Genomic DNA, 57,671 nt, shown 5'->3' with positions numbered 1-57,671 from the left:
TTTTCATTACTTACCTGCAAATCGAGATTGACACTTTTGAGTCTTCGGCGGAGCGTGCGTTCGCGCAACAGCAAAGCAATCACGACAACGATAAGTGTCGTAAGCAAAAGGGAAAACAAAATCAGATCACGCGTACGTCGCGATTCACGATCGAGAGCCTGTTGCTGCATGGAAAGACGGTCATGCAACTGCCGCGTTTCATACAATGTACGGAAAGCGTTCACCTGAGCCGAGTTGATCGCTTCCAGATTGGCAATGTGGCTTCGGTCGGCCATGGCCGACCACTGTTGTGCCGCTACAGAATCTTTACTGAAATTAAGGGCATAGCTTGCAGCAATACGGTAAAGTTCAATCTCGGCAGTATGCCATTTCCGGTCTTTTATCAGCGGAACCAACTCGCTTATTATCAAACCCGCATGTAAACTATCCTGCAGCGACATGTAGCAGCGCAGCACATTGGTCATTGCTCCGACATAATTATGTGTATCCCGGAGGCTTTCGAAAAGTTGTGCGGCATGAAGCAAATAAGCCAGTCCTTTTTCATGATCATCGGAATACATGCGGTAGCCAAGCTGATTGTATAAACTGGCTTCTTCTGCCGGAAGATGCACCCTGCCCGACAAATGCAGCGCACTGTCGAGATAAGTAAAGACAGAATCGTCACGATGAAGTAAATTCGGATTATGCCATTCATCGTAAATGGCGGCAATACGGCCAAGGCGTCGTACCTGTAATTCGGGATACGCATTGCCGTTTCCGAGTGATTGCAGTTGCTCAAGGCCTTTCTCATAATCGCCTGTTTTCCGGAAGAGTTCGCCCAACTCAATACCCGCTTCAAACCGCTGTCTCTCCAAATTCAGAGTACCGGCAATAGAAATTGCAGCATTGATCTCATTGATTGCAGGGCCAAACAACGAAGCATCACTGTATGCAAGAGCCTGCCTGTAATGCTTCTTGTATGCATCGGGTACAGGGGCTTGGGCAGATAATACTGCAGAACAGAAAAAAATAAACAGCAGCAGGCAACAGCACCAACGAACTGGTTTAAGACACATGCTCAAAAATAGCAAGCGTCACAAAACAGATTACAGGTATAATATCGTGTTTTAAATACGAATCTGCTTAAAGTCCGGATTATAAAACACCGCAACGGAAACTGCAGTTAAACAGGTATAGACTTTACCTGCTGCATTGGTTAATAAAGACGATTTCCAATTATATTCCCGCACCTCATAATAAACCGGTATTGACAACGCAGGTCTGCACATAGTAAGTTTGCAAAAGCTGACCCGTTTCTAATTCTTCCAGTCACATGACCATTCACGAAGCCCACCAGATCGTGCGTGAAGCGCGTATGCTTAAAATAAGCGCACAACGCATCCACACCGGCCCCGACCGCTATGCCGTTTCCTTTGGCAGCCGCAGCGAACATTTATTTAACCGCTTTGAAGCGGCGCAGAGTTATTTACTGGCGTGGAAAATTGAACGGGTAGCGTAGTTTTGCACACAGGTTATCTCTTCCAAACAATTCTTATTGGTATGCTGAGCAAAATATTTACCGGCTTGTTGTTACACAAACCCGGCTCCCACAATGGCATTGAGTCTAACACCTTTAACATACTTTTTTCGGAAGGCGTATATTCTGCAGGTTTCTTTTTGGCAATTCTTCCGCCAAGTACTTTTCCTGTGTTGTCCACCACGAAGACCAGATGAAAGGTTGTTTGTAAATCGCTTGTATCTGTTAATCTGCATCGGGAAGTAAAAAAATTCAACAGCGCCAGTTCACCTCCCGGATATGTGGGCATCGCCTCTACAAACGCACATACGTTTTTCCCGCTAACACTATCGAACTGAGCAGGACAGCAACTTTCGCCCGCCAAATGAAAATTCGCGCCTCCTTTCCCGCCCAACATACCCAGCAGAAAAACGAATGCAAACGAAAAGAAAAACGGAGTTGCTTTCATATCTTACAAAACCGGTGCAGGCCCCGCCACATCGGCCAACGCCGAAAGTGGCTGCAAATTACTGATTTCTGCTTCCTGTAGTTTAATGCGCGAAAGATGTCCCAAACGCATCTCAGTCTGATACTCGCCAATTACATTATCGAGCAGGATAAACATGGCACCGTTCCAGATATCGTCTTCTTTGTAGTTACGTATATGCAGTTCGATGGCTAATTTATCACCTTCGGGAGTGGCGCGGAAGTAAATATCATCGTAAGAAACCCTCAGCGGGCCATATTCAAGTACCGTAAATTCTTTCTTGGGCTGGCGAAAGGCGAAGATTGTCCATTGCGCCAGTTCGGGAGCCAGATGCACAAGGTCGATAACTATGGGAAAAACGCTTTTGATACCGTCGGCCGAAATAACCAGTTCGCGCTTCCCGTTTTCGCGCACGGGGCCTATTTCAAAGGTAAGCGATTTGTTTACCTCACTGAGCTTTGCTTTAAGCTGGTGAAGGTCGTGTTGTACGTGGGTGCTTTTTTCTATGTTGAAGTAATGTGTGCTTACGGAGGAAAACCAGTTCCAGAATGCAGTGTATTGAGCAGGTGAAGAAACAGACATAGAAAAAAGATTGAGTGATAAAGATAATGTCCCCGCCTCTCTTTTTCAATGTAGGTTGAAGCATTATTTCCCGAAACTCATCACACATCTTTTTTTGCCCGCTCCTCGCCGGCTTTTTTCAGTTCGTCGAGAAGCACTGTTTTTATCGGTACGCCGCGCAACCGGGCCACAGTCCACATATACACTTCGTTGAATCCGAGAAGCGGCACCGTGGAAGACTGTTTTCTGTTTTGCATGATGAGTTCGGCAATAAATTTTTCCCGCACTTTGTGTATTGCCGAAGTGCTGGTGGTTTCAGAAAGCTGTTCGATATGGCGGAGTATGAGCAATTCGAAATTATTTTCTGTCTCTGCTTTGCGGAAATGTCTTTTGCCGGCGCGTGTGAGGTATTCGTTCAAATCAGGGTTGCCAAGTTCATACTGAATAACGGGCCTGAGCACAATGGCAAAATCGCGTATATCGATCCGGGCCTTGCGTGTATGAATACGGAGAATGCGGTTAACGAGTTTGCCCGCAGCCTGAAACCGCTCAGCCATAAATTCGGCCACCGCAAAGTTGCAGAGAAAGGGCAGCACCTGCACCTCTGTAAGATAGGCTGCCTGCTGTTTCATCCAGCTTTCTATTTCAGGAATCAGGGCAATGGCCTCTTCCGGCTTACCGGTGTTGAGACACAAAATGAAACGATGATGAAACAAAGTTTCACGAAACGCACGGAGCCTGTCGGGAGGTAACGCATCTATTTCATGCAACGAAAGCAGATCGGCATGTAATTCGTCGGGGTTTACGGTAGAATAAAGGCAGGCATTCTGGTAATATTTGCAAATCAGCATAAGCAAATCAGGCTGATCGGCCTGCCATGTTTTATTCTTTTTCCATGCAGCCAGTAAATTTCTGTAGCGTTCAATAGTCTGTTCGGGGTTGCGCAAAAACACATCATGCATACCCAGAATATTCACCGCCAGAGCCGATTCGATATAGGCACTGGCATTTAAATGAGCTGCTACAACCGGCGCATTGGCAAGAACACTCACCTGCCCTGTGATTGCCGGATCGCGCGAAAATGGGTACTGCTGTGCCAGCGCAAGAATTGCATCGTGTCTGAACCGAAGTTCGCGCAGAGCCTGATGCTTTTCAAGTATTTCTTTTTCCTCCTGCCTCAATGCCGACATTGCTTCGATAACCTGATTGGGCGGAAGCTGCAACACAAGCAACAACTCGATTTCAATACATTGCAGCAAACAAGCATAACGGCTCGATATGAGCGCCTGCTTCTTTGTTTTATTCAGCAGTTTGCGCGCCGGCTTGTAAAACTTCCGCGCATACAGTATGCTTACTTCATCTAACCGGGCACGCAGCATTGCATCAATACCCGATTCTTTATTCAGCATACGCAGACAGTCGAGAATAAGTTCGCGCAGACGCATAGAAAGCGTGGGCAGATTTTTGCGCCAGGGCAACGGCACTTCATCTCCCCCGCCAGATTTACTGAGCCAATGAAATAAATCCAACACCTGACTCGCCGAACCCGAACGCGCCTTGCCTATCAGACTCACGTATCTTTTCTCAGACGGAGTAAGTAGTTGTACCTGCTTTTTGAGTTCACTATCAATATTCATGAATATTAGATTATATATATTAATATAGAAAAAATAGAATAAATAAAAGCTATTCAGGCAAAAATATTATTCCCGGATTGTATATTATAACCAATAAACTGGCTTGATGCGGCAAGTGGCTTGTTCTAATATTGTCAAAAAACAATTCACTCCTAAAAAACAACACCATGAGCACCACAACCCTTCCCACAAAACCATCAGGACAGTTTAACGGAATGCTTACCAGCTTCAGCAAGGTTGGACTTCTTATGCAAACAGGAGCTGTTACCTCAGTTATATACGGCCAGAATATTTCCTTAACACTGGATCAGAATACAACTGTTCCCTGTATAGATACGGGAGTTAATTTTAGCTTCACCGTAAATACCCTCCCTCCCATCACACTGTTTCTCGATCAGGATGGTAAAGTAAAATTACGAAGTGATAGTAAATGGAAAAAGGGGCCAGAGCCTGGCAATCGGTTTATGTACGTATCACAGGGTAATTCACTAAAAGATTTTAGTGTTCACATTTTACTAAGCACAGCATCAAATACAGAGATCATGGAAATAATTCTTGTAGGAACTGTGCCTACAGAAGACGACAAACGATAAGATTTATCGTCGCCGCTTAACACTTCCGGTTACGTCACTCACTTCTTAAAATCCGGCTCTGCAGCCGGGGTGGCCGGCTATTTTCAGCAAGGATGCATCAACGTGGAGCTGTACCACTCCCGAAATGCCGGGAAAAAACAAGCTTTTCTGCAAGGCGATTTACAGAGGCGTTATCCGAAAAGCCTACGAGCAGGAACAACTTCAAATACAATTTATCATGGCTAACGTAAACTATGGCGTTGTAATTTCCAATGTCACCATTCCAGCCAACACCACATTCAAATACTGTGTGTATGGTGCTGATACCGGCGATTTCTATCAGGGAACAGTAATTGCCACCACACAGGGTATGTTGCAGGTAGAAAACGGGTACTACAATGGCGGCAGTGCGAATTCTTCAGGCCCGCACATCTGGGTAATCAATGCGGGCTCTGCACCGGTTACTTACAACATTATGCTTATGCAGGTTACCAATACCGGCTCACCGGCCGATGTAAGCAAAGTGGGTTTGAAGAAGGTTGATTAACCTTCAGGGAATGCCACTTTTTTTAGGAGAAGAGGTTGTTGTAACAGACAGCCTCTTTTTTTGTTTGTGCTTCGCACGCGGAGTTTTTTTCCGGAAAAACGCTGGAGGATTTTTGGTTCGCGCTTCGCGCGAGAGGGATTGTGCCCGGAAACTCCCTGTACTGATTGTGACTGTAGAAAATGCCGGAGGCATTTTCCCTTTTGGATTCGCGCAACTGCGCGATGCATCGCGCAGTTGCGGGGATTTTTGAAGAAAACGAAAAAAGCAGCCGGAAAAGGCTGCTTTTTGGGGTAGATAATCGGGCTCGAACCGACGACCCCCAGAACCACAATCTGGTGCTCTAACCAACTGAGCTATACCTACCATGTAAACTGCTTTTCAGCAGAACGGGTGCAAAGATAACGCTTCACTTGTATTCTCCAAACAAACAAGGCCATGAAAAATGTAAATTTGTGGAGATGAGCACGGATGAACGACATATTGAGCTGAAAATTGAGGGGATGGACTGCGCCAACTGTGCACTGGGCATTACCCGGAAACTCACAAAGGGCGGGCATCAGCAGGTTCAGGTGAATTTTGCCACGGGCGAAGCTACTCTGGAACTGGCGCCCGAAACCACCCGGCAACAGGTGGTGAGCGACATTACCTCGCTGGGCTACCGCGTGGTGGAGCCTGCGGCTGCCGACCAAAAACAGCCGCTGCGCCTCACTACAGAGCAGAAATTCTGGTTTTGCCTTGTGTTTACCGTGCCGCTCTTCTTCGGACACATGCTGTTCGGGCACGGCGCGTGGATAAACCAGCCCTGGGTGCAGCTGGCGCTTTGCCTGCCGGTGCTGGCTGTGGGCGGTTTTCATTTTGCGCGAAGTGCCTGGGGTTCGGTACGATCGGGCGTGGCCAATATGGATGTGCTTATTCTGCTTGGCTCTACCGCTGCCTTTGGCTACAGCCTTTTTGGCTGGTTTACGGCGGCCAATGCCCACGAAGTACACAATTACCTGTTTTTCGAAACCACAGCCACCATCATTACCCTTGTGCTGCTGGGCAACGTATTCGAACACCGGGCTGTAAAGCGCACCACCACCGCCATAGACGAACTGGCCGCCCTGCAGCCTTCCACTGCACGCCGCATTACCAGTCACGGCAACCACGAACACATTGAAGAAGTACCCGCCGCCAGCCTGCGCGTGGGCGACCTGCTCCAGCTCAACACCGGCGATGCCGTGCCGGCCGATGCCACCGTTACCGAAGGCAGCGGAGCCGCCAACGAAGCCATGATGACCGGCGAGGCCATTCCCGTAAACAAACAGCCCGGCGACAGCCTCACCGGAGGTACCATTCTGCTGCAAGGCCCCCTGCGCGCACGCGTAATACGCACCGGCAAAAACACCCTGCTGGCAAAAATCATCGACCTCGTAAAACAGGCCCAGCAGGAAAAACCGCCCGTGCAGCAGCTGGCCGATAAAATAAGTGCCGTATTCGTGCCCGCCGTTGTGCTCATTGCACTTATTACGCTGGCCGTAAACCTCTGGCTCATCGACACCGGCCTGCGAGAAGCTCTGCTGCGCAGTATTGCCGTACTGGTCATTTCCTGCCCCTGTGCCATGGGGCTGGCCACACCCACAGCCGTTATGGTGGGGGCCGGACGCGCAGCACGCAGCGGAATTCTGCTTCGCGGCGGACGCACACTGGAAACGCTGGCCAACGTGCGCACCATCGTGTTCGACAAAACGGGCACGCTCACCACGGGCGTGTTCAGCGAAATAACGCTTACCCCAATGCCCGGCCACAATGCGGTGCAACTTCAACGCATCCTGCTCGGCCTCGAACAGCAATCGGCACACCCGCTGGCTAAGTCGGTGGTGGCGTTGCTCACAAAGCAGGGCAATGTGCAGGCCGCAGCACTCACCGGACTCCGCGAAATTGCAGGCACCGGCATTGAAGGACGCGATGCACTGGGCAACCTTTGGGCCGCAGGCTCGTGGCGGCTGCTGCCCGAAAACCACAACGCCGGGCAGCACGATATTTACCTGCTCTGCAACGGCCTGCCCGTGGCCACCGCCGACCTGCGCGATGAAGTGCGGCCCGGCATGAAAGAACTGATTGACTTTATACACAGCCGCGGCATACACACCGTGCTGCTCAGCGGCGACCGCGCCGAAAAATGCCACGAAGTAGCCGCTGCAATCGGCATACAGGAAGTGCTGGCCGCACAGCTTCCCGATCAGAAACTCAACCACATTGCCCGCTTTGCCGCACAAGGCACCACTGCCATGGTAGGCGACGGCATAAACGATGCCCCTGCACTGGCCCGCGCCCACGCAGGCATTGCCCACGGCGAAGCCACACCGGCCGCCCTGCAATCGGCACAGGTGCTGCTGGCCGGCACTGCCGATTTACGCAAACTGCGCGATACACTGCTCATCAGCCACCACACCCTGCGCACAATCAGGCAAAACCTGTTCTGGGCATTTTTCTACAACGTAATTGCCATACCGCTTGCCGCCGCCGGACTGCTCTCGCCCATGATTGCCGCGCTGTCTATGGCGTTTTCAGATGTAATTGTAATCGGAAACTCCATCCGTCTTCGCACAAAAAAGCTAACTTAAAGCAGTATGAATGATTCACGTCCGCATCTGCTTTACATTGCAAGCTGGTATCCGCACATATCGGCACCGGTGCAGGGCATTTTCATTCAACGCCACGCACAAACCGCCGCACTCGATTACCGCGTTTCAGTAGTATTTGCCTACCCTGATGCGGCGCTTACCGGAAACAATATTGTAACCGGTGTGGAGCAGCACGGCGCACTTACCGAGATACGCGTATCCTACTCGCCGCAAACCACTTCGCTGCCCCTGCTGGGCAAATACCGCAAAAGCCGCCGCTACGTAAACGCCATTCGTGCAGGCGTGGCCGAAGCCATTATGCGCAACGGCACACCCGGATTGCTGCACCTGCACGTAATCTGGCGCGGCGCCGTAGCCACACTGCCCCTGCTGCGCGAGTTGAACGTGCCCCTCATTATTTCCGAACACTGGTCGGGCTATATGCCCGAAGACGGCAACTACAACGGCCTGCTCATGCGTACTTACACCGAACGCATTGTAAAACGCGCGAAACACATTACCATCGTTTCGGAAAAAATGCAGCAGGCCATGCAGGCACATGGTTTACAGGGAAACTATTCAATGCTGCACAATGTAACCGATACCGAACTTTTTAAACCCGCACCGGTACTGGTTCATGAAGAACCTTTTGAACTGCTTCACGTATCTTCACTCACCGAAAGAGAAAAAAATATTTCGGGAATGCTTCGCGTGATGAGTATGCTGCGCGATGAAAAAATACGGTTGCGGATTATTGGAGAGGGTGCCGAACGTGCGTTGCACGAAACAACAGCCGCAGGTTTGGGTGTGCTGGGTGAAAATGTATTTTTTGAAGGACAGAAAACACCGGCCGAAGTAGCCGTAGCCATGCAGCACAGCCACGCCCTGCTCATGTTCAGTCATTTTGAAGGCATGCCCTGCGTAATAGCCGAGGCACAAAGCTGCGGAATGCCCGTAATAGCCACGCGCACAGGCGGAATTCCGCAAATGGTTAACGAACAGCAGGGAATACTTGCACAACCGGGCAATGAAGACGAACTTCGCCGTGCGGTGCTCGAACTGAAAAAGCATTACCACCGCTACAACCGTGCCGCCATACGCGAACACGCCGTAGCCACCTACAGCACACAAGCCGTGCGCCGCGAACTGAATGAACGCTACAGCCAACTCATCCGCTCATGAAGCAAAGCCACTCCGGCTCGTGCTGCTGTGCAACAGTTTAACCTTTGACGCCTGGGAAGCTGCCACACTGCGTGCAGTAATGCAACTGCCCTTTGCGGAAATTGTGCTTGTGGCCGAAAACGCCTCACACATTCAAGGCGCCACACTCAAAAAACCGTTCAGCTATCCGTGGCGGCATTTCTTCTGGCGTGTGTATCAGCGCACACGGCTGGCAAAAATTGATGCGTTGCAGCCGGTTGACATGAGCGATGAGCTTGAAAAGCTGCCGCGCATGAAAGTAGCCGCCACACGCAAAGGCAAACACGCCGACTATTTTTCCGACGAAGCCATAGCGAAAATACGCGCCGCCAATGCCGATGTGATTCTGCGTTTCGGCTTCAACATTCTGCGCGGAGATATTCTCACTGCCGCACGTTACGGCGTGTGGAGCTATCACCACGGCGATGAACAACAGTTTCGCGGCGGGCCTCCCGGCTTTTGGGAAATGGTGCGCGGCGTGCCCGTAACCGGCGCCATCCTGCAACGCCTCACCGAAACGCTCGACAGCGGCGTGGTGCTGCGCAAAGGTTATTTCCGCACCATCCGCAAATCATACCGCGCACAGCTTAATCAATTGCTCAACGGCACCACTCCGTGGATGCGCAACGCACTCACCGATTTGCACAACGGCATTACACACCGCGCAGAAGCCGCACCGGTTAGCAGCACGGCAAAAATTACGCGCTACCCCGTAAACATGCGCTTTGTACTGGCGGGCATGCAACAGTTTTTTGCCGCACTGCAATTCCACTACACCGAACTTTTCCGCCACGAAATCTGGCACACCGGTATCGTTGCCCAATCGATTACCGATATTCTCGAAAACGGAATTACACAGCCCGTACACTGGATTGCCCCCGAAGCACACGACGAATTTTTTGCCGACCCGTTTGGCGGTGTGGATGAGCAAGGCAACGAACTGCTGCTGTGCGAGCATTTCAGCTACAAAACAGGTAAAGGCGTAATTGCTCGCCTTACACGCAGCGGCAACACGGAGCGCTGGCTCGAACGCGAACACCATCTCTCCTACCCTTACCTGTTTAAAGTAGGCGATGAACAAATGCTCCTTCCCGAATCGCACGAAAACTACAACGTATCGCTGCGCTACGCCAACAATCCCGAAAAAACAGTGATGCATTTGCTGCACGGCGTTTCGGCGGTGGACAGCACGGTGGTTGAATATGCAGGCCGGTTCTGGCTCTTCTGCACGGTTGAAGAAGAAGGCTCAAACACCAGTCTGCACATTTTCTGCGCCGAAAACAGCGACAGCACCTTTGAGCCGCACGCGGCCAATCCGGTAAAAACCGATGTGCGTTCGTCGCGCCCGGGCGGTACACCGTTTGTACACAACGGCAAACTCTACCGCCCCGCACAGGATTGCGCCGCCGACTATGGTTCGGCCGTAATACTAAACGAGGTTGCTTTATTAAGCACTACCGAATTTGAAGAGAAACCTGTGCGAACCATTTCCCCGCAGTCAGGCTGGACATGCAACAAAGGTCTGCACACACTTTCGGTACTCAACGCCGGTGAAACGCTTATTGATGCCAAGCGGTTTGTATTTAACGCCACGCAGTTCCGTCGTGTGCTGAAACGTAAACTCACCCGCGTTTTCGCCCGATGATCCGCAATATCCTTGTCACCTTTTCGGCCCGCATGGCGGTGGCTACAGCCAATTTCATTGTGCTGCTTTGCACCACGCACGAACTTGGCGCCGATGTGCGTGGCAAAATAAGCCTGATACAGCTGGGCGTACAGCTCATTCACCTCATCAGCGATCTGGCCGGAGGCCCTTCTGTGGTGTATCTGGTGCCGCGTTCGCCGCTGCGTATGCTGGTGGCCACGGCTACGGGCTGGGCGGTGTTCAGTGCGCTGGCTGTGGGTAGTGTGCTGTTGTATTTCAATCAGATTCCGCAGGAATTCGGGCGCGATGTGCTGGGCATTGGCCTGCTGGTATCGCTCAGCGCAGTGTTTCAGAATATTTTGCTTGGGCAGGAACGGGTGCGTCAGTATAATATTCTGCTGCTGCTGCAGGGCGCACTGCTCATTGGAGGCGTGGTATTTAGTCTGTATGCGGTAAATGTGCGCAGTGCCATGGCGTTTGTAATTGGCAGCTATGCAAGCTGGGGTGTGGTGGCTGTGGTGGCTGCGGTGCTTGTGCTCAAACACAAACATGTAGTTACGCGGCAGGAAACACGTCCGCTGCTGTGGGTGATGTTTATCAACGGATTTTTCACGCAGGCCGCCACACTTACGCATCAGCTTTCGATACGCGAAAATTATTTCCGGCTTGAAAAGCTGAGCCGCACAGACGATGCTGCGGTGGGCATTTATTCAACGGCGCTATCGCTGGGCGAGGCTATTTTGCTGTTCAGTGCCAGCATTGCTTCCATACTCATGGCGCGCGCGGCCAACGCCAGCGATTCGCCCGAGGTGCGGCGCAATACGCTGCGGCTTAGCAAGCTGAGTTTGCTGATTACATTACCCGCACTGCTGGTATTTGCCCTGCTTCCCGATGCATTTTATACGTGGCTGCTGGGTAAGGATTTTTCGCCTGTGAGGGGTGCGTTTTTGTCGCTGCTGCCTGGCATTGCAGCCATGAGTTTCGGTACGGTGTATGCGCATTATTTTTCGGGCACAGGCAGGCATTACCGCAACTTCATAGCCGGATGCGCCGGGCTGGGCATTGCCCTGCTGAGCAGCGGCCCGTTGATAAATGCCTTTGAAGTACAGGGCGCGGGCTGGTCGGCTTCAATGGCGTATGGCGGACTCTCGCTGCTCATTTTCGGCATGTTTATGGCCGGAAGCAAGGTAAAGGGCGAATGGAAGAATTTATTGCCGCAGCGCGAAGATGTGAGGGAAATAAAAGCGGTGCTTAGAAAAATTAAAGGCTGATTTTTATCTCCAGGCCATGAAGCATCTCGCACAAGCACTGAAACAAGTGGCCGCGATAAGCGGTATTGCACTACTGATTTCCTGCGGCGACAAAAAAACAACAGCCACCTGCTGCTGCACATGGCCATTTAAAGCAAACGAAGGCCAATACACCTACTATGCATTTACCGAACTTGACAGTGCGGCAGTGTGTGCCCAAAAACGGAACTTGAATATACTGGTCATCTTTTCCGGCTATTGCTGCATGGCTTTACCCGGTATGGAATGGGATGTGCTTGACCGTTTCGGGAATCCTGAATTTATTCAGAAAAATTATGTAATTGCGTGGTTGCCGGTTGATGATAAGAAGCAATTGAAAGACACCACCCAAACTGAAATAATTCAGGGTAAAACTTATCGGATCACTACTGAAGGAAAAAGAAATGCAGTACTTCAAATCAAGCTGTTTAATACGAATGGGCAACCTGTATATGGTATTCTGAATCCGGCGCTTAAACCGGTATGCCCGCCATTATTTTATACAAAAGACGAAGAAGAAGTTGAAGCATTTATCAAAAGCGGTATTGTAAAAAAGTAAGCACTGAAACGTGCGGACATACATTTAAAATTATTGATAATTAACTTAGAGTCTGTTTAAAATTCATCCTTTGGCTTTGTTTCGGCTCATTTTCCCGGCCTGCATTCGAATACATGATATACTCAACTACAGGTTATTATTTTTGAAAAGTGATTCTCTGTAATTATTTAACAAATCTTCGCAACATCCCCACACAACCATTTATGTTTTTTTACGCCTTCTGTGAAAACAACATAAAATGAAACTCCTGTATATACTTACCACCGGTGTGCTTATTACCACCACATCATTACATGCACAACGTGTAAAAACAACCGATCATATCATTACCGGAAGTGCTGCGGGCAGCATCCGCAATGCGTTTGATGCCCCGTCGCGGCTGCTGTATGTGGCTGTTCAGACCGAGTATCAATGGCGGTTTTCGGAACGGTTTTCGGTGGGACTGATTGGTATGGCGGGGATGGGCAAATTCGGACTATACGACAGGCAGTGGACCTATAAAATATCGCCGGAGGTGCGTTACTGGCTGCCGGTAAAATCAACACGCCTGCAGCCGTTTATTTATGCCAATTATGGATTTATGAGTGGCGGGAGGGAAATATACGGATCAGGCTATACACAAAATACACATGGCGGCGCAGCGGGTATTGGTATGATTGGCTGGCTGAATGATTCGTGGGGCGTGCAGGCAAAGTATGATGTAATTAGTACATCAGCCAATGGCGCTGGATTTAATGCGGCTTCGCCGCGCCTGCAAATGGGCATTGTATTCAGGCCGGGGCAGCGCAAGAAAAGCAGCGAGCAGGAACCAAAGTAAATTACGATAAAGCAGGGTCAGGATTTTTTGTTAAATTCATTCAATGAAAAAGAGCCTGACCCTGCTTTTTTGTGCTGCAATACTGCTTTACGGCACACTGCTTCGCGCGCAACCCTGCGGCGCTTCGCAGCAGCTAAGCCCTCAGCAGCAACTTACGCTCGATTCGTTTGCTGTGCTGCTTGATACGGCGCTGAAACACGAAGATCTTGCCGATATACAGATGCGTTGTGCGCAAATTCTAAACGTGCTTGGCAATCAGGCAGGCATTCCTGAATCGGCGGAAAGTTATTTTCAGCTCACGGCAAATACCCAGTGGGCCAGCTACAATGATGCACTGCTGGCCGAGCGTTATCTGATTGCGCAGGACAGCCTGGCGTATGTAGATTTGTGGAAATTAGGTAAAGGTATGTTGCCCCCGGCCTACCAGCCGCATTCGGTGCCGCTGCGGGCGGGAGCGGAAATTGCTGCGGGGCTGTTAAAAATTTCGTTTCACGAAGCCGATCAGCAGCGCAGCACGGCCTATTTCAACTGGGGCAAACGCGCACTCGACAGCCTCAAAACCATGCAGCTTCCCAGCGGTGCATTTCCTTTTCCTGATTTGCGCCCTTACAACGATCCGGTTTTTTCGCCCATCATTCAAAACTACCTCAACGCACTGGGCAGCGACTCGGTAAACGTGCTGCAAAACGGCTGGATTATTGACGACTCCGGCACCGGCGAATTTAAATTTGATGCCGGCCAGATTGCCAACGCATTTTACGAAGGCTATCAGCATACCGGCGATACATCATACATTACCGTAGTTATACGAATTGCACAATACCTGCGCAGCACCACATTCAACACCAACTTCAACTACAACAGTTTTTCCATACTCGGCCTCACCCGTGCCTGGCAGCTCACAGGCGATACCAGCTACCACAACCGCGCCATAAAAAATCTCGAATATGCCATGCAGCCCGGCCAGCTGCCCAACGGCCGCTGGATAGACGGCCACAACGCACGCTCGGTGTATCATGCGCTGATGATTTACAACACCATTCCCCTGCTGAAGAGTACGCCGCAAAATCATCCGAAATACCAGACCATTTCGCAACTCATCAGAAGCGCAGTAATAAACCTGAACATTTACAGCCACACCTGCGAATCAGCCACAGGCTTCCGCTGGCTGATTGCAGCCAATGATCTCCCGCCCGGATTTTTTACCAATGCCACTGCCGACAGCCTGAGCGATTATCTCGGCCGCCACACGCAGCAAATGATGATAAACGGCCGCTACACCGATATTCCAACTATTGGCGAATACATGCGCCTGATGAACGTAGTGGCCGGTACAGCCGAAACACCTCTGCAGTCTTTACAGGTAAGCGTTTTCCCAAACCCGGCTTCCGACGAAATAGCGGTGAATGTTTCGCTTACTGAACACGAACCTGTGCTGATTACCGTTTACGATGTGACCGGAAAACCGGTGCTTGCCCCGCAGCAAAATAGCCTGAATGCCGGCATGAACAGGGTGACACTGGATATTACCGCATTGCCTCCGGGCTATTACCTGCTGCACTGCACAGGCAGCTCCGGCCGGCAAACCATTCCGCTTATCAAATACTGATCGGCTAAGTTGAATACGTTTAATGTGTATAAAACACAAGCGGTACGCTGCGCACACTGTTGCCGGCCTGCAGGCGGATAAAATACAAAGCCCGGCTTCTGTCTGCAACAGTCAATGGCAATAAATAATTGCCCGGCTGTTGTTCGCCCTGCGAATGTTGTGCAACTATTTTGCCTGCAGCGTCGATAATTTGCACCGCTACATTGGCGGTTTCGGTGAGTGTGTAGCTGAGCTGTACCTCGCTGCCGGAGACCGGCTGCGGAAAAATCGTAATCGAAGATACTACTGCCTGTAAACTGCTGATGCCGGTGAGCTGGTGAATAACGCCCACCGCTTCAAGATCAAACCCGCATGAGGCAAACGGTGTGGCCCACGGATCATTCACCGCATTTCCGTTTATGTCGTAGGAAGCATATTGCGGCAGAACGGAGCCTACTGCGTCCACCACACGCACATAGCGTATTGCGTTGAGATCAATGCCCGGGCTGCCGGTAAGTTCGGAAAGATCGAACGGTGTGCCGTAAAAGGCAATATACTTGCCGGCAAGGTTGTTGAGCTTTGTGGCATCGAGCAAATCAAACGGGCCTTTTTGAACGGTGTCCTGCGTGTTGGAGGTGGCGGGAAAACGCACAAAGTTTACACCGTCGGAGCTTACTTCCACAAACGCCAGTTCGAGAAACTGTCCGTCGAACGAATTTTCGAACACGGCAAAATCCCAGCCGGGGCCATTGTAAACAGGGTTATCAAATGTAAGTGTGGCCGAGCCGCCGTCGCCAAGGCTTACAAAGGCATTGCTGCCCGACAGGCCGAGCGCCATGCTGCTGTCGCCTGCACTGGCGGTACCGAGTGCCGTGTTTGAAATATCCATTGGCCCGCGCTGCACGGTGCAGCCTGTAGCCCATGCCACAAAGGCGCTGCTGTCTTTGTACATGGCTGTGGTTCCGGGCACGCCGGCGGGCGGGGCAAACTGCGCGTACAGCTGCATGGTACAAAGCAGGGCCGGAACAAGAAACAGACGGAGCATGCTTTTCATTAATAGTAGTGTATTGTTCCGGCATTAATGCCTGCCCGCACATGCTGCAATTCGGCGCCGGAAGCCGAGTAGCGGTAAATATAGCTTCGCTGCACAAAATCAACCGCATCGCTTACCATGAGCTCGCCGTTGGGCAGGCTGGCCAGCGCGTAATAGTTGCGCTGTCCCTGCGCAATAAATGCCTGTGCAGGCAATTGCTGATCGGTGATGAGCATGGCTCTTACGCCGTTTTGCAAAAAGTAAAGCGTTGTGCCCTGCGCATTCACACACAACTCCTTTGCACCCGACGAAGGTGGCAAACTCCAGCTTTGTTCAACCTGATGTGTAGCCGGATTAATGCGTGCCAGCATGCCTGACGAAGTACCCTGCCAGTTTCCGCTGCAAAGCACCCAGAGTTTTCCGGCAGCATCCTGCACAATACTTCCGGCGCCATCGGCCAGCAAAATACTGTCGGTAACCACATCGGTTTGTGCATTAATTACATAGAGCTTGTTGTTTGCCGAATTGGTTACAAATACTTCACCGTTGTGCAAAAGCATTTTACCGGTTTTACCCGGAAGCGGAATTGAACCCGAAAGCTGATTCCCCGCCAGATCAACCACTGCAATTTGGTTGGCATATAAATCGCTCACATACGCTTTTGTTGTGCTGACCGGAAGCAGATAACGCGGTGAAGTAAATCCGTTTATGGTGGCTATACTTTTAAAATCATCCATCTCCACCACTTCCACCTTTCCCGAATTATTCACCACTACATAACCGCGATTACCAATTACGGTAATACTCTGGCACACATCGCCGAGCAGACGATTGTTTGCGGCCTGAAAAAGATCGCCGCTGCAGGTGGTGTCGCCGGTTTTCCAGTAATGCACCGACGAATTTCCGAACATAAAATTTCCTTCGCAGGTAATAAACACACCCTGCCCCGGCTGTATTCCCGAAACGGGCACCGGTTGCGGTTCGGGAAGCGGATCCTGTTTACAGGCCGTAAACAGCAGCAGCAATGCACCAAACAAAAGCAGTAGTTTATTCATCGGATAAAGTTACGTATTCGGGAGCAAGGGCCGGAGTATCTATAACGACACTCCGGCTTTTTTGCTCCTGTTTTCCCCTGCAAGAGAAAACTAGTTTTTGATGAGTTGCTTCACCGTGCTTGTGCTGCCTTCGCGGATGCTGAGCACATACATACCCGGCGCGAGGAACGAAAGATCAACCTGCTCCTGAGCAGCTGCAAGCGTTTCGGTAAATACCACACGGCCCGAAGCATCCGTAATTTCAAGCTGGGCGGGAATAGTTTGAGTGCGCGAAATTACGAGCGAGGACGTAAACGGATTAGGCCACGTATGCACAGGCGATGCTTCGGTTTGTGTAATGCCCAGCGGCGAATCGGCTGTGGTGAAATTGTCGATGCAGTAGTAAGCAGGCGTATTCATTCCGGCCGAACCTACGTCGCTCGAGTTGAGCGTGATTTCCAGACTGTCGCAATTGCCAAGTGTGGTAAGGTCGAGCCAGGTCCAGTTGCGCACAATATAGTCCTGTGCGTTGTTGGCAAAACGGAAATCGGCAAAGTAAAACTCCACGCTGTCGTTAATTGATAACTGCCCGTTGAGGTATTTGCGTACCACCATTTTAAACCAGTCGGGATCGTTGCCTGATGCACCACCGAACTGCTTGCCGAAGAAATCGCCAAAGGTCATGCTGTTGTAAGCATAGGCCGAAGTATTCACATACATACCGTTTACTATCCCACCTGCCGCATTGCCTGTGAGGCGGATGATGCTGTAGTTTGTACCCACAAAGTAGTTTGCCGACTGGTAACCGCTACCGGCCGATGCGGTGTAAAGCTGAGCAACGCTGCTGGCCACCACTGCGCTGTCGGTACGGTTTGATACGGCCCAGCCGCTGGCCCAGTATCCGCCAAATGAGGTGTCATAGGCGTTTGGAAAAAAAGCATTGCCCGAAGCGACCCCGCCGCTCTGGTCGCTGCCATTCCAATACGATTCTGAGGCAAGTACTACATTTTCGGCTGTGGAAATGGTTTGTGCGGCGAGTGCCGTGGTGAAGGACAAAGCAATGAGCGTAATAATTTGTTTCATACGTTGTATTGTTATTTTGTATTGATTGATGATGTACGTGATTGAAAATCGATACGCATGCCTAGCTGAAAACTGCGCGGCGGCATGGGACGCAGCGGCATGGCCTGATAGGCGGTGTTGTAGAGATTATTTACACGCACAAAGCATTCGGCCTTGAATTGCTTTAGTTGCAGTGTAGTGCCGGCCGTAACCTGTGCCTGTGTAAATGCAGGTAAATAGGTACTGTGATCGGTTGAGGTGAAAAAGTGAGAAGTGTATTGATGGGTATAAGTGAAATAAATATCATGATACTGCACGGTAAGAATGCCAAATGCCCGGTGTGCAGGGACATAAATAAGTTGTTTGTTTACCGACTGATCGTTTGGTGAAATGCTGCGTTTGTTAATGCTTCGTACATAATCATACCCAAAGCTGCTGCTGATTTTCCATTTCCTGCGCCTGTAGCCGATATCAATACGTGTTTCAGCTCCGCGGGCCCATACCTGCCACACATTGCGCGGCGACCAGTATGCACCGTTCGGAATCCATTGTATCCAGTCATATACTTCGCGCACAAAGCCTGTAAACTGTAACGCTGTGAACCAGTTTCCGTGGTGCAGCATGGTATTGACCGAAGTTTCGGCGTTCCAGCTTTTTTCCGGTTTGAGTTGCGGATTACCGCCGGGCTGCCAGTATAAATCATTGAAGGTGGGCAGACGGTAATTGCGTGATAAATTGGCGTTAAATGTTATGATACGGGCAAAAAGGGTTGTGAAGCCCGCACTGCCCACGGGCTGAAGCAGGCGGCCGTTTACCTGTTCGCCTCTGAACTGGAGGATAATTTTTGTATGGGGGCGAAGTGTAAAAGCAGCAATAGCAAAAAGTGCGGTGCGGTTCATGCTGCGTTGGCTGAGGAAGCGTGTAACCTCTACCTGCGAAAACGTGTTGTTGATGCCGAGGTTTACTTCTGCACGCGGGTGCAGGATGCGGTTGATTTCGGTTTCGGTAATTTGCGTAAGGCCGGTGGTGATTGACGATGAATCGCCGGTATAGCCGCTGGTGTAGCGGAGTTCGTCGAGCAGCAATGCGGCGCGGGTGCGTATGTAAGTGCGGTTATCGTTGAGCGCGGCGGCATGCGTGAGCAGGAAGCGCGCGCTTCGGTCGTATTGCGTGGCGTTGCTTTGCAGCTGCAGCATGGAAGGCGCAATATGCCGGTTGTTTTCCTGCAGCCAGATGTGCGCGCCGATGCGGTGATTGCCTTTGCGGCCGGGCATCCAGCCAAAATCAGCCGTAGCAGCCTGCATGAAAACTGATGCATTGGTTTGCTCCTGCTCCGGCGACCCGGCCAGCGTAGTATTGCGAAACGGAAAATTGTTGATGGCCAGCTGCCTTACTCCGCGTACCGATACAGCCATACGGCTTCGGCTCAGCAAAAACTGCAACGCCTGACCATTTTCGCCGAAGCTGCCAAACTGCGAGGACGCCCGCGCGGCAACTACCGAATCGCCCGGCTGCACCGAACTGCCCAGCATAACCGCACCGCCAATGGCACCACTGCCCCACGCTGCCGAAGTGCTGCCGGGATTGAGCTGCACCGACTGAAAAAGAAACACCGGCAGCAAAGCAAAATCAACCTGGCCGTTTGCACTGCTTTGCAGGTTGATGCCATTCCACACCACCGGCGTATGCGAAGCACTGCTGCCACGCACACCAATGCTGGCAAGCGATCCGCTGCCATAGGTCTTTACAAAAACACCGTGCCGCAGAAGCAGGTCCGACATCGTTTGCTGCGCATACTGCGACGTAAGCGCCGAGTCGATTGGCAAACTGCTCACAGCTGCACTGCCCAAACCACCGCGCGGCGCTTCAATCACCACCGGCTTTTTCAGTGCCGGGCGCAAACTGTCCTGCGCATGCAAAGCCGGTAAACAGCCGCACACAAACAACAGCCCCGTGAGGTATGTACGCAATGGTTTCATCATAGCAGCCAAATGATCTGTTCCCGGATCAGTATGCAGCCGCAACGAAAGAATAGTGTACAGGAAAACGAAAAAAAGAAAATGCAATCCGTTCAACCTGTGTCACTCTTTTCCCGGAGCGCCTGTGGTTTTGTGGTTGCGGCAGGTCTTCTGACTTGTTCCATTCCGGGCGCCTTCCCGGTTGCTTAAAACCAGTGGCATGTGGAGGCCCGGAATCGGTAATGGAACTTACAGCAGCGGGTACTGTTCAGGATTTACACCTGATTCCCTTTTCATTTCATCGCTCCTGCCCGGAGCATGAAAACCGAAACCGCTGCAAATGTAGAAAGTATTTTGATATGTACACTTTTCATTTTTCTGCTGACATACTTCTGTCACCAAACACATTCATTTTTGCAGAAAAAAAATGATCTACGAAGTAGCCCTGTTTCAAACCTCAGCCGGTATTTCTGAAACCGAAGCGTTGAAACGCTTACATTCACTTACACCCATTGTATCCGAATTCCCCGGCTTTGTAAGCCGGCGTATTTCAAGAAACAGCGATGGCTTATGGCTTGATTTCCTTGAATGGGAAACCATGGAACAGGCCCGAAAAGCCTCTGATACGATTTTAGGAATGCCCGGTGCTGCAGACGCATTTCAGGTTATTGATATGAATACACTACAGATGTTTCATTTCCAAAAGATGGATGCATTTTCTTAACTTTATCAGCTATGCAGGATGTTTCAAGCTATATAGCCAATGCTCCGGAGCCGGAACGCGCAGTGCTTAATGCGCTTAACACCTGCCTCTCAGGACTGCCCGGTGTGTTTGTGAAAATGAACTATGGTTTGCCGTTTTACTATCGGAATTCATGGATTTGTTACCTCGCACTGCTAAAAAACGGAGGTGTTGAACTTGCATTTACTCGTGCCAATGAACTTTCAAACGAACAAGGATTACTTGATTTCAGAAACAGGAAACAGGTGGCCGGAATAATTTTCAGGGAATTACGTGATATTAACCTGAATGTGTTGCATGAAGTTATTCAGGAAGCCATACTGCTTGATGATACGGTGAACTATTCTGTTCGGAAGAAAAAATGAGTTTCACTGCACACAAAAAACGAGGCCCCGGAAAGCCTCGTTTTTACATTTCAGAAAAAAGGCAGACCCGTAAGCCGGGTTCTGTTTTACATGGTCAGCAAGTGACCCTGCGTTTCCGTCATTTCTCTGGGCCGTTTGTTGCCAAACGGCTCAAGCAACCTACCCACACCGTGTTTCCGAAGCCGGAAACTGAAACGGGCAGCTTCATCTGCTGCAATTTGCAGACCGGTGCTTATTTGGTTTTTCAACACCCGGGGTTTACCCCACACAACTGTCGCCAGTTGCGGCGTGCGCTCTTACCGCACGTTTTCACCCTTACCTGCATACACGTATGCGGGCGGTATAGTTTTCTGCGGCACTTTCCGTTACCCAAACCTTTACGGTTTGAATCCCTTCCCGTTAGGAAGCGGGTTGCCCTGTGTTGCCCGGACTTTCCTCCCTTTTTTTGCAGCAAGCCGCAAAAAAACAGCGACGGAGCAGTCTGCCTGCGGCAAAGGTAGTAAACGAGCTCTTCATCATCTGTAATTTATTTTACAAAATAAAAAAGCGCTCCGCTGTTTCCAGACTGAAGCGCCTTGTGCGGAGCGAAGCACGGGTTTCTTTAGCGGACTGCTTTACCTGACTGAATGAATTTATTGTCTTCTGTAATCAGGTAGAGATAAATTCCTTCGGTGAGTGCCGACAAGTCTGTTTCGCTGTATGCTTGCTGAAGCGTTTGCTGCAATACGATTCTGCCGGATACGTCGTAAAGTGTTAAGGTGAGTGGTGTGGTAAACTGCTCATCGCGCACAACAAGTGATAATCCGGTGCTGAATACTGAAAAATTCTGAGCTTGTGTTTCGGCAACCGAATTGGGCGAGGTATTCTGCGCAGGATAATATTCGGCCTGCACCACGGCTTTGCTGGCCGACTGTTGCAGTATTGCAAAGGTATTGATGCGCATGAAATTCCAGGCCGGATTATTGGCCGATGAAAATGTAAACACCACCGAATCGCCGATGTTTGCGGGTAAATTAAGTGAAACGCCGGAAGTACCGCTCAGGGCTTTGCGCAATACATTGTAATGACGTATTTCGCCGTTGGGTGCGTTGTAAAAAACGGTGTCTTCGGCCAGTGCCACAAAAAGCTGCAGATTGCCGAGTGTGTGTGCGGCTTCGGTTTTTACGATAATTTCTGCGCGGATGGAATCATTGCCAAAACGTGTTTGCACAATGCGGATGGATGCGGGCGAGGTTTGTCCGATGTAGGGCGTAAACAATGACGAAGCACTGTAATTGGCCGAAGTGGCAATGTTTGTGCCCTGAATAACAAGGCGCGGCGTGGAGCCGTAAATGCTGTAGTAGTTGGTGCGTCCGTCGTTGTCGGCCACGTTGTGCTGATTGAGCACGCAGGCACTGTAGGGCGAACTTGGATGCACGGAGAGGCGTATTACACCGCTCTGGTTGTTGAGGTTGGTATTAAAACCGGGATTGCGCGACGCACACACGCTGCACAGCGTATTGGTAAAATGCTCGACTACTACTTTTTTTGGAACCTGAGCCGATAGCGAAAGTGCAAACGCCAAACCGGCTGCAAGCTGAGCTGTTTTTTTCATCATTGCCGTTTTATGTAGGTGATTAACTACGTAGAAAAACGGCCTGCAGATTTGGCAACCGGACAAAAAACGGCAATCAGCCGTAAATAACTACTTCGGTGGCGCCGAAACCATAGCGCTGGTAGGATGCATCGTGAAAGCGTATGCCTTTGTAGGTGCCCAGCACGCGGCGTATTTCGCTTTTGAGGCGGCCGTTGCCTACGCCATGGATAAACACGATGCGTTGCAGATGGTCGGCCATGGCCTGGTCGAGTTCCTGCTGCATGCGGCGAAGTTGTAAATCGAGCAGCTGTCCGTTGCTCATGCCGTTCCAGTTGTCGAGCAGCTCTTCGATGTGCAGGTCAACTTCTTTTTCCAGCTGCTGATTTTTGAGTGCGGGCTTTGATGCATGGCCGCGCTGGGGCTGCTGTTCCTGTGTGGCGAGCATATCGCGCAGGGCGGCTTGCGTGAGGAAGGGTTTTGATTCTTCGGCCGGGGCTGCTTTTTCGTAAAGCGGCACCAGCTCGGCTACGTATGATTTTTTGCCGGTGAGCAGGTGCTCGCCGTAAGTACTGTCTTTAAAGAACTTGGTTCCTTTGAGCCGCAGCAGATTGGACACAGGTGCTCGGTGTTCGTAGGCATCGTCGCTGTAAAAAAGCACATCGGTTTTTATATTGCCCCAGTTGTCGATGTCTTGCGGGGTAAGCGTTTCCACCTCAATCTGCCGCCCCGGCCCCAGCATACCGGCCTGAATGCAGGTCCACAGGCTTCCGTCTTTGAGCGAAAGCGTATAGTAAATATCGTAAGTGCTGTGGTTGAACAGAATGAGATCTATTTTACCGGCCGAGGGAAAAGCCTGATGCTGCGGCACAAACGCGAGATAAATTCCGTCGGGGTAACGTGTGTTAATCACAGCCGGCGCAGTGGGCACAGCCGGACGGCTTTGCGCAGGAGCCGAAGCCTGCACGGCAGCAGGCTCGGGCGCTGTAATGGGATTTACAGGCACAAGCTGCGCCACGGGGTAAGGATACTCAAATCCGTCTTCAATTTCAACCATAGCCATGCCCTCGCCAAGCAAACGGCTTATTATTCCCTCGCCTTTTTCGTTAAGAAAACGAACCCGGTCGCCCTTTCTGAATTTCATACCACAAAGGTAATATTTGCCGTTTGTCTTCCATTATTACCGCATATTAATAGCAAAACAATAAGAAGTACTAAATAGTATATTTTAACACTAATACCCCTTATTTATAGTGCATATTTGTAATGCAGCGTAAATATTAAAACAATTTGTTATGAAAAAAACTGAATTTATCCTTATTACTGTGGCCTTGATTTGCGTATGCATACTTCTCAGCGACCACTGGACCGGAATAGTTGTTGCCCCTGTAGGAATTACGCTGCTGGCGGTGTTTTATTTTATGAGCGGATTTTTCCTTTTCTGCGGACTTTCGTTTTCGGCTGTGTTTCGAAATTTTTCTTACACCAGGCATTCGGCGCATGATTTATTAGTTGCGGCAGCGGGCGGTGTGGTGGTTGCCTTGCTGCTTATTGGCATTCAGAGCAAACTTATGCTTTGGAGTTTTTCCAGTTCGTTTTTGCCGCTATGCCTTATTGTGGCAAGTGTATTATTCTTCATTACGCTGGCACTTTATAAGCTGCTGACCCGTGCACTGCTTACCAAAGTGCTGCTGCGCATAGGCTTTTACGGCGCTATCGGCCTTATGCTGCATGTGGTTTCGGGACAAACACTTATTAATCATTACTACAGAAACAATTCCGAAGTGGCCAATATCCGTAACATGATGTGGAACGATCCTTACAATGACTTATTGGTGAATAAGTATGAAAAATTAATCAGCAGCTACGAACAGGACGACCCGCTTTCTGCAAACAGCAAATCATTCTATATTACCCCCTGAACAATGCCCGGATGCGGTGCAGGCGGATAAAACACAATTTACCTTATTTTTGCGCCTGATGCGCCACTTTCTTACCCTTATCCGTTTGCCCAATTTGCTCATTATTGCCTTTACGCAATATATGCTGCGGTGGTGCCTTATTCTCCCCACACTCAATTTACACCGCGTAGATACAGATCTTGATCTGCTCCCGGCCAGTCACATGAACGAGCTTGATTTCTTCCTGCTTGTGCTGGCCACGGTTATGATTGCTGCAGCCGGTTATATTATTAACGATTACTTTGATGTGCGGATTGATGAGGTAAACCGCCCCGACGAAAATGTGGTGGGAAAAACCATAAAACGCCGTGTAGCTATGGGCGCGCACATGGTTATTAATATACTTGGTGCAGGAATCGGCATCTGGCTTTCGTGGAAATACGACCAGTTCAGAGTTGGTTCGTTTTTATTTGTTACCGCTCCTGCCCTGCTTTGGTTCTATTCCACAAGCCTCAAACGCCAGTTCCTTATCGGCAATCTGGTTATTGCGCTGTTATCGGCACTGGTTACCTTACTGGTACTGTTGTTTGAACTACCCGGTGTACACCGCACAGTAGCGGAAACGTATCCCATTCTCATCGAAAAAAAACTGTACAGCCTCGAACCGATTCTGAATATCGGTCTGGCTTATGCACTGTTTGCGTTTCTCATTTCGCTGCTGCGCGAAATGATTAAAGACACCGAAGACTACGAGGGCGATCTTGCCTATGGCTGCCGCACCGTGCCTATTGTACTGGGCATTGCACCCACCAAATGGATTATGGCCGCTACCGCATTTTCAGTGATGCTCATGCTCGGCTTTATTCAGTTCAGCATGGCGCAAAGTGCCGACTGGTTGTCATTTGGTTATTTGCTCCTGCTGGTGCAGATGCCGCTGGCGGCTATTGTGTGGCTCACGCTGAAAGCAGCAGGTAAGCGTCACTGGCGCCGCATCAGCCTGCTCATCAAACTGGTGATGATTGGTGGTATTTCCTACCTGTTTATTTACGCCTACGGAATTAAGGAAATTACAAAAACAGTTCTTACAGCCTGATGCATCCCGAACGACTGAGCCGTTTCCGCTTCATTTTAGCGTCAAAATCGCCGCGCCGCCAGCAACTGCTCCGCGAACTGGGCATACCGTTCGAACTCATTACAAAAGAGGTGGACGAAAGTTTCCCCGCTCACCTGCAGGCCGGTGAAATTCCGCTCTACCTCTGCCGCAAAAAAGCCGATGCCTTTGAAGGCGATCTCGCGCCCGATACGTTAGTAATTACAGCCGATACAGTGGTGTGGATAAACGGCCACGTGCTCAACAAACCCGAAAGCCGCCACGAAGCCCTGCTCATGCTTCGCGAACTCTCAGGCAGCCGCCACGAAGTATATACCGGCGTGTGCATACGCTCATCTGTGCGTGAAGAATACCTTGTAGCCCGCACCGACGTATGGTTCAGGGTGCTGAAAGAAGAGGAAATTGAATACTATGTAGATAAGTACCAGCCCTACGACAAAGCCGGTGCTTACGGCGCACAGGAGTGGATCGGCTACATCGGCATGGAGCGTATTGACGGCTCGTATTTTAATGTGATGGGGTTGCCGGTGAAAGAAGTGTATGAAAAGCTGGCGGGCTGGGTGTAATCCTGATTTTTTACTGTAACTCGCCCAGCACCACTGCCGGGTCAATTTTCAGTGCACAATTAAAATGTGCCTCGGGACAGGAAGCGTGGCCGTGCAGTCCGCAGGGGCGGCAGTTTAACTTTTCGGCCACTTCCACCACGCGCGACTGCGGCGATACCGGGCCAAAGCCAAACGCAGGCACGGTGGAGCAAAACACGGCAGTTACTTTAGCATCAGCTGCCGAGGCAAAATGCAGCGGGGCAGAGTCGTTTACATAGTTCATGGCCGCATCGCGGATCATGGATACCGACTGCAAAAAGCTGAGTTGCCCCGCCATGTTCATTACCTGCGCACGGCCCGAATCGCGTCGGATTTTCTCACAAAGCTCATTATCGCCGGGTGCGCCGAGCAGGTAAATACGGTATTGTGCAGGCACCAGCGCAATGAGTTTGAGCCACTGCGAGGCCGGCCACTGCTTGGTAAACCACACCGATGCCGGCGCGATGCAGATATACGGCCCGGCCTGCTTGTGAAACGAAACCGCTTTTTCGTCGGCCGCGGTGGGATAAAGCCTCGGTGCCTGCGGCTCATCATCGGTAAGGTGTACAATGAGATCGAGGTTGCGGCGTATTTCGTGGCGGCCGGTGCCTATTTCGTGCGGCAAGGCGCGGGTGTAGCGCCAGCTCAGCGGATTTTTATCAAAACCAATGCGCTGCCCTGCGCCCGAAAAACCGACCAGAATGCCCGACGAGGCAAAGCGGTGAAGGTTAACCACTACATCGTATCTGCGCTTACGGATTTGCCGGAGCATTTTCCAGAGGTTGCGCAGCTTGCCTTCTTTTTTGTTCCACACCAGCACCTGATGCAGAAACGGATGCCCGGCCAGCAAGCCTTCATTTCCTTTTCGCACCAGCATATCAATTTCAGCACCGGGATAATGCCGGTGCAGCTTTTCGGCCACAGGCGTAGCCAGCACCACATCGCCGGTAAAGGCGGTTTGGATAATGAGTATGCGTTGCAGGGCTGCGGAGCTCACGGTGCCGGAAGTTAATTTACACCGCTACGCTGAAATCGCGCAGGGCATCGTTGAGCGAGGTTTTAAGATCCGTGCTGGCCTTGCGCTGACCGATAATGAGCGCGCAGGGCACCTGATAGTCGCCGGCGGGAAATGCTTTGGTGTAGCTGCCAGGAATAACCACCGAACGCTCGGGCACAAAGCCTTTATGCTCTACCGGCGTGCTGCCGGTTACGTCGATAATTTTGGTAGAAGCCGTAAGCACCACGTTGGCGCCCAGCACCGCTTCGCGGCCCACACGCACACCTTCCACCACAATGCAGCGCGAACCCACAAAAGCACCGTCTTCAATAATCACCGGCGCCGCCTGCACGGGTTCCAGCACACCGCCAATGCCCACGCCGCCGCTCAGGTGTACGTTTTTGCCGATTTGTGCACACGAGCCTACAGTAGCCCAGGTATCCACCATGGTGCCGCTGTCCACATACGCCCCAATGTTTACGTAGCTGGGCATGAGTATTACACCTTTGGCCAGAAACGCGCCGTGACGGGCCACCGCGTGAGGCACCACACGCACGCCAAGTTCCTTGTAATTACGTTTGAGCGGCATTTTATCGTAAAATTCAAGCGGACCGGCTTCCATCGTTTCCATTTGCCGGATGGGGAAATACATAATTACTGCTTTCTTCACCCAGTCATTCACGCGCCAGCTGCCATCGCTCAGCGGCTCTGCCACGCGCAGCAGGCCCTTGTCGAGCGATTCTACCACATCGTGAATTACGGATTGGGCATCGGCATTGGCCAGCAGGCTGCGGTTTTCCCAGATTTCTTCGATAAACTGTTGCATGGTTTGTGTAAGCTAGGCTGCGAAGGTAGTATGCCTGAGCCGCCCTGCCATAATTAACACTGGTTTTTACTATTAATTTTTTCCACCGCCGCAGCAGCTTATCTTTGCCGCATGGCTCGTTTGCTGGCAATTGATTATGGAACCAAACGCTGCGGCATTGCCGTAAGCGATCCCATGCAACTCATTGCCACCGGCCTTACCACCGTGCACAGCAAAGACATACTGGCCTGGCTGGCCGGTTACCTCAACCGCGAAACCGTAGAAACCTTTGTGGTGGGCGAACCCAAACGCCTCAACGGCCAGCCTACCGATGCCACACAGCATGTGGAAGCCTTCGTAAAACACCTGCGCAAACAATTCCCCCTTATTCCCGTGCAGCGCATCGACGAACGATTTACCTCCAAAATGGCCTTCCAAAGCCTTATCGACTCCGGCCTGGGCCGCAAAGACCGGCAAAACAAGGCACTGATCGACGAGGTAAGCGCCGTAATTCTGCTTCAGAATTACATGGACAGTCGCATGTAAATAGAATTAATGTAACTACCTGCATTTTTTTTCCGACAAAATAAGCGCCTTCCCCCGGCGTTTATTCATGTAATTCAGGTAAAAAAGCCCTTGATTCTACGGGTTTGCCAGTGGATATTTGTTAATCAGACAACCTCATTTATAAGGTGTTGAAACACCAATTTAAAGAAATTGTTATAAAAAATACTTGCAATCGTAACAAAGTCTTTATAATATCGTAAAAATAACCACCTCTGCATAATGAAAGTAATTGAAAAGACCCACCCCGGTAATTGTCCTGAAAAAGGATCATGCTGCGCCAAAACCACTGGCGGGATTTCTTCATTACACCATTATCTTTGCGGAATACCCTACACTGTAAAGAAATCCCCTACTTATGAGTTCTGCATTTAAACGCGTGTACAGCAACTCCCAGCATTCGTTGCGGGCGCAAAAAACGATTTCGAAAGATCGCATTGAATGGCTCATCGACGTGTGCGGCATAGATCCACGCATCGCTTCGGTTGATCTTGAAAGCATTAAATGCAAACTCTGCTCCTCCGAAGAAGGTGAAAACTGGTCGGCCGAAAAGTGCGACGACGCGGAAGTGGAATACAAACGCTTTCTGCAACTCTACCTCCGCTACGGCCCCGGTGTATATCCCACACCCGACATGTACACCATGTGGCAATACCACCAGTCGGAACCCATGAACTACCGCAACGATTGCATGGCCATGTTCGGCCACCTTCCGCCCGATTTTCCCGTGGTTGGCCTGCGCGATCAGGAACTGCAAAAACCCGCCCACGCCGGCATCAACAAAACCCGCGAACGCTACGCCGAACTCTTCGGCCGGCCTATGCTGATGGTGGTGTGAGGTGAATGATAGATGTATAATGAAGCCGGAGTGTTTTGCTCCGGCTTTTTTTGTGCTTGTTGGTAACGGTTTGGCGCTTGGCGCAGTGGTGGATTTTGGAGCACAAAACTATCAACCTGCACTGAATTTGAATAGAAGCACAAAGCTCCAAGTTTGCTCGTCACCCCGCCTGACGCAAATCCCGTGTGCTTGCCAGTGGTTTCTTTCTTTGAGTATTTGTTCATTTATTTTGAGCTATAAATTGTCGATTTCGTTGCAAACGGTATTTATATGGTCTAAACCATAAAGTAATGCCGCTTCATCAATTTGCATCCACTGAAAAAGTTGTAAGATTAAATTATAGTGTTGTCTTGCGTATGTAGTGTCTTTTATAGAATTTCCTGGTAAAAAGCAGATAGGTTCGTGGTGTGCCATTCTGTTTCTAATACCATTTAGTTGAGCCAACTGGTTAAATATATAAGTGTTGTTGTATTGTATGGCAGGTGTTGATGTTGGTTTTGACGGAAATACTCGCAACAATATTCGTCCTGTGGCATTAAACTGATGTTGGGCAAACATAAAACGCCAAAATCCAAATCCAAGTTCTGCTACCAACTTAAAATGACTATAGGTATGTAATTTATTTATCGCATCATTAATGTTATCTCTTGTTAAGCGGCACCTTGGAGTATCAAATGCTCCACCTACAGAAGCTGCATTTCTCAACCAGTCGTTACCTAAAGAAGGGGTAATGGTCTCATCTATGGCATTTCTTAATGCTACTTCAAAACAACTGATAACCGTAAATAGCTCTTGTGTGAGTTGCAAATTCTTTCTATAAAAGTGTCATTGCCTTGCGAGTATTGCCACCACATGCTAATAGATAGCGGTTCATTCGGGCGTTGGTCATTACGTTGGCAAAGTCGCTATATTTCATTATTTGCTTGATTTTGTTTGCATTTTCAAAATTTTGCTTTATATTTGTGTCAACTTATTCCCATTAGTCCCTGAAGCAATTCAAACTAGTGGGTTTCGTTTTTTATATGGTTACCGTTTCAAGGGTAGTAATTTTTAAGAGTTTTTTTTCATTGTAACTGTCGCCCTACTATTGGCTATAACGGTTTCGGGCTTGGCGTTGGTGGGCTTTTGAAACCGTAAACTGTCTGCCAGCACCAACGTTTATTAATTGCTCAAATGTTTCTATTCGCACTGTCCGCCCACTAACGCAAAACCCGTGTTAGCGGGTCGTTGTTTATTTTTTAGTCATTTCAATTTCACAGAAGATGGGCATGTGGTCGCTAAGTTGCAACCACTTGTCCGCATGTCCAACTTCAAATGCTTTTGTTCTCTCTGCAAATTTTTTAGCACCAAAAATATAGTCAATGTGGTAAGGTCTTGATAGATTGCGTTGAAAATACAAAGTCGGTTTGGATTCTTTACCTTGTTATTCTCCAGTCAGCTTGTGGTAAATACTTTCAATGTCAAGCTCCTTTAATTCATTTACAACGTCTGAATGATTCCACCATCTATCCCATTCGTCCCAAATTGTGTTGCTGTTAAAATCTCCCACTATTAATGTCCCATTTAATTTGTCTTTGTTGACTTGTATATATTTCCAAAGTTGTCCGATGTAACCAAAATTTGGCGAATTGTTTCTGTGTGTCCAAACAGCAAGAAGGTCAAAGTCATTATTTATTTTACAAGGCAGAAAATGTTTTACAGTATGATTTTTGAAATTGTTTGTCCAGTTTAATTTTTCGAGTTTCAAGTCAGGTCTTGCGAAAATGCCGAGTCCTTTGTTTTTAGTGTCGCCAGTCCACAGGTAATTGTCAGCCCATTTAATGTAGTCTTTGTGTCCTGATTCGACAGGGTTTTCACATTCTTGGATGATGTAAATGTCAGCGTTAAAGCCCGAAATACTGTCGAACTTTTTCCTAAATGCTCCATTACAATTCCAAGTTACTATTTTCAATGTCGTGTCGTTTACAATGACCGCTAACTCCCAAATATACGCAACTCCCCCCAAATCCCCCTTACTACCCACACTACAATAATCACCAATAAATCAGCATAATACATTACTCCACACACAAAATACGCATAGTGCGCATCCGTTATATATTTCCAATATTACTATACAAAATCCATAATAATAATCTAAAAATAATCCCCCCCAAATCAACCAATGACCTGAGGGGGAATATCAATAAATTGCTTCTCAACAAAAACTTACTCGCCCCCCTTTACCCCGTTCGAAGCTGCCACGCTTAAATCAAGCGGCTTTTTAACCTTCTCCTTCAGCAGCGAAAACGCAAGTACTTCACTCATTTGCTCCACGTAGTGAAAATGCAACCCTTTGAGGTACTGCGCCGGAATTTCGTCCACATCTTTCCTGTTCTCTTTGCAAAGAATAATGTCTTTGATACCGGCGCGCTTGGCAGCGAGGATTTTTTCGCGGATGCCGCCAACGGCAAGTACACGGCCGCGGAGCGTGATTTCGCCGGTCATGGCGAGGCTCTTTTTCACTTTGCGTTGCGTGAAGGCAGAGGCCAGCGCGGTGAGTATGGCGATACCGGCCGAAGGACCGTCTTTGGGCGTGGCGCCTTCGGGTACGTGAATGTGTACGTTCCAGTTGTCGAAATAATCGGGATTGATGCCGAAGTCGGTGGCGTGGGCGCGCAGGTATTCGAGTGCGATAACGGCCGATTCTTTCATTACATCGCCCAGGTTGCCGGTGAGCGTGAGTTTGCCACCTTTGCCGCGGCTCAGGCTGGTTTCGATGAACAGAATATCGCCGCCAACCGATGTCCAGGCAAGGCCCGTAACCACACCGGCGGCATCGTTGCCCTGATAGCGGTCTTTTACATGCGCCGGGCCGAGGATTTTGGTAAGATCATCAACCGTAGGCTTGGTGCTGTATTTACGCTCCATGGCAATATTCTTGGCCGCATAACGCACCACGCGGGCAATTTGCTTTTCCAAACCGCGCACACCCGACTCGCGCGTGTAGTTTTCAATAATGGCTTCAATCACCGCCGGACTCAGCTGCAACTGCTTTTCTTTCACCCCATGCTCGCCGAGCTGCTTGGGCACCAGGTGGCGGCGGGCAATTTCGAGCTTCTCCTCGGTGGTGTAGCCCGATACTTCAATTATTTCCAACCGGTCGCGCAGAGCAGGCTGAATGGTGCTCAGCGAGTTGGCCGTGGCGATAAACATCACATTCGACAAATCATAATCCAGCTCCACGAAATTGTCGTAAAACGCATGGTTCTGCTCCGGATCAAGTACCTCAAGCAAGGCCGACGAAGGATCGCCGTGCCAGTCGTTGCCCACTTTGTCCAGCTCATCGAGCACAAACACCGGATTGGAACTGCCCGACTTTTTAAGGTTTTGCAGAATCCGTCCGGGCATGGCACCGATGTATGTTTTGCGGTGACCGCGTATTTCCGATTCGTCTTTCAAACCGCCCAGCGACATGCGCACATATTTACGCCCCAGCGATTCGGCAATGGATTTGCCGAGCGATGTTTTGCCCACACCGGGAGGGCCGTAGAGGCAAATGATGGGCGCTTTCATATTGCCGCGCAGCTTGATTACGGCGAGGTGTTCGAGAATACGTTCTTTTACTTTCTCGAGGCCGTAATGATCGCGGTGCAGAATTTTCTCGGCTTCATTCAGATCGAATTTGTCTTCCGTGTATTCATTCCACGGCAAATCGAGCAGAAGTTCAAGGTAATTCATCTGCACCGAATACTCAGCGGCATTCGGGTTCATGCGTTCGAGTTTGGCAAACTCTTTTTTGAACGCCGCTGCAGCATGGTCGGGCCAGCTTTTTTTGGCCGAGCGTTCGCGCAAATCGGCCAGCTCCTGCTCCGACGGATTTCCGCCCAGCTCTTCCTGAATGGTTTTTATTTGCTGGTGCAGGAAATACTCGCGCTGCTGCCGGTCAATATCCACCTTCACTTTGGTCTGAATCTGATTTTTCAGTTCCTGCAGCTGAAGCTCTTTGGTGAGCAGTGCAAGCACGCTGGTGGCGCGTTCCTTGAGCGAGGCAATTTCCAGAATCTGCTGTTTCTCCACCACACCCGCATTCATGTTCGATGAAATGAAGTTGATGAGAAACGCAGGGCTTTCGATATTACGCACGGCCATGGTAGCCTCGGCTGGCAATTGCGGATTGTTGTTGATGATTTGCAGGGCAATTTCCTTCACCGAGGAAATAATGGCCGGAAACTCATGATCAGTTGCCGCAGGCCGTGTTTCGGGCAATGCGGTAACCGTGGCACGGAGATACGGATCGCGCTGCACTTCTTCGCCAAGCACAAAACGGCGGCGGCCCTGAAGAATAACCGTAGTATTGCCATCGGGCATGCGCAGCATGCGGATAATGAAAGCCATGGTGCCCACGGTATTCAAATCTTCGATGCCCGGATCTTCGTTATCGTCGGTTTTCTGCGACACAACACCAATGGTACGCGTGCCCTTGCTGGCTTCGCGTATGAGGCGGATTGATTTTTCGCGGCCTACGGTAATGGGAATTACCACACCCGGAAAAAGTACGGTATTGCGGAGCGGAAGAATGGGTAAACTATCGGGAACCGATTCGTTGTTCATCTGCTCCTCGTCTTCGGGACTGAGCAGGGGAATAAACTCGGTATCGTCGTCAGACAACTGGTCAAATCCTACGGGAGAAAATAAATTCTGATTCATTCGTGTATATAGGTCAAACTGTCAGTAATATTCACTGAAAACCCTCCCGGACTGTGTAGCCCGAAAGCTATGTACATTGGTCAATACCTGTGCCAGCGGCTAAATGCTGCCGTTATGGCAATAACTGTGTCAGAAACGACGTAAAGCAGCGGTTCGTTCAAACACGGTTTCGAAGAGGCGGCGCAAAGGTGCTTCTACTTGTTTATTGCGGCGGGCAAACACACGTTCGGCGGTTTCGATGGCTTTGTGCAGGCTGTATTCGGTAAATCCATCGGCCCCGCCCCAGCTGAAATCGGGGATAAACTTTGGGGGAAAGCCGCTGCCAAACACATTGGCTGCCACGCCTACCACGGTGCCGGTGTTAAACATGGTATTAATGCCGCACTTGGCATGGTCGGCCATGATGAGGCCGTGGAAAATGAGGCCGGTGTCTTCTTCGCCGCCAATGGCGTAGTTATACACTTTTACCGGGCCGTAATTGTTTTTGAGGTTGGAGGTATTGGTGTCGGCTCCCAGGTTGCACCACTCGCCGATAACCGAATTGCCGAGGTAGCCGTCGTGTGCTTTGTTGGCATTGGCAAAGAAAATGGTGTTGGTCACTTCGCCGCCCACTTTGCAGCCAGGGCCGATGGTGCTGTCGGCATAAAGTCTGGCGCCCATTTTTATTTGTGCGCCGCTGCAGATGGCAATGGGTCCGCGCACGAGGCAGCCTTCCATTACTTCGGCACCGGCGGCAATGTACACGGGGCCTTCGGTGGTATTGAAAATGCAGCCTGCAGCTTTGGCGCCCGGTTCCATAAGCACCGGATGCGGGCCGATAACCGTGCAGGAGGCATCAGGCTGCTGAAACGTATTGCCGGCAATCAGCTCAAAATCAAGCTGCAGGCCGCGGCGGTTTTGGGTAAATAAATCGTGAATGCGGCGTATTACAATGGCTTCGGCAGTGGTTTCGCGGAGTTCGTAGTTTACGCGGAGGTGGTCGCTGTCGTCCAGTACCAGCGGGGCATGATCCGTGCCTGCGTGGCAGGCAATGAGCAGTTCGCCTTTAATAAGGCCCTGACCGGGTTTGAGCGCCTTTACTTCGGCCGCCAGCTGCGCTGATGGTGCTACACGGCCGTTTATCCACACCAGCGGCACGTCAGGCTGCGGCGCAAACGGCCAGAGTTCCTGAAGCGACGGTGCGGCAAACGTGGTGGATGAAACGGTCAGCTGCCGCTCCCATTTTTCGCGCACGGTAAAAATGCCAAAACGAAAGTCGCAAAGCGGACGGGTAGCCGCCAGCGGCAGCAGTGCCGTGCGGTATTCATCGTCGAAAAAGGCGGTCTGGAAGCTCATAGCGTACAAATTTCAGCAAAAAGCGCAAGCATAAATAAAAATCCCCCGGAATTTCCGGGGGATTTCTGTGTATTGATCCAGCAGTTACGCTTTTTTCTGGTAGCGGTTGCGGAATTTATCGATACGACCTGCAGTGTCAACCAGCTTCATTTTGCCGGTGTAGAACGGATGCGAGGTGTTTGAAATTTCAAGCTTAATGAGGGGATACTCATTGCCGTCTTCCCAGACGATAGTATCTTTTGTTTCCGCTGTTGAACGGGTCATAAATGCCTGTTCGTTAGACATGTCTTTGAAGACAACGAGGCGGTAGTTTTCGGGATGGATTCCTTTTTTCATGTTGCTTTGAACAATAATTCCATATCACGTATGGGACTGCAAAAGTAGAAAAAAATCAATAAAGTACAACACTGTTCATAAAAATTTCTCATTGCCCCGGTTTACGGGGCATTGGGCAATAAACCGGGTTAAAAATCGTTTTTCTGGCGCGAACCTGTATTTTTGCCGCGTATGCATTTGCTGAGAGTTTTACTTGCTGCCATTTTTATACTGCCTTTTATCGACGGATGCCGGCGCGACCAGCTGGACGAAGATCAGGATGCTGCGCTTGTATTTTCGCGCGATACAGTGGTGTTTGACACGGTGTTTACCACTGTTGGTTCAGCTACACGCAATTTTAAAGTGTATAATTTCAGCAGTAAGGCGGTGCGCATTTCATCCATTCAACTTGCCGGAGGTACTACCTCGCAATTCAGAATTAATGTGGACGGACTGCCCGTAGTGAGTACCGGTGATGTTTTGCTGCGCGGGGGCGACAGTATGTATGTATTTGTAGATGTAACTGTGAATCCGAACAACAGCAACTCACCGCTGATGGTGGAGGACTCGGTTGTATTTGTAACCAATGGCAATGTGCAGCGGGTAATACTGAATGCCGTGGGGCAGGATGCGCATTTCCACTTCAACGAAGTGCTCGACTGCAATGAGGTATGGACCAACGACAAGCCACACGTGATTTATGGTTTTGCCATAATTCCGAGCTGCTGCAAACTCACCATTAATGCCGGCACAAAAGTACATCTGCATAAAAACGCCGTGCTGGCGGCCGATTCCTGTGCCACACTTGAAGTATTGGGCACAGCTGGCAGTAAAGTAACCTTTCAGGGCGACCGCCTTGAAGCCGAATATGCGGAAGAACCGGGGCAATGGGGATATATCTGGCTCTCCTCGGGCAGCAAAAACAACATCATTGACTGGGCTGTAATTAAAAACGGCATTGTTGGCATTGTGTGCGATACATTGGGCGCATCGGCCAACCCCACGCTCAAACTCAGTAATACCGAAATCCGCAACATGTCGGTTTACGGTATTTTCGCACGCGGTACCTGGATGGAAGGCGAGAATGTACTTGTGTATAACTGCGCCGAACACTGCGCCGTGCTGGGCTTTGGCGGGCGTTACCGCTTTATACAAAGTACATTTGCCAATTACTGGAATGCATCAAACCGTACTACACCGACCGTTTATATTTTTAACGGATACGAAGCTGCAGACGGTAATATTTATAACCGCCCGCTTACGCAATGCGATATTGAAAACTGCATTATTTATGGCGATAAAGAGAACGAACTTGTTCTTGATTCAAATACTACCAATAACGTGCCTTTTCAGTACCGGTTCAGACACTGCCTCCTCAAAACAAACATTCCAACCTCCCATCCTACCCGCTTTGTGTCTAACCTGATTAACCAGAACCCGGACTTTACCGACGTAGGTGAGCGTGATTACCGGCCGGGGGCTGCTTCAGCCGCCCTCAATATCGGCGACCCGGCCGTGGGCATTCTGGTACCGTTTGATCTGGCCAACCTGCCCCGGAGCAGCACCCAGCCCGATGCCGGAGCCTACGAACGCCAGTAACCACTTACCGGCCAAAACAAACCACTTATTCGCCAAACTGCCCGCTCTGTAAAACAGGAGCCTGACTGTTGTGGCATTAAGAAATAATACTTACCTTTCGGAAAACAATACGTGTTATGAAACGTCTCCCTTTATTCGCTGCCGCCGCAAGTCTTTTGCTTATCGCTTCTTGCGCCAAAGATCAAACCAATTACGGTTTGAGCAAAAACGGCTCTTTTCTGCGCACTACAGATGATGACAATAATAATCCGGGAGACCTGAACAAAACCGAATTCAACTTAACACTTGTAAAAGATCCGCTCACACAGGAGTGGTACTGCGCCGAGCCCATGTCGGATTGTGCACGCACATCCATCACCAGTTCACGCATGAATGATCTCGACAATATGATCGAGAATAATACGCTTGAAACCTATTTTTCAGCACGTACCAATGTGGCTCAGTTGCCCATGTTCAATCACAAACCCGAAATTATCAGCGGGCTTGCACAGGGGCACTTAACACTTGTTCGTCAATCAAATTCGAACGGCGATGTGTTTTATATGGTAGTGAAGAAAGGTACTGTAACACGCGGTGCACAGCCGCGCAGTGAGCAGATCATTCACACCATCATGATTTCTGCTTCCGACATTATTCCCTCCCACTAAGCCCCGCCCTTTACCGATGAAAGGTACAGCCGGTGCGTTGTTGTTGTTTCTCTTTTTCCTTACTGCCTGCCGCGAATCCGAAATCGGTTTAAAGCCGGTTGGTGAACGTGTGTATGCCGATACCACACTGGTAACGCTTCGCAACTGGGCCGCTGATGGCAGCTACATCCGCGCATTTTCGCTAGAAACAGCATTCCTGAACTTTTTTGATGCCGAAAACGGCGAGCTGAAACACAGCGTTCCGCTCAATGCTATCGACTCTATTTCACCAGAAAGACGGATCTGGGGAATCAGCTCCTACGGCCCCGATTCCATTTTTGTGATTATTCCGCATTCACGCATAATATGCCTGCTCAACAGCTCGGGTAAAATTGTGAACCGCTGGGAAGTTACCGGTAAGCTAACCGGTAATGTTTCTGATTACGCACTCATCAGCCTGCCCCGCTCAGGCATGATATACTCCGCCAATAAAATTTATGCCACCTGTGCACAAAAGTCGCTGCCGGTAAACTCGCGCAAAGACCGGATTGAATATTTCAAAACACCAGGTGAAGTAATTTTTGATTTGAAAAGCCCGGTCAATGGCGTTATAAACAGCAGCGGCCTGTGGCCCAAAAGCTATCGCGAAGGAAACGGCTACCGCGATTACTATCCGCAACGCTGTATTAATTCTTTGGGGCAGGTGGTGCATGGTTTTGGAGCCGACGACTCGCTGTTTGTGTATGAAAATGGAAAACGCGTGGCTTCACATTACGTGAAAAGCAAATACATGACTGCCTTGCGCGAATATCCTGACGATAGCACAGGAAACTACGCATTTGTGGATCGTTACACGGTGGAAGAACCGCGCTACCTGAGCCTCGACTACGATCCATACCGCAAAATGTATTACCGCATTGTACATCATGCACAGCAGTATGTAAGCAAAGACAGCATCACAATTAATCAGAGCATTGACAAAAACTGGTCGCTCATGATGCTCGACGAAAACTTTAACGTGGTGGGCGATGTGGTTTTTGATCCCAAGCAATACCTGCCAGCGGTTCTTATTACTTCGAAAGGCATTTTGGTGATGCGCCGCAACGAGTCGCTGACCATGCCCAAGGCCACGTTCACAATTTTTCAGCCCGAAAATCTTTGAGTCGTTTTTTCTTTTTTCTTCTTTGCTTACCCGCACTCATTGCACTCCACTCCTGTGGCGGCAACGAGCCGAAACCATTGCCGCCTCAGGAAAGTTTGCCCACACGTGTATTTCGCAAATACCTGCATGATGTGTTTGCCGACTCCATTCCACAGCAGCGGCATGTGTATATCATGGTGCCGGGAAAAGGCTGTAAAGGCTGCATGGCCAATACGCTTGAACGGGTTCGCCAGCTACGGCCCGACAGTACTTATACCACCATTATTATTTCAAGCATTAACACATTGCCCGAAGAAATGTATCCGGTGCCTTTTTTGTTTGATGAAAAGGGAGTAATGGAACGCATCAACCTGCGCATTTCCAACGTGACAGTTATACGTACTGAACATGCGCGTATTCGCGACATGCGCAATTTCGACGGTATTTTCGACCGTGGATTGGACTCGCTGATACGCTGGCACTGACTTTGAAACTCTTAGAAGAAGGATGGTGAGGCCAGCCGGGTATTCTGATTGTGAAAAATACCGGTATAAATTACCATCGCCTCAACTGCACCGCGCCCCTGCGAAGCAGGTGTAAGCCGCGACACGTTGAAGTCATAGTTCAACGCTGCGCCCACAGGGCCGTAATCAATCCTCACCCACGCACTCAGCGCATCGCCGGTTCGGTACATGCCGCCAAAGGAAAACGATTTTTCCTCCTGATAATTGGTGTAGCGCGAACGTTCGCTGAGCTTGAATTTCATGCCCAGCCCGAGATTGATAAGCTGCGACGGGCCCTGACGGGCAAACAACACGCGCGGAAGCAAATAAGTACCACCTCCTTCACTCAACCTGATTTGCGCCGACCAATGCGCCATCAGTTTGCGGTAAAGCTGATCGTTGCTGCCGAGAAAACTAATGCGCGGACGAGCAAGGTGATGCGCGCCAAGGCCCACATTCATTTTAAAACGATCGTTTACATTGGTGGTAATTGCTGCACCCGCAGCCATATCGATAAAGAAATACGCATCGGCAAAAGCTGATGCTTCACCGTTTGGCAGCGCCGCATCATACGTAAGTCCATTAAACTGCCTGCCCCAGGTTGATTGTGAGAGATCAATGCTGCGCTGGTTAAGGCCGGCCTGAACACCAAACGAGAAAAATGTTTTGCTGCCCCCATCGAGCGATTTATTGTAGGAACCACTCACGTTGTAGCTGTTGTTCCTGAGCATCGAACTGCCGGCCTTGTCCACATTCACATTCAATCCCAGCGCAAAAAAATCGCGTGTTTGTTTGCGTTTGTTCCTGTTCTGAAACGGCATATCCGCCCCCAGCGAATAGGTAACAAATGGTTTCGATACGGCCGACCATTGGGTGCGGTAATTGTTAATCACCCGCAAATCGCCCGTAAAATTGCCGGTTAACGCCGGATTTACAGTAAGCGGCGCCATGTGAAACAGCGAGTAATGAAAATCCTGCGCCGAAACAGTTACCGCCAGCAATCCGAAAAATACCGATGCAAGTATGTGCTTTTTCATGTGTCCTCCTCCTCAATTAACGTACTACTGAAATATCACCCTTTCGTGTTTCCGAACGCCCGTCGAAATACTCCACCCGCAGGAAATAGGCATAAATCCCCGTATTCACAGGCTTATCACGGTGTGTACCATCCCAGCCCACGGTTTGCGAGGTGGTTTCAAACACGATTTCACCGTTGCGGTTAAACACAATAAACTCAAGCGTGCGGATACCCGGACCGTACACAAACAATACATCGTTTGCCCCGTCGTCATTCGGCGAAAATGCCGAAGGCACAAACAAACCATACGCTTCAATTACCTGAATACGTACTGTGTCGGAACTGGTACAGCCGTTTGCGTTTGTGAGTGTTACGGTGTAAACCGTATTTACCGTAGGACTTGCTACCGGCGATGCGCAGGAAGTGCAACTTAATCCGGCAGAAGGCGCCCAGCTGTATGTGCCTGTACCAGTAGCGGTGAGTTGCAGGCTGCTTCCGATACCAATGGTGGCACCCGAACTTACAGTGAGCACCGGTGGAGCAGCTACGTTAATATAATTAGTAAGCGTAATCGTATCGCTGCCAAAGGTGTTGGTCACAATCAGAATTACATCATATACACCGGCAGAAGCATAACATACCGAACCCGGATTCTGCTGGGTGGATGAAGCCGGAGTACCGCCCGGAAACTGCCAGCTCCACGACGAGGGCGCACCTGTACTCAAATCGCTGAAGCTGATACAGTCACCTTCACAAAGCGTTTGGTCGGAAGCAGAAGCCTGAGCCACCGGAGCCACACATGGCTGCACCGTAACTGTTACTGAACTTGTGGCGGTGCATCCGTTGGCATCGGTTACGGTGAGTGTGTAGGTGGTTGTGGTGGCGGGCGTAACAGTAACGGTGGCACCGCTAAGGTTGCCCGGCTGCCAGTTGTAGCTGACGCCCCCGCTGCCGGTAAGTGTGGCCGGCTGCCCGCTGCACACGGTCTGGTTGCTGCCTGCATTAGCCAAAGGCGGCGGATTTACGGTAATGTAGCTGTTTTGTGTGAGCGTATTGCTGCCGTTGGCATTGGTTACGGTAAGTGTAACGGCATACGTGCCGGGGCTGTTGTAGCAAATATTGGTTGGATTTTGTACGGTTGAAGAAGCCGTGGCGGCGCCGGTAAATGTCCAGCTCCACGAGGTGGGCGGGCCGGTGCTCTGATCGGTGAAATTGATGCAGTCGCCCACACAGATGCTGAGGTCGCTGGCAGTAAATGCAGCTATCGGGCCCACGCAGGGAATAACGGTAACAGTAACCTGTGCAGTACCTGTGCAGCCGGCGGCGTTTGTAACAGTAAGTGTGTAGGTTGTGGTTGCAGCGGGCGTTACGGTTATGCTGGCTGTGGTAAGGTTGCCCGGCTGCCAGAGGTAAGTGCCTCCGCCGGTGCCGGTTAGTGTGGCCGGCTGTCCGGTACACACGGTTTGCCCGGCTCCTGCCGATGCCGTGGGCAGTGCGCTTACGGTAATGAATGCAGTTTGGGTAAGTGTGCCCGTACCGTTTGCATTCGTGGCAGTAAGTGTAACCGCATACGTGCCCGGTGTGTTGTAACAAATGTTTGCCGGATTTTGCACGGCCGATGTGGCTGTGGCCGAACCGGGAAACGACCAGCTCCACGCTGTGGGTGAGTTTGTGGTAAGATCAGTAAAGCTGATGCAATCGCCCACGCAAATGCTGCTGTCTGATGCCGAAAATGCCACTACGGGAGCAAGCGGATTAGGCGGCGTGCTCAGTTCCATATTATCAATGGCAATAGAAGGATCAGTGCCCACGCCGTCGTCGTTGTTTACCCAGCGGAAACCAATTTTCACATTGGCGTTGTTGTTGGCCGATGCCGGTAGTGCCACGGTGTAGTTTGTCCACTGTCCCTGCGGCGCACAGGGCCCGTTGTTGGTGGCCGGCGGGTTGGCAAGGAAAGTCCATGTAGCGCCGTCGAAATACCAGATTTCGGCATCGTCGTTGGGCGCGGCACCCTGTTTAATATAAGTAAAGCTGAGTGTAATGGTTGACTGCCCGGTGCAGTTGATGGCAGGCGATTCGATACGGCGGTTGGTTTGCGGACAGGAAAGAATACCGCAGAGTCCGCCGGCATCGTAAGCAGCGCCAATATCGCCAAACCAGTTTACAGAAGCGCCGATATGCAGCGAAGCGCCTGTGGCCGTGGCTGTGAGCGGCACACAGCCGGTGCCGCAGTTGCCGGCCACATAGCCGTTTTCGGCACAGCTTACATACCATTCATTCGGGTCAGTGCCTTCAAGGCCCATTACTGTTTGAGTCCAGGAACCGTTTGCGCTCGAATAGCCTATGGCAGTGCAGCCAGAAGCACAGCTGTTGTTAAAGTTTTCCGACCAGAACACCTGGCCTTTTGCAGCCAAATGCAACAGCAGCGTAAAAAGCAGCAGGTAAAGGTTTTTCATACAACTACATCAATAAAATCTCAGTAACTGTTAGGATTTTTTCTTACTAATGATTTTGCTCCGGCAAGGGTTCGGTTGGCGTTTATTTCCAACGATTTTACGGAGAATTACCGATGTAGTTACATACCGGTGTACGGTGCCGAATCAGAACCTGAAGGCACTACATTTAGAGGCTGCACAAGAATGCCAGGGTATCAACACCATCAGCATAATCGGCCGGGCCGGGGCATTGGGTTTGTCCGAACGGCAGTGCGCCGGGCCACAGTTGTGCGGAGCCGGCCACACATTGCAATTCCGGTTGGAGACTTTGCAGGCGTGTCTGCAACGCTTCGGGGCTGCTGTAGCTTTCCCAGAACAACATGCCGGGAGGCGAGCTGAGCGCGGCATCTTCCTTGAGCAGCAGGAAATTATTATCAAGCAGGGTTTCGCGGCTCAGCAGATACAGCGTGCGGTGATATTCATAGTTGTTCATGTACTTTTTGTGGCCGGTCATGGTTTCGCCCCAATGCAGAATGGATTCGTAAAAAGTATTGAATGAGTAACCTTCAGGCACAAATAGTTTAGACACACTGCGGCAGCCCAGTCCGAAGTAAATGAACACATCGTCGCCAAGGGCAGTAAGTGCTTCGCGGGTTTCGTTGCCGGTGAGCACGGCTACGCTGTGACGGTTTTTGCGGATAATGTGCGGGTATTTACCGAAGTAATAATCGAAATACCGCGATGAATTGTTGCTGCCGGTGGCAATTACCGCATCAATTTTCGGCAGGCGGAAATCGGTAAACACAAACTGCCCTTCAAACCTCGGCTCAATTTCGGTAAGCAATGCACCAATGGCCGGCATCATGCGTTTATCATCGCTCGATAGTTTGCCGCAGAATTTTGCCCCTGCAAGCAGCACGGCCGCAAAATCATCAAATCCCACCATGGGCAGGTTACCGGCCAGTATTACCGCCACATTTTTATCGTGCAGGCTGGCGGGAAAAGTGTAGTTACCCAGCCAGTTTTCCAGTACCTCTTTGCCCAGTCCGGCCGCCATTTGCTGCAGGCGGTGACGGATAAACGCAGGGGTGTACCAGCCATTGGAAAGGTGATAGCCCGGAATCATTTCCTGAAAGTCCGTTTCGGCCGCCGAAACCGCATTGCCATTGGCGATACGCCCAAATGCCTCGCCAAGCGAAACAAATGCGGCAATACGCTCTTCTCGATTTAACATGAACTTTTGGCCTTTCCGTTGGTTGATATTATGTATTTTTGCACACCGCAAAACTAACAAGAAGCAACCAACTATGGCGATCAAAATAACCGACGAGTGCATTAACTGCGGAGCCTGTGAACCCGAATGCCCCAACAACGCAATATATGAAGGCGGTGCCGAATGGCGTTTTGCCGACGGAACCTCCCTCAAAGGCATGTTCACCTCCAAAACCGGTATCTCAGCCGATGCCGATACTGCTCAGGAACCGGTGCAAATGGATTACTACTACATTGTAACCGACAAATGCACGGAGTGCGTAGGCTTTCACGACGAGCCCCAGTGCGCAGCCGTTTGCCCGGTTGACTGTTGTGTGGACGATGAAAACCACCGCGAAAGCAAGGAAGAACTCCTCGCGAAAAAAAGCTCACTGCACCTTTAGTGCCATACGGACATTAGTTGTCCTGCATAATTTCCATATAAATAATGCCGTTCGGACCCTTCATCGTCCTGACGGCATTTTTTTTGCATATCACCATACAGTATGTGCAGTTTCCCTTAACTCAATAACTTTACACAATATCCGTTTACCATTTATGACCCGTTTTCTGGCCTGCCTTTTTTTCCTCAGCCTCAGCCTGCATGCAGTGGCTGATGATACGCCCGCTTCGCCCCGCCTCAAAGTACTTGAAGATTCGTTAAAACGTATCGGACCAAAAGTATTTAAAGGAAAGGATGAAGCGAAACTGGAGGCCAATAAAAAATTTACCGCTTTTTTGCGCGAAGCCCTCAGCGAGCAGGGCGCATTCAGCTATCCGTTTGATTCGCTCAAATTCATGGCCCGGCTCACCGCGCCCGACGAAAAGTTCCGCATCTTTAACTGGAACCTGCCGCTCAACGATGGCACACATCAATATTTTTGTTTTATTCTGATGAATAACGGTAAAGATGCCCAACCCCTTATTCACGAACTCACCGATAAATCCGACGAAATTCGCAGCCCGGAAACATCCACACTGAGTGCCGATAAATGGTATGGCGCACTCTATTACCGCATTGTACTTACACAAAGCAAAAAAGATAAATACTACACGCTGCTTGGCTGGGACGGCAACAACAACATGATCTGGAAGAAAGTAATTGAAGTACTCACCTTCCGCAGCGACGGAGCACCCGTTTTCGGCGAAAACTCGCTCTTCGATATGGGCAAAATTTCAAAGCGCCGTATTATTTTTCAGTACAAAGCGGAGCTGGTTATGACACTCCGTTATGAAGAAAGCGACAAGCAGATTGTATTCGACCGCCTCGCTCCTGAAATTCCCAATGCCGACGGCATGTACCAGTTTTATACACAGACGTTTACTTACGACGGATTTAAGTTCAAAAAAGGGAAATGGCGGTTGATTGAAAATATTGAGGCAAAGAACAAAAAGCGCAGGCAGGATGATAAGTACAACGCGCCCGGATCACCGGATATGAACAAGCAGCGAAACGAAGGCGATAAGCCTAATTTGGGCGGAAGGCCCAAATAAACGTGTTGAACGTGTACTGTAAAATGAAAATGATTTATTTAAACTGATCTATTGTAAATATTATGCTGCTCATTCACAATGTGAAGAATGACTGCGACTATGAATTATCCTGCTGAATCTGGTCTGTTTTTCAATATCTAAAAACAATTTAATATCCACTAAAACGACTCCTAACTTTAGGCAAACGAATTACCGTATAAGTGGTTAGCAGAATATATATCCTGCAAAGTAAATTTTGCGGTATTTTACCAAGACGTAGCTCCTGCTCCCAAAGGTTCATAACTTTGCCAATAACTGTAAATAAGAAATTAATCGCTTCAAAAAAATGCAAGACCTGCTATTTGATTTTATCTCCAAATATATTTCTTTGGATGAAGAGGAGAGAAACACACTCATTTCATTGAATTTATTTCATTCGGTAAAGAAGGGTACAATTATTCTGAAGGAGGGACAAAAATCGAACGAAAGCTATTTTGTGTTAAAAGGCTGTATTCGAAAATACTATATTATTGACAGTGAAGAAAAGACAACTGCATTTTACACAGAAATGGATGCGATTACTCCTCATTGTGTGATAAGCCAAACACCGTCTGAATATTATATAAGTTGCGTAGAAGACACCATCCTTACAATTTCAAATTCAGCTATGGAAGTGGAAATGAATAGTAAATTTCCAAAGTTTGAAATTATGTGCAGAAAACTGTCTGAAGAACTTTTAGCTAAACAACAAATAGACTTTGATGAATTTAAAACCTCTTCGCCAGAACAACGTTATCTGAATCTGTTAGAAAAGAGGCCGGATCTTCTTCAGCGTGTGCCCCAGCACCAGTTAGCCAGCTATTTAGGCATTCAGCCACAATCGTTAAGCAGGCTGCGTGCAAGAATTCTGGATAAGAAAAGCTGAGCGCGTTCTTAACTTAAGTGCTGTAGCTATGCACTTTTGTCAATCTACTTTTGCTGCATCGTTTCACTAAAAGAAAACGAAAATGCAAAAGAAAGTCTTTTTCCTTGCCAGCCTCTTACTCATTGCATGCAGCCTTAATCTCAAGGCACAACATGCTGAGGCAGACAGCACGTACCGGCGCTGGTTTGTGGGAAGTTCGCTGCTGATGTTAGGAAATTTTATCCCGGATGACCCCAACAAACCGGAGTATATCCAGTTGAATGTGGGGTACCGGATAACTCCTCACGATGTGGTGTCTTTTAGGTTCAAACGATCAAAATACAGCTGGCCGATTGGGATTCCTTTCGGCCCTTCATTTGATGCCCCCGGCCTGAACTATCCTGGTCATGCGCGCATAATTGCACCACAATTAGGCTATCAGCGATTTTGGTGGAAAGGTGTTTATACATCGTTGTATGCACTAAATGCGTTTGAAAAATATGTGGACGCAACGGATAAAAAGATTGGAAACGGATACACCTTATATCTGGACTTTTATCTCGGATATCAATTTAAGTTTTTTAAAAACCGGTTCTTTTTTGAGCCCGCTATCGGTTGCAGCTATTGGCCGCTGCGAACCAATGTGCCTGAATCTTTTAAAGCTGTGGAAAACAAGTGGCCCAATTACTTTATTCAGCCCGGTTTGGACTTTGGATTTAACTTTTAGAGGCTGATAAATATACAAACACCAATACCGGCAAGGCCGATTTCTTAACTTAAGTGTAGGAGTTAAGCACGGGCGCCAATCTACTTTTGCATTATCAATTCTAATTAGTAAAAACTATGCAAAAGAAAGTTTTATTTATTGCTTTTATCGTAATGATAACAAGCTCGCTCCATCTTAAAGCGCAGTATTCTGAAACAGACAGCACATACAGACGTTGGTTTGTGGGGACTTCATTATTTATGTTGTTCGGCAATTTAGACAAGGAAAATCCGCCCAATTTCGTTCAGCTCAATATTGGTTACCGGCTTACTGGAAAAGATGTAATTGGAATAGCGCCCAAAACATGGAAATATGCATGGCCGAATGGTATTCATCCGTTTCTAAATGATGCGTACAAAAAACCCGAAGAAAAATTTCCGGGCTATATACGTGAGATTGGCGCCACATTCTCTTATACCCGTTTTTTTTGGAAAGGCTTATATGCGCAGCTTGACGTAATGCCTACCTGGCAGATTTTTGTGAATGACAACGGGAAGAAAATTAAAGATGGTTTTCAGATTTTCAATTCATACCGCGTGGGCTATCACATCAAACTATTTAAAGACCGGTTTTTCTTCCAGCCATCGGTTTGCATGACTCATCGTGCCTATCACACACCCTTACCCGACGGATTTAAACAACTCGATGACAAATGGCCCAAAATTATTTTTCCTGAACCCGGGCTCAATATTGGATTCAATTTCTAACGACAAACTCACCACACATGAATGCTAAAGTTGAGCTGGAAGACATGAAAATTAACATCAAAACGAAGCTTGCATTGTTATGGACAAGCGTAATGTTCTTCATCATTTATCTGGATTATTTCCATTTATACATGCCGGGAACAATCGACGATATTCTGAAAGGCAAGGTGTTTGTATTTGATATTTCGCAAGGCTTTCTTTTAATCGCACTTGGCTTAATTGGCGCTCCGGCACTGATGATTGCTCTTTCCGGTGTACTCCCTGCAAAAGTAAATCGTTGGACAAATATCTGTATTGCCGCGGTAAATATCCCCTTTATCTTGTTTAATCTGGTCGGAGAAGCCTGGATACACATGGTGATTGGCGCTGTAATACAAGTTATTCTTCTTTGTATGATTATCAATTATGCCTGGAAATGGCCGCGGGTTAACACATAAACGATTGATAACCCAAAATTTGACAAACATCGGTTCTGCTAATTTTTGAATATCAGAACGATCATTTCAACAGACGAATTCCTGACAGCCTGTTAAAGACTGTCGGGAATTCGTCTTTAAATTTATACCTATCATAAACACGGAGTCTGCAACGGAGACTTAAAAAGAAAACGAAATTGAACGGACACAACAATCGGTGGCCGCTACTTTCTAATTCTATCCAAAGGATAGGCTCTTTAAAAGCAAGTTACCAAAGATCAGGGTAAAATTAGATGATTCAGCCAATTGTATATATTTAGAAAATCACCTTCAATTTACCCATCAAAAAATAAATCATTTTTTTTGCAACCGGATTGAAAGTTGCCTGTCTATTATTAAAACATGAGCAACGATAGTAGCTACATTTCTGACAAGGCTATTGTGACCAACATCCTGAATGGTAATGTTCAGGGCTTTGCTGTTGTAATAAAAAACACGGAAAAACTGGTTGCTCAGATTGTACGTAAAATGACTGTAAATGAAGATGACCAGAAAGATCTTGTGCAGGATATTTATTTAAAGGTTTATCAAAATCTGGCTTCTTTTCAATTCAAATCAAAATTATCAACCTGGATTGCGAATATTGCTTACAATACCACTGTAAATTACTTGCAAAAAAAGAAAATACAAGTTGTTGGTATTGAAGATAAACTGGAGAACCGATTTATCGAAATCCCAAACCCGGAAGTTGAAACAATTCATGCAGAGTCAATAGAAATTCTGCATGCAGCAATCGGCCGTCTCCCTCCTTTGTATAAAACGTTAATCACGCTTTACCACATAGAAGAATTACCCAACAAGGAAATTGCGGAGATTACCAATCTACCGGAAGGAACAGTAAAAAGCTATTTGTACAGGGCAAGAAAAATTCTGAAAGACAATATCAATCACCACTATAAAAACGCGCAGTTATGAATAACAACCATTTAACTGACGAAACGATTCAAGCTATTATTTTGAATGAGATTCAGGATAATACTTATGACGCACATCTTGCCGGGTGCTTCATTTGCAGGAAAAAGCGTGATGAATATCACGCACTGATTAATCAGCTGCAGGAAGTAGAAACAGAAACGTTTTCATTCGATGTTTCTGATCTGGCAATGCATGCAGTTATGCTTTTTGAGAAGAAGAAAAGGGGAAAACAGGAATTATTTTTTTGGGGATTTTTTGCAGTTATGCTGATTATCGTTTCCTCTTTTTCAATTCCTTATATCGCTCAAGTGCTGGATTATATATGCGCCGGTTCAATAGTTACAACACTTCTGGTAACAGGAACTGCCCTGATAGTTTTACTGATTATCCTGACCGATATTATTCGGCAGTATAAAACAAAAGAGGGAAATTTATTTAATACAAATTTGCAACCGATGTCATAAAAGGTTGTCTGATTGAGTATAATTCAAAATTAATATGGAGATGAAAAAAATATTGGTGTGCTTACTCATGCTGCAGATGCCTGTTCTGGTATCCGCGCAAAACAATCCGATTAATGAACCGGCAGGAAATACCTTTGTCACACAACCTGTTGTTGAAATGATATTCCCCATTCTGTTTATGTCATTTCTGGTTCTTATGCTTGTCACACTGGTTAACTATTTTTTAGAATACCGTTTAAAAAACAAACTTATTGAACGGGGAATGACTGAGCAATTAGCGGCTTACTCATTAACTAAAAATATTCAGGAGAAGAAGAATAATGCAATTAAACTGGCTATTCTTTTTTGTGGCCTCGGTATAGGTTTGACCATTACTTATCTGACTGCACCGATCAATATTCATTCTTTGGCGATAATGGCTTTTAGTCTTGGCCTAAGTTATTTAGCGTATTTCTTCTACATAAGAAAATAAGGCGCTCCTAGTTCAATTCTTTTTACAAAATAAAATTACTCACTCAGTGAGCTGGCTATTTATTGCCATAAACAAAACCAATTTCGAACAAAGTCAATTATAATACTCACACAAAATGAAATTCACATTCACCTGTTTAGCACTGTTATCTACCCACCTGTTTTTCGGGCAATCAAAGCCAGTATCATCGAAAGCAGATCCCGGATCAGTTGTAGTTTCCACACAACAAACAGAAGCTGAAATTGATGCCATTTTCAATCAGGCATACCCGGCCAATTCGCCGGGTGCCACTGTGCTGATTGCTCAGGGCGACAAGATTATTTACCGAAAAGCTTTTGGTATGGCAAACCTGGCATTGAATGTGCCTATGAAGCCCGAAAATGTGCTGCAGCTGGCTTCTATAACCAAACAATTTACCAGCGTTAGCATATTGATGTTGATGGAACAAGGCAAATTAAGCCTGAACGATCAGCTGTCGAAATACATTGCTGATTACCCACGAGGAAACGAGATTACGCTGCATCATTTGCTGAATCATACTTCCGGCATAACAAGCTATACCAATTTGCCCGAATTCAGAGCAAAAACACGGCTCGACATGCGTCCTGAGGAAATCATCAGTTCGTTTAAAAATCTTCCCCTTGAGTTTACTCCCGGCGAAAGGTATGCCTACAGCAATTCGGGCTACGTGCTTTTGGGTTATATAATTGAAAAACTTTCTGGCATGAGCTACGGTGACTTTGTGCAGAAAAACATCTTTGATAAACTCGGAATGAAAAACTCGTATTATGCCGATAATTACAAAGTAATTCCCCGCATGGCCAATGGCTATCAGCTCTATGAAGGCAATTACGAAAATCCGGAGTACATGAGTCCGACTATTCCTTATGCAGCCGGTTCATTAATGTCAACCATTGACGATATGTTTTTATGGCACAGCGCCATTCATCATCACACACTTATTTCAGCACAAAGTCAGAAACTGGCATTTACAAACCACACTTTAACAAGCGGTAAGTTGTCAAATTACGGATATGGCTGGGCAATAAATGAAATAGCCGGAACAGCTACACTTGAACATACCGGCGGAATGAATGGTTTTACCACATCCGGCATTTATGTTCCTGAACGTAATATTTATTCCATTGTATTAACCAACCGCGATGACGGGAAAGGGCCGGAAGCATACAATATAAAAGCCGTTTCTGCTCTTTTAGGCAAATCACTTATTGAAAAAGCTCCGGTTACAATTTCGGAAAAAGAGTTGAAGAAATGGGTAGGAGCCTATCAGTTTGAGGATGTGGTACGCTTCATCTCGTATGAAAACGGATCGCTTTACAGTATGCGCGAGGGTGGACGCCCGATAAAACTCGAACCATTGTCGGCAACAGAATTCAGATTTGAAAACCGTTTAGCCACATACACCTTCTCCTCAAAAAATGGTAAAAAGCAGGTGCTTTATACCGACAGGATTGAAAAAAGCAGGGGCATTGAAACGGATAAAAAACCAATGGCTGAAATGGAAACCATACAATTACCGTTGCAAACACTTGTCAGCTATACAGGGGTATATGAACTGCAACCCGGTTTACAAATTGAAGTGGAAATTGAGAACGAACACCTTTTTGCAAAGTTCCCGGAGCAGCCGCCTGTTGAGCTTTTTGCCTTAGCCGAGCAGCGTTTTATAATTAAGGAAATGGGAGCGCAGGTGGTGTTTAACTTACATACGGATGGAACAATTATCAGTCTTACATTTTCTCAGGGCGGACAGAAAATGGAGGGTGCTAAAGTAAAGTAAGAGACGGGGTGTTTGAAAAAAAGTAAGTCAAGTATATTTTTAAAAGAAATTGAATTTATCGCGTCATGTCGTGATAAATTCAATTTCTTTTTGCAATACGTTTACCGGGGCATAGAAAGCAAACCATCTGCCCCAAAACTGTTAAATACTCCCAACCTCATCCCCCCGCTGAAGCGAGTTAAAGCGTAAAACCAACGCTACAATGAAAACTCCTTCTCCCCTCCTCCATGCGCTGCTTGGCGGTGTGCTGCTGTCCACAATTACACTTTACACCAGCTGCGGGCAAGCCGGTATGGCGAGCCGGATTCTATTGCGCAGCCTGCTAAACCACCCGAAGATGCTGAGCAAAGCCACTGACTGCCCGCTTGGGCTGGTGTGCAGCACTGCCCGGCAGGCCTGTCGCCGCTTCAGACCGAAACGCAGCGCATAATAAATTTCGGGCGCTGATCTTTCCGGCGTGTTTGTATTTCGTAAATTCGGGCACTATTCAACCAACACCATGCAAACAGTTCTGAATGCTGTAAAAGCACACAATTTCAGCGCCGGTCCCGGCATACTTCCGGCCGATGTGTTGAAACAGGCCGCCGAAGCCTGCATTAATTTTGACAATCTCAATCTTTCTCTGCTCGAAATCTCGCACCGCAGCAAAAACTTTGAAGCGGTTATGGACGAGAGCCGCGAGCTGGTGAAAGAATTGCTCGGACTGGGCAGCGGCTGGCAGGTGCTTTACCTGGGCGGCGGAGCCAGTTTGCAGTTTGCCATGGTGCCCTACAACCTGCTGCGCACCGACGGTTTTGCAGCCTACGTAAATACCGGTGTGTGGGCTTCAAAAGCCATCAAAGAAGCAAAAATGATTGGTGATACCCGCGTCATTGCTTCGTCGGAAGACAAAAAATTCACCTTTATTCCCAAAGGCTACGAAGTGCCGGCTGATGCCGATTACCTGCACATCACCTCCAACAACACCATTTACGGCACACAGATGAAAGCGTTCCCCACATCGCCCGTTCCGGTGGTGTGCGACATGTCGAGCGATATTTTCAGCCGCGAAGTAAATGGGAATGATTTCGGGTTGATTTACGCCGGTGCGCAGAAAAACATGGGCCCTGCGGGTTCTACCATGGTAGCCGTGCGCGAAGACCTGCTGGGCAAAACCGGCCGCAAAATGCTGTCGATGCTCGATTATCAGGTACACATTAAAGGCGGCTCCATGTACAACACACCGCCCGTGTTCCCCATTTATGTAACCATGCTTACCTTACGCTGGCTCAAGGCCAACGGCGGTGTAAAATGGATTGAAGGCATAAACAACGCCAAAGCAGCCTCCATGTATGCCGAAATTGACCGCAACAGCCTGTTTACCGGCACCACAGCCGTGGAAGACCGCTCGTTTATGAACGCCACGTTTGTAATGACCAAACCCGAGCTTGAGCCCGAGTTTGACAAAATGTGGAAAGCAGCCGGCATAAGCGGAATACGCGGCCACCGCGATGTGGGCGGATACCGTGCCTCGCTCTACAATGCGCTGCCCCTCGAAAGCGTGCAGGTGCTGGTGGATGTGATGAAAGAGTTTGAAGCGAAGTTTGCGTAAGCATTCCATTCTGTTGAAACACATATAAGTTACAGCCAGCGCCCAATTCGCTGGCTGTATGTTCAAAACGCTGTATGAAAAAAATCCTCGCCAACGACGGCATTGATGCCAAAGGCAAACAACTTCTCGAAGCCGCCGGCTTTGAAGTGATAACCACCAAAGTAGATCAGGCTGCACTGGCCGATGCGATCAATGCCGAAGGCTACGTGGCTTTAACCGTGCGCAGTGCCACACAGGTGCGTGCTGCACTTATTGATGCTTGCCCGGGGCTGAAGGTAATCGGTCGTGGCGGTGTGGGTATGGATAATATTGATGTGGATTACGCCAAGTCGAAAGGCATTGCCGTAATCAATACGCCCGCAGCTTCGTCGCACTCGGTGGCGGAGCTGGTGTTTTCGCATTTGTTTACCGGTGTGCGCTTTTTGCACGATGCCAACCGCCGCATGCCGGCCGAAGGTGATACGGCTTTTGCCACACTGAAAAAGAATTACGCCGGAGGCACCGAGTTGCGTGGCAAAACCATTGGCATCATCGGCTTTGGCCGTATTGGGCAGGCGGTGGCTTCCATTGCACTTGGCCTGGGCATGAAAGTAGTGGCTCACGATCCTTTCCTGAGTGCGGCCGATGTAACTGTGCATATTGAAGGTGCAGGCGATGTAAAAGTAAGCGTGACTACCATTGCCATGGAAGAAGTGCTGAAGACAGCCGATTTTGTGACGCTGCACGTTCCGGGCGGACAAATGATGGGCGCGGCCGAACTGGCACTGATGAAAAAAGGCGCAGGTATTGTGAATGCAGCCCGTGGCGGTGTAGTGAATGAAGACGACCTGCTGGCCGCGCTGAACAGCGGACATATCGGCTTTGCGGGGCTCGATGTGTTCAATAATGAACCCACACCGCGCAAAGACATACTGGCACATCCTAAAATTTCGCTCACCCCGCACATCGGCGCATCAACCGATGAAGCCCAGGAGCGCATTGGCGTGGAACTGGCCGAACGGATTATTGCCGCACTGGCCTAACACAAAACAGCGCAGCAGAATTATGGCAAGCATTCTACCTTTTCGCGGTATCCGGCCGGCAGCAGATAAAGTGCATCTGGTGGCTTCTCGCTCGGTTGACAATTACAGCCGCGGCGATCTGAACGAAAAACTGCGCGGAAATCCGTTCACGTTCCTCCACGTAATCAATCCTGATTTTACCGACGGCCAAAAAACCAAACCCGGCTCGCCCGAAAGGCTTCAGAAAGTGAAAGCCACCTGGGAAAAATTTTATGCCGACGGTGTTTTTGAACAGGATAATAACCCTGCTTATTATGTGTACCGGCAAACCAAGCAGGGCAATACATACACCGGAATTATTGCCTGTACGGGCATTGACGATTATTTCAACGGCATCATCAAAATTCACGAGCAAACACTCACCGAGCGCGAAAACAAACTGAAAGATTATCTGGATGTGTGCGACTTTAACGCCGAGCCGGTGCTGTTTTGCTATCCCGACGATGCCGAGATTAACACCCTGATGATGCTGGCCACCGAACGCCGGGCCGATTTTGATTTTACCACTACCGACCGTGTCAGACACACACTGTGGGTGGTGGATCAGCCCGAGCAGGTGAAGCATCTGCGCGAACGTTTTGAACAGATTCCGGCCGTGTACATTGCCGACGGGCATCACCGCTCGGCATCTTCGGCGCTGCTGGGTAAGGAAAGGCGTGAAAAAGCAGGACAACATTCGGGCAAAGAAGCCTGGAACTATTACCTCGGCGTGTTTTTTCCCGAATCACAATTGCGCATTTACGATTTCAACCGTGTGGTGAAAGACCTCAACGGACTTACCGAGAGCGAGTTTCTGGCAAAACTGGAAACCGATTTTGAAATACGCAAAGCCGGCCCCGACATTGTACAGCCCGAACACAAACACGTATTCAGCATGTATCTCGATAAAAACTGGTACATGCTGCATTTGCGCGAGGGCCGAACCAACAATGAGAATCCGGTTGAATCACTTGACGCCTATCTGCTCACCAAATACATTCTCGATCCTGTGCTGGGTATAAAAGACCTGAAAGTGGATAAGCGTGTTGGGTTCGTATCCGGAATTAAGGGACCGGAAGAATTAAAAAATCAGGTGGATAACTGGAAGTTTAAAGTGGCCTTTGGCTTATATCCGGTTGCCATGCAGGAGCTCAAACGCATTGCCGACACAGGCAATATTATGCCTCCGAAGACTACCTGGGTTGAGCCTAAAATGCGCAGCGGACTTGTGATGTACAGCCTTAGCGAAGACCATCAGTAAGCATGACAACTATTCGCACAAAACTTGCTGAAGTAAATGCAATGTTGCCGGAAGGTGTTACCCTTGTGGCTGTTTCAAAAACTCATGCAGCTGACCGTATTCTGGAAGCCTACCATGCCGGACAACGGGTTTTCGGCGAAAACCGGGTGCAGGAACTTGTGCCCAAATACGAAGAATTGCCCAAAGACATTGAATGGCACCTGATTGGTCACCTGCAAAGCAATAAGGTAAAATATATTGCTCCGTTTGTGTCGCTCATTCATTCGGTTGACAGTGAAAAACTGCTGGCCGAGATTAATAAACAGGCCGGAAAATGCGGCCGGAAAATAGATGTGCTTTTACAGGTATTTGTAGCACGTGAGGAAACCAAATTCGGCTTCTATCCCGAAGAATTAACCACCTTTTTTGCCTCTGAAAACCTGAGGGATTACCCCCATGTACGCATACGTGGACTCATGGCTATGGCCACCAATACTGATGAGAAAAGCCAGGTGGCAGCTGAATTTTCACAGGTGGCCGCATTGTTTGAAACAGTCCGCACGCATGCCGGTACGGATTTCAATATCCTTTCAATGGGCATGAGCAGCGACTGGCAGACTGCCGTGCAGCAGGGCAGCAATATGGTGCGAATTGGCAGCACAATCTTCGGAAATCGTTAAGTCAAACCTATATTTCAGATTAAATTCACGGATTCTCTTGTTAATAATTGAATGTAAGTACATATTATTTTTATGCAAGCAGCACAATTGTTTTTCTAATACAAAAAACTAATAAACAGCATATTAAATATAAAATTCCTTACCACGAAACAACCCGAATTGCGTATTCCGGGGCCTAAATCGATATTGAGTTATTAACAACAAGCATTTCATAAGTCGGTTTTTTTCCTAACTTTCCGCCAATAATCAGGCAACACTTAATTTATCCATCTCAACAAAAATCTTCACCCCATGAAGAGAACCTACTCCTTGTTAGGCAGTACAGGACGTGCGTACAAGCGCTTTTGTTCGGCTTTGATAGGTGTAATGGGATTAGGGCTTGTAGCACAGGCTCAGGTATCCACTTACTCCTTTTCGCAGTCGTCGGGCACATACGCTCCTGTTTCAGGCGGAACAGTGCTTGGTGTACCAGGCAATGATGACACCAGCTTTCCGGATAACCCGATTGGTTTTACCTTTTGGTATAACGGACAGGCATTTACCCGTTTCAGTGTAAACTCAAACGGTTTCCTTTCTTTAGGATCTACTGTGGTAAGTTCCTACAACGCCATTAGTTTGGGTTCAAGCAACAACGTAGTTGCAGCGCTTTCTGCAGATATTCAG

The 57,671-nt window shown here is 48.9% G+C and carries 55 protein-coding genes, 1 tRNA gene, 1 other RNA gene, 2 pseudogenes and 1 riboswitch (2 of these 60 running past the window's edge); of the genes and pseudogenes, 37 read left to right on the top strand and 22 right to left on the bottom strand.

All coding sequences use genetic code 11. The features are described 5' to 3' along the window. Window positions 1–854: the 5' portion of a sensor histidine kinase gene (locus IM638_13970; protein ID MCA6364139.1), read on the bottom strand. Its footprint begins 565 nt before the window's first position; the window shows 854 of its 1,419 coding nt (coding positions 1–854); it begins with the start codon at window positions 852–854; its stop codon lies off the left edge, out of view. Window positions 855–1,312: 458 nt separating this feature from the next. Here IM638_13970 and IM638_13965 point away from each other — a divergent pair, with 458 nt between their 5' ends. Then, a complete protein-coding gene (locus tag IM638_13965) occupies window positions 1,313–1,498 on the top strand; it encodes a hypothetical protein (GenBank protein MCA6364138.1) in 186 nt (61 codons plus the stop codon). A gap of 13 nt (window positions 1,499–1,511) precedes the next feature. Here IM638_13965 and IM638_13960 read toward each other — a convergent pair whose 3' ends face one another. The 3 genes from IM638_13960 to IM638_13950 all read right to left on the bottom strand — a co-directional run bounded on the left by IM638_13960 (window position 1,512) and on the right by IM638_13950 (window position 4,180). After that, window positions 1,512–1,964 (bottom strand): hypothetical protein, encoded by a 453-nt coding sequence (locus IM638_13960; GenBank protein MCA6364137.1) that lies wholly within the window; start codon window positions 1,962–1,964, stop codon window positions 1,512–1,514. A gap of 3 nt (window positions 1,965–1,967) precedes the next feature. Beyond that, window positions 1,968–2,564 carry a hypothetical protein gene (locus IM638_13955; protein ID MCA6364136.1) on the bottom strand — a complete coding sequence of 199 codons (597 nt, stop codon included), beginning with the start codon at window positions 2,562–2,564 and terminating at the stop codon, window positions 1,968–1,970. A gap of 80 nt (window positions 2,565–2,644) precedes the next feature. Next, entirely contained in the window at window positions 2,645–4,180 is a 1,536-nt protein-coding gene (locus IM638_13950) for a hypothetical protein (protein MCA6364135.1), read from the bottom strand. A gap of 167 nt (window positions 4,181–4,347) precedes the next feature. Between IM638_13950 and IM638_13945 the strand changes: the two genes are divergently transcribed. After that, window positions 4,348–4,773, top strand: coding sequence for a hypothetical protein (locus IM638_13945; GenBank protein MCA6364134.1), 426 nt, complete (start codon window positions 4,348–4,350; stop codon window positions 4,771–4,773). A 217-nt stretch (window positions 4,774–4,990) separates the two neighbouring features. Next, the gene (locus IM638_13940) at window positions 4,991–5,299 is read left to right on the top strand and encodes a hypothetical protein (GenBank protein ID MCA6364133.1); all 309 of its coding nucleotides are present in this window, start codon (window positions 4,991–4,993) and stop codon (window positions 5,297–5,299) included. A gap of 286 nt (window positions 5,300–5,585) precedes the next feature. Here the strand turns inward: IM638_13940 and IM638_13935 are convergent. Beyond that, a tRNA-His gene (locus IM638_13935) sits at window positions 5,586–5,662 on the bottom strand. A 95-nt stretch (window positions 5,663–5,757) separates the two neighbouring features. Between IM638_13935 and cadA the strand changes: the two genes are divergently transcribed. From cadA to IM638_13900, 7 genes are all read left to right on the top strand, one after another. Then, window positions 5,758–7,905, top strand: a complete 2,148-nt coding sequence (cadA, locus tag IM638_13930) for a cadmium-translocating P-type ATPase (GenBank protein ID MCA6364132.1) — start codon at window positions 5,758–5,760, stop codon at window positions 7,903–7,905. Window positions 7,906–7,911: 6 nt separating this feature from the next. Then, window positions 7,912–9,087, top strand: coding sequence for a glycosyltransferase (locus IM638_13925; protein MCA6364131.1), 1,176 nt, complete (start codon window positions 7,912–7,914; stop codon window positions 9,085–9,087). Then, window positions 9,056–10,750 carry a hypothetical protein gene (locus IM638_13920; GenBank protein ID MCA6364130.1) on the top strand — a complete coding sequence of 565 codons (1,695 nt, stop codon included), beginning with the start codon at window positions 9,056–9,058 and terminating at the stop codon, window positions 10,748–10,750. Before IM638_13925 ends, IM638_13920 begins: the two co-directional genes overlap by 32 nt. Next, window positions 10,747–12,021 carry a hypothetical protein gene (locus IM638_13915; GenBank protein ID MCA6364129.1) on the top strand — a complete coding sequence of 425 codons (1,275 nt, stop codon included), beginning with the start codon at window positions 10,747–10,749 and terminating at the stop codon, window positions 12,019–12,021. The genes IM638_13920 and IM638_13915 overlap by 4 nt, the downstream gene beginning before the upstream one ends. Before the next feature lie 16 nt (window positions 12,022–12,037). Then, on the top strand, window positions 12,038–12,598 hold the full coding sequence (locus IM638_13910) for a hypothetical protein (protein ID MCA6364128.1): 561 nt from the start codon (window positions 12,038–12,040) through the stop codon (window positions 12,596–12,598). Between the two features lie 238 nt (window positions 12,599–12,836). Beyond that, window positions 12,837–13,415, top strand: coding sequence for a hypothetical protein (locus tag IM638_13905; GenBank protein ID MCA6364127.1), 579 nt, complete (start codon window positions 12,837–12,839; stop codon window positions 13,413–13,415). Window positions 13,416–13,458: 43 nt separating this feature from the next. Further along, window positions 13,459–15,024, top strand: coding sequence for a T9SS type A sorting domain-containing protein (locus IM638_13900; GenBank protein ID MCA6364126.1), 1,566 nt, complete (start codon window positions 13,459–13,461; stop codon window positions 15,022–15,024). Between the two features lie 19 nt (window positions 15,025–15,043). Here the strand turns inward: IM638_13900 and IM638_13895 are convergent, their stop codons facing one another. The 4 genes from IM638_13895 to IM638_13880 form a co-directional block, all read right to left on the bottom strand. After that, window positions 15,044–16,057 carry a T9SS type A sorting domain-containing protein gene (locus IM638_13895; GenBank protein ID MCA6364125.1) on the bottom strand — a complete coding sequence of 338 codons (1,014 nt, stop codon included), beginning with the start codon at window positions 16,055–16,057 and terminating at the stop codon, window positions 15,044–15,046. Next, complete coding sequence (locus IM638_13890; protein ID MCA6364124.1) at window positions 16,057–17,091, bottom strand: hypothetical protein; 1,035 nt, start codon at window positions 17,089–17,091, stop codon at window positions 16,057–16,059. The genes IM638_13895 and IM638_13890 overlap by 1 nt, the downstream gene beginning before the upstream one ends. A 90-nt stretch (window positions 17,092–17,181) precedes the next feature. Next, complete coding sequence (locus tag IM638_13885; GenBank protein MCA6364123.1) at window positions 17,182–18,153, bottom strand: DUF4465 domain-containing protein; 972 nt, start codon at window positions 18,151–18,153, stop codon at window positions 17,182–17,184. An 11-nt stretch (window positions 18,154–18,164) separates the two neighbouring features. Further along, window positions 18,165–20,114 (bottom strand): TonB-dependent receptor, encoded by a 1,950-nt coding sequence (locus IM638_13880; GenBank protein MCA6364122.1) that lies wholly within the window; start codon window positions 20,112–20,114, stop codon window positions 18,165–18,167. A gap of 119 nt (window positions 20,115–20,233) precedes the next feature. Then, a riboswitch (cobalamin riboswitch) is annotated at window positions 20,234–20,435 on the bottom strand. 82 nt (window positions 20,436–20,517) lie between these two features. Between IM638_13880 and IM638_13875 the strand changes: the two genes are divergently transcribed. Next, the gene (locus IM638_13875) at window positions 20,518–20,814 is read left to right on the top strand and encodes a hypothetical protein (GenBank protein MCA6364121.1); all 297 of its coding nucleotides are present in this window, start codon (window positions 20,518–20,520) and stop codon (window positions 20,812–20,814) included. A gap of 11 nt (window positions 20,815–20,825) precedes the next feature. Continuing rightward, the gene (locus tag IM638_13870) at window positions 20,826–21,197 is read left to right on the top strand and encodes a DUF1801 domain-containing protein (GenBank protein MCA6364120.1); all 372 of its coding nucleotides are present in this window, start codon (window positions 20,826–20,828) and stop codon (window positions 21,195–21,197) included. Window positions 21,198–21,251: 54 nt separating this feature from the next. Here the strand turns inward: IM638_13870 and rnpB are convergent. From rnpB to IM638_13855, 3 genes are all read right to left on the bottom strand, one after another. Continuing rightward, window positions 21,252–21,685: RNase P RNA component class A (gene rnpB / locus IM638_13865), an RNA gene on the bottom strand. Between the two features lie 113 nt (window positions 21,686–21,798). Then, window positions 21,799–22,791, bottom strand: a complete 993-nt coding sequence (locus tag IM638_13860) for a T9SS type A sorting domain-containing protein (protein ID MCA6364119.1) — start codon at window positions 22,789–22,791, stop codon at window positions 21,799–21,801. A 76-nt stretch (window positions 22,792–22,867) separates the two neighbouring features. Next, window positions 22,868–23,914, bottom strand: a complete 1,047-nt coding sequence (locus IM638_13855; protein MCA6364118.1) for a DUF2027 domain-containing protein — start codon at window positions 23,912–23,914, stop codon at window positions 22,868–22,870. A gap of 151 nt (window positions 23,915–24,065) precedes the next feature. Between IM638_13855 and IM638_13850 the strand changes: the two genes are divergently transcribed. The 3 genes from IM638_13850 to maf are packed head-to-tail and all read left to right on the top strand — an operon-like array spanning window position 24,066 to window position 26,348. After that, window positions 24,066–24,692 (top strand): hypothetical protein, encoded by a 627-nt coding sequence (locus tag IM638_13850; protein MCA6364117.1) that lies wholly within the window; start codon window positions 24,066–24,068, stop codon window positions 24,690–24,692. Between the two features lie 58 nt (window positions 24,693–24,750). Next, a complete protein-coding gene (locus IM638_13845; GenBank protein ID MCA6364116.1) occupies window positions 24,751–25,764 on the top strand; it encodes a geranylgeranylglycerol-phosphate geranylgeranyltransferase in 1,014 nt (337 codons plus the stop codon). Continuing rightward, the gene (maf, locus tag IM638_13840; GenBank protein ID MCA6364115.1) at window positions 25,764–26,348 is read left to right on the top strand and encodes a septum formation protein Maf; all 585 of its coding nucleotides are present in this window, start codon (window positions 25,764–25,766) and stop codon (window positions 26,346–26,348) included. Before IM638_13845 ends, maf begins: the two co-directional genes overlap by 1 nt. A 10-nt stretch (window positions 26,349–26,358) precedes the next feature. Here the strand turns inward: maf and IM638_13835 are convergent, their stop codons facing one another. After that, complete coding sequence (locus IM638_13835; GenBank protein MCA6364114.1) at window positions 26,359–27,348, bottom strand: glycosyltransferase family 9 protein; 990 nt, start codon at window positions 27,346–27,348, stop codon at window positions 26,359–26,361. Window positions 27,349–27,379: 31 nt separating this feature from the next. After that, complete coding sequence (locus IM638_13830) at window positions 27,380–28,189, bottom strand: 2,3,4,5-tetrahydropyridine-2,6-dicarboxylate N-succinyltransferase (protein MCA6364113.1); 810 nt, start codon at window positions 28,187–28,189, stop codon at window positions 27,380–27,382. A gap of 111 nt (window positions 28,190–28,300) precedes the next feature. Here IM638_13830 and ruvX point away from each other — a divergent pair, with 111 nt between their 5' ends. Then, window positions 28,301–28,714 (top strand): Holliday junction resolvase RuvX, encoded by a 414-nt coding sequence (gene ruvX / locus IM638_13825; GenBank protein MCA6364112.1) that lies wholly within the window; start codon window positions 28,301–28,303, stop codon window positions 28,712–28,714. 376 nt (window positions 28,715–29,090) lie between these two features. Beyond that, window positions 29,091–29,570 (top strand): glycine-rich domain-containing protein-like, encoded by a 480-nt coding sequence (locus tag IM638_13820; protein ID MCA6364111.1) that lies wholly within the window; start codon window positions 29,091–29,093, stop codon window positions 29,568–29,570. A 234-nt stretch (window positions 29,571–29,804) separates the two neighbouring features. On the opposite strand, the pseudogene IM638_13815 reads toward IM638_13820, so the two are convergent. The 5 genes and pseudogenes from IM638_13815 to IM638_13795 form a co-directional block, all read right to left on the bottom strand. Then, a pseudogene (locus IM638_13815) lies at window positions 29,805–30,486 on the bottom strand (Abi family protein). 315 nt (window positions 30,487–30,801) lie between these two features. Beyond that, window positions 30,802–31,521 (bottom strand): annotated as a pseudogene (locus IM638_13810) (endonuclease/exonuclease/phosphatase family protein). A gap of 257 nt (window positions 31,522–31,778) precedes the next feature. Continuing rightward, window positions 31,779–34,259, bottom strand: a complete 2,481-nt coding sequence (gene lon / locus IM638_13805; protein MCA6364110.1) for an endopeptidase La — start codon at window positions 34,257–34,259, stop codon at window positions 31,779–31,781. 129 nt (window positions 34,260–34,388) lie between these two features. Beyond that, window positions 34,389–35,594: a glucose-1-phosphate thymidylyltransferase gene (locus IM638_13800; protein MCA6364109.1), complete on the bottom strand. Its 1,206-nt coding sequence runs from the start codon at window positions 35,592–35,594 to the stop codon at window positions 34,389–34,391. A gap of 84 nt (window positions 35,595–35,678) precedes the next feature. Continuing rightward, window positions 35,679–35,930 carry a type B 50S ribosomal protein L31 gene (locus tag IM638_13795; protein MCA6364108.1) on the bottom strand — a complete coding sequence of 84 codons (252 nt, stop codon included), beginning with the start codon at window positions 35,928–35,930 and terminating at the stop codon, window positions 35,679–35,681. A gap of 171 nt (window positions 35,931–36,101) precedes the next feature. On the opposite strand from IM638_13795, the gene IM638_13790 reads away from it, so the two are divergent. From IM638_13790 to IM638_13775, 4 genes are all read left to right on the top strand, one after another. Further along, window positions 36,102–37,508: a hypothetical protein gene (locus IM638_13790; GenBank protein MCA6364107.1), complete on the top strand. Its 1,407-nt coding sequence runs from the start codon at window positions 36,102–36,104 to the stop codon at window positions 37,506–37,508. Between the two features lie 116 nt (window positions 37,509–37,624). Further along, window positions 37,625–38,155 (top strand): hypothetical protein, encoded by a 531-nt coding sequence (locus tag IM638_13785; protein ID MCA6364106.1) that lies wholly within the window; start codon window positions 37,625–37,627, stop codon window positions 38,153–38,155. Between the two features lie 16 nt (window positions 38,156–38,171). Then, the gene (locus IM638_13780; protein MCA6364105.1) at window positions 38,172–39,296 is read left to right on the top strand and encodes a DUF4221 family protein; all 1,125 of its coding nucleotides are present in this window, start codon (window positions 38,172–38,174) and stop codon (window positions 39,294–39,296) included. Continuing rightward, complete coding sequence (locus IM638_13775; GenBank protein MCA6364104.1) at window positions 39,293–39,760, top strand: hypothetical protein; 468 nt, start codon at window positions 39,293–39,295, stop codon at window positions 39,758–39,760. The genes IM638_13780 and IM638_13775 overlap by 4 nt, the downstream gene beginning before the upstream one ends. An 11-nt stretch (window positions 39,761–39,771) precedes the next feature. Here the strand turns inward: IM638_13775 and IM638_13770 are convergent, their stop codons facing one another. The 3 genes from IM638_13770 to IM638_13760 all read right to left on the bottom strand — a co-directional run bounded on the left by IM638_13770 (window position 39,772) and on the right by IM638_13760 (window position 44,465). Beyond that, window positions 39,772–40,815: a PorP/SprF family type IX secretion system membrane protein gene (locus tag IM638_13770; protein MCA6364103.1), complete on the bottom strand. Its 1,044-nt coding sequence runs from the start codon at window positions 40,813–40,815 to the stop codon at window positions 39,772–39,774. A gap of 16 nt (window positions 40,816–40,831) precedes the next feature. Then, on the bottom strand, window positions 40,832–43,252 hold the full coding sequence (locus tag IM638_13765) for a PKD domain-containing protein (protein MCA6364102.1): 2,421 nt from the start codon (window positions 43,250–43,252) through the stop codon (window positions 40,832–40,834). Window positions 43,253–43,418: 166 nt separating this feature from the next. Next, complete coding sequence (locus IM638_13760; protein ID MCA6364101.1) at window positions 43,419–44,465, bottom strand: acyl-CoA reductase; 1,047 nt, start codon at window positions 44,463–44,465, stop codon at window positions 43,419–43,421. Window positions 44,466–44,538: 73 nt separating this feature from the next. Here IM638_13760 and IM638_13755 point away from each other — a divergent pair, with 73 nt between their 5' ends. The 16 genes from IM638_13755 to IM638_13680 all read left to right on the top strand — a co-directional run. Then, window positions 44,539–44,886 (top strand): 4Fe-4S dicluster domain-containing protein, encoded by a 348-nt coding sequence (locus IM638_13755; GenBank protein MCA6364100.1) that lies wholly within the window; start codon window positions 44,539–44,541, stop codon window positions 44,884–44,886. Window positions 44,887–45,040: 154 nt separating this feature from the next. Beyond that, window positions 45,041–45,976, top strand: a complete 936-nt coding sequence (locus tag IM638_13750; GenBank protein MCA6364099.1) for a hypothetical protein — start codon at window positions 45,041–45,043, stop codon at window positions 45,974–45,976. Window positions 45,977–46,301: 325 nt separating this feature from the next. Then, window positions 46,302–46,880 carry a Crp/Fnr family transcriptional regulator gene (locus IM638_13745; GenBank protein ID MCA6364098.1) on the top strand — a complete coding sequence of 193 codons (579 nt, stop codon included), beginning with the start codon at window positions 46,302–46,304 and terminating at the stop codon, window positions 46,878–46,880. Between the two features lie 82 nt (window positions 46,881–46,962). Next, a complete protein-coding gene (locus IM638_13740) occupies window positions 46,963–47,586 on the top strand; it encodes a hypothetical protein (protein MCA6364097.1) in 624 nt (207 codons plus the stop codon). Between the two features lie 116 nt (window positions 47,587–47,702). Next, entirely contained in the window at window positions 47,703–48,332 is a 630-nt protein-coding gene (locus IM638_13735) for a hypothetical protein (GenBank protein ID MCA6364096.1), read from the top strand. A 17-nt stretch (window positions 48,333–48,349) separates the two neighbouring features. Further along, on the top strand, window positions 48,350–48,769 hold the full coding sequence (locus IM638_13730; protein MCA6364095.1) for a hypothetical protein: 420 nt from the start codon (window positions 48,350–48,352) through the stop codon (window positions 48,767–48,769). 381 nt (window positions 48,770–49,150) lie between these two features. Beyond that, entirely contained in the window at window positions 49,151–49,723 is a 573-nt protein-coding gene (locus IM638_13725; protein MCA6364094.1) for a sigma-70 family RNA polymerase sigma factor, read from the top strand. Continuing rightward, window positions 49,720–50,187 carry a hypothetical protein gene (locus IM638_13720; protein MCA6364093.1) on the top strand — a complete coding sequence of 156 codons (468 nt, stop codon included), beginning with the start codon at window positions 49,720–49,722 and terminating at the stop codon, window positions 50,185–50,187. Before IM638_13725 ends, IM638_13720 begins: the two co-directional genes overlap by 4 nt. 40 nt (window positions 50,188–50,227) lie before the next feature. Beyond that, window positions 50,228–50,659 carry a hypothetical protein gene (locus IM638_13715; protein MCA6364092.1) on the top strand — a complete coding sequence of 144 codons (432 nt, stop codon included), beginning with the start codon at window positions 50,228–50,230 and terminating at the stop codon, window positions 50,657–50,659. Window positions 50,660–50,774: 115 nt separating this feature from the next. After that, complete coding sequence (locus IM638_13710; GenBank protein ID MCA6364091.1) at window positions 50,775–52,457, top strand: serine hydrolase; 1,683 nt, start codon at window positions 50,775–50,777, stop codon at window positions 52,455–52,457. 202 nt (window positions 52,458–52,659) lie between these two features. Further along, window positions 52,660–52,887 carry a hypothetical protein gene (locus IM638_13705; GenBank protein MCA6364090.1) on the top strand — a complete coding sequence of 76 codons (228 nt, stop codon included), beginning with the start codon at window positions 52,660–52,662 and terminating at the stop codon, window positions 52,885–52,887. Between the two features lie 69 nt (window positions 52,888–52,956). Beyond that, window positions 52,957–54,048, top strand: a complete 1,092-nt coding sequence (serC, locus tag IM638_13700; protein MCA6364089.1) for a 3-phosphoserine/phosphohydroxythreonine transaminase — start codon at window positions 52,957–52,959, stop codon at window positions 54,046–54,048. A 74-nt stretch (window positions 54,049–54,122) separates the two neighbouring features. Continuing rightward, complete coding sequence (locus IM638_13695; protein ID MCA6364088.1) at window positions 54,123–55,070, top strand: NAD(P)-binding domain-containing protein; 948 nt, start codon at window positions 54,123–54,125, stop codon at window positions 55,068–55,070. A gap of 22 nt (window positions 55,071–55,092) precedes the next feature. After that, complete coding sequence (locus tag IM638_13690; protein MCA6364087.1) at window positions 55,093–56,349, top strand: DUF1015 domain-containing protein; 1,257 nt, start codon at window positions 55,093–55,095, stop codon at window positions 56,347–56,349. A 2-nt stretch (window positions 56,350–56,351) separates the two neighbouring features. Beyond that, window positions 56,352–57,008 (top strand): YggS family pyridoxal phosphate-dependent enzyme, encoded by a 657-nt coding sequence (locus IM638_13685; GenBank protein MCA6364086.1) that lies wholly within the window; start codon window positions 56,352–56,354, stop codon window positions 57,006–57,008. A 291-nt stretch (window positions 57,009–57,299) separates the two neighbouring features. Then, window positions 57,300–57,671, top strand: the start of a protein-coding gene (locus IM638_13680) for a T9SS type A sorting domain-containing protein (GenBank protein MCA6364085.1). The gene runs 6,990 nt beyond the window's last position; only the first 372 of its 7,362 coding nucleotides appear in the window; its start codon is at window positions 57,300–57,302; the stop codon falls past the right edge of the window.

The organism is Bacteroidota bacterium (assembly GCA_020402865.1).
Classification (GTDB): Bacteria; Bacteroidota; Bacteroidia; order Palsa-965; family Palsa-965.
Note: the sequence above shows the minus strand (reverse complement) of the source record. Positions and strands in the feature narration are given on the sequence as shown.

Excerpts from the sequence above, each read along its gene's own strand:
- IM638_13965 (MCA6364138.1), top strand. The coding sequence starts at position 1,313 with ATGACCATTCACGAAGCCCACCAGATCGTGCGTGAAGCGCGTATGCTT.
- IM638_13960 (MCA6364137.1), bottom strand. The coding sequence starts at position 1,964 with ATGAAAGCAACTCCGTTTTTCTTTTCGTTTGCATTCGTTTTTCTGCTG.
- IM638_13955 (MCA6364136.1), bottom strand. The coding sequence starts at position 2,564 with ATGTCTGTTTCTTCACCTGCTCAATACACTGCATTCTGGAACTGGTTT.
- IM638_13950 (MCA6364135.1), bottom strand. The coding sequence starts at position 4,180 with ATGAATATTGATAGTGAACTCAAAAAGCAGGTACAACTACTTACTCCG.
- IM638_13945 (MCA6364134.1), top strand. The coding sequence starts at position 4,348 with ATGAGCACCACAACCCTTCCCACAAAACCATCAGGACAGTTTAACGGA.
- IM638_13940 (MCA6364133.1), top strand. The coding sequence starts at position 4,991 with ATGGCTAACGTAAACTATGGCGTTGTAATTTCCAATGTCACCATTCCA.
- cadA (MCA6364132.1), top strand. The coding sequence starts at position 5,758 with ATGAGCACGGATGAACGACATATTGAGCTGAAAATTGAGGGGATGGAC.
- IM638_13925 (MCA6364131.1), top strand. The coding sequence starts at position 7,912 with ATGAATGATTCACGTCCGCATCTGCTTTACATTGCAAGCTGGTATCCG.
- IM638_13920 (MCA6364130.1), top strand. The coding sequence starts at position 9,056 with ATGAACGCTACAGCCAACTCATCCGCTCATGAAGCAAAGCCACTCCGG.
- IM638_13915 (MCA6364129.1), top strand. The coding sequence starts at position 10,747 with ATGATCCGCAATATCCTTGTCACCTTTTCGGCCCGCATGGCGGTGGCT.
- IM638_13910 (MCA6364128.1), top strand. The coding sequence starts at position 12,038 with ATGAAGCATCTCGCACAAGCACTGAAACAAGTGGCCGCGATAAGCGGT.
- IM638_13905 (MCA6364127.1), top strand. The coding sequence starts at position 12,837 with ATGAAACTCCTGTATATACTTACCACCGGTGTGCTTATTACCACCACA.
- IM638_13900 (MCA6364126.1), top strand. The coding sequence starts at position 13,459 with ATGAAAAAGAGCCTGACCCTGCTTTTTTGTGCTGCAATACTGCTTTAC.
- IM638_13895 (MCA6364125.1), bottom strand. The coding sequence starts at position 16,057 with ATGAAAAGCATGCTCCGTCTGTTTCTTGTTCCGGCCCTGCTTTGTACC.
- IM638_13890 (MCA6364124.1), bottom strand. The coding sequence starts at position 17,091 with ATGAATAAACTACTGCTTTTGTTTGGTGCATTGCTGCTGCTGTTTACG.
- IM638_13885 (MCA6364123.1), bottom strand. The coding sequence starts at position 18,153 with ATGAAACAAATTATTACGCTCATTGCTTTGTCCTTCACCACGGCACTC.
- IM638_13880 (MCA6364122.1), bottom strand. The coding sequence starts at position 20,114 with ATGATGAAACCATTGCGTACATACCTCACGGGGCTGTTGTTTGTGTGC.
- IM638_13875 (MCA6364121.1), top strand. The coding sequence starts at position 20,518 with ATGATCTACGAAGTAGCCCTGTTTCAAACCTCAGCCGGTATTTCTGAA.
- IM638_13870 (MCA6364120.1), top strand. The coding sequence starts at position 20,826 with ATGCAGGATGTTTCAAGCTATATAGCCAATGCTCCGGAGCCGGAACGC.
- IM638_13860 (MCA6364119.1), bottom strand. The coding sequence starts at position 22,791 with ATGAAAAAAACAGCTCAGCTTGCAGCCGGTTTGGCGTTTGCACTTTCG.
- IM638_13855 (MCA6364118.1), bottom strand. The coding sequence starts at position 23,914 with ATGAAATTCAGAAAGGGCGACCGGGTTCGTTTTCTTAACGAAAAAGGC.
- IM638_13850 (MCA6364117.1), top strand. The coding sequence starts at position 24,066 with ATGAAAAAAACTGAATTTATCCTTATTACTGTGGCCTTGATTTGCGTA.
- IM638_13845 (MCA6364116.1), top strand. The coding sequence starts at position 24,751 with ATGCGCCACTTTCTTACCCTTATCCGTTTGCCCAATTTGCTCATTATT.
- maf (MCA6364115.1), top strand. The coding sequence starts at position 25,764 with ATGCATCCCGAACGACTGAGCCGTTTCCGCTTCATTTTAGCGTCAAAA.
- IM638_13830 (MCA6364113.1), bottom strand. The coding sequence starts at position 28,189 with ATGCAACAGTTTATCGAAGAAATCTGGGAAAACCGCAGCCTGCTGGCC.
- ruvX (MCA6364112.1), top strand. The coding sequence starts at position 28,301 with ATGGCTCGTTTGCTGGCAATTGATTATGGAACCAAACGCTGCGGCATT.
- IM638_13820 (MCA6364111.1), top strand. The coding sequence starts at position 29,091 with ATGAGTTCTGCATTTAAACGCGTGTACAGCAACTCCCAGCATTCGTTG.
- lon (MCA6364110.1), bottom strand. The coding sequence starts at position 34,259 with ATGAATCAGAATTTATTTTCTCCCGTAGGATTTGACCAGTTGTCTGAC.
- IM638_13800 (MCA6364109.1), bottom strand. The coding sequence starts at position 35,594 with ATGAGCTTCCAGACCGCCTTTTTCGACGATGAATACCGCACGGCACTG.
- IM638_13795 (MCA6364108.1), bottom strand. The coding sequence starts at position 35,930 with ATGAAAAAAGGAATCCATCCCGAAAACTACCGCCTCGTTGTCTTCAAA.
- IM638_13790 (MCA6364107.1), top strand. The coding sequence starts at position 36,102 with ATGCATTTGCTGAGAGTTTTACTTGCTGCCATTTTTATACTGCCTTTT.
- IM638_13785 (MCA6364106.1), top strand. The coding sequence starts at position 37,625 with ATGAAACGTCTCCCTTTATTCGCTGCCGCCGCAAGTCTTTTGCTTATC.
- IM638_13780 (MCA6364105.1), top strand. The coding sequence starts at position 38,172 with ATGAAAGGTACAGCCGGTGCGTTGTTGTTGTTTCTCTTTTTCCTTACT.
- IM638_13770 (MCA6364103.1), bottom strand. The coding sequence starts at position 40,815 with ATGAAAAAGCACATACTTGCATCGGTATTTTTCGGATTGCTGGCGGTA.
- IM638_13765 (MCA6364102.1), bottom strand. The coding sequence starts at position 43,252 with ATGAAAAACCTTTACCTGCTGCTTTTTACGCTGCTGTTGCATTTGGCT.
- IM638_13760 (MCA6364101.1), bottom strand. The coding sequence starts at position 44,465 with ATGTTAAATCGAGAAGAGCGTATTGCCGCATTTGTTTCGCTTGGCGAG.
- IM638_13755 (MCA6364100.1), top strand. The coding sequence starts at position 44,539 with ATGGCGATCAAAATAACCGACGAGTGCATTAACTGCGGAGCCTGTGAA.
- IM638_13750 (MCA6364099.1), top strand. The coding sequence starts at position 45,041 with ATGACCCGTTTTCTGGCCTGCCTTTTTTTCCTCAGCCTCAGCCTGCAT.
- IM638_13745 (MCA6364098.1), top strand. The coding sequence starts at position 46,302 with ATGCAAGACCTGCTATTTGATTTTATCTCCAAATATATTTCTTTGGAT.
- IM638_13740 (MCA6364097.1), top strand. The coding sequence starts at position 46,963 with ATGCAAAAGAAAGTCTTTTTCCTTGCCAGCCTCTTACTCATTGCATGC.
- IM638_13735 (MCA6364096.1), top strand. The coding sequence starts at position 47,703 with ATGCAAAAGAAAGTTTTATTTATTGCTTTTATCGTAATGATAACAAGC.
- IM638_13730 (MCA6364095.1), top strand. The coding sequence starts at position 48,350 with ATGAATGCTAAAGTTGAGCTGGAAGACATGAAAATTAACATCAAAACG.
- IM638_13725 (MCA6364094.1), top strand. The coding sequence starts at position 49,151 with ATGAGCAACGATAGTAGCTACATTTCTGACAAGGCTATTGTGACCAAC.
- IM638_13720 (MCA6364093.1), top strand. The coding sequence starts at position 49,720 with ATGAATAACAACCATTTAACTGACGAAACGATTCAAGCTATTATTTTG.
- IM638_13715 (MCA6364092.1), top strand. The coding sequence starts at position 50,228 with ATGAAAAAAATATTGGTGTGCTTACTCATGCTGCAGATGCCTGTTCTG.
- IM638_13710 (MCA6364091.1), top strand. The coding sequence starts at position 50,775 with ATGAAATTCACATTCACCTGTTTAGCACTGTTATCTACCCACCTGTTT.
- IM638_13705 (MCA6364090.1), top strand. The coding sequence starts at position 52,660 with ATGAAAACTCCTTCTCCCCTCCTCCATGCGCTGCTTGGCGGTGTGCTG.
- serC (MCA6364089.1), top strand. The coding sequence starts at position 52,957 with ATGCAAACAGTTCTGAATGCTGTAAAAGCACACAATTTCAGCGCCGGT.
- IM638_13695 (MCA6364088.1), top strand. The coding sequence starts at position 54,123 with ATGAAAAAAATCCTCGCCAACGACGGCATTGATGCCAAAGGCAAACAA.
- IM638_13690 (MCA6364087.1), top strand. The coding sequence starts at position 55,093 with ATGGCAAGCATTCTACCTTTTCGCGGTATCCGGCCGGCAGCAGATAAA.
- IM638_13685 (MCA6364086.1), top strand. The coding sequence starts at position 56,352 with ATGACAACTATTCGCACAAAACTTGCTGAAGTAAATGCAATGTTGCCG.